This is a genomic window from Pseudoalteromonas haloplanktis ATCC 14393, assembly GCF_000238355.1.
In the GTDB taxonomy this organism is placed as follows: domain Bacteria; phylum Pseudomonadota; class Gammaproteobacteria; order Enterobacterales; family Alteromonadaceae; genus Pseudoalteromonas; species Pseudoalteromonas haloplanktis.
On record NZ_AHCA01000001.1, the window covers coordinates 519,043 to 576,713 of the forward strand.

45 protein-coding genes and 1 pseudogene (2 of these 46 only partly in view) are annotated in these 57,671 nt (G+C 41.4%); 14 read left to right on the forward strand and 32 right to left on the reverse strand.

Annotation, left to right across the window (positions count from 1 at the left end):
- On the forward strand, window positions 1–1,487 hold the 3' portion of the coding sequence (locus PHAL_RS0102145; protein ID WP_016706762.1) for a TonB-dependent receptor plug domain-containing protein. 1,363 nt of this gene lie to the left of the window's left edge; only the last 1,487 of its 2,850 coding nucleotides appear in the window; its start codon lies beyond the left edge, outside the window; the stop codon is at window positions 1,485–1,487.
- Window positions 1,488–1,576: 89 nt separating this feature from the next.
- On the opposite strand, the gene PHAL_RS0102150 is transcribed toward PHAL_RS0102145, so the two are convergent.
- Entirely contained in the window at window positions 1,577–1,966 is a 390-nt protein-coding gene (locus PHAL_RS0102150) for a cytochrome b562 (protein ID WP_016706763.1), read from the reverse strand.
- A gap of 152 nt (window positions 1,967–2,118) precedes the next feature.
- Between PHAL_RS0102150 and PHAL_RS0102155 the strand changes: the two genes are divergently transcribed.
- Complete coding sequence (locus PHAL_RS0102155; protein ID WP_016706764.1) at window positions 2,119–3,201, forward strand: ABC transporter substrate-binding protein; 1,083 nt, start codon at window positions 2,119–2,121, stop codon at window positions 3,199–3,201.
- A gap of 35 nt (window positions 3,202–3,236) precedes the next feature.
- Here PHAL_RS0102155 and PHAL_RS0102160 read toward each other — a convergent pair whose 3' ends face one another.
- The 5 genes from PHAL_RS0102160 to upp form a co-directional block, all read right to left on the reverse strand.
- Window positions 3,237–5,009 carry an alpha-amylase family glycosyl hydrolase gene (locus tag PHAL_RS0102160; RefSeq protein ID WP_016706765.1) on the reverse strand — a complete coding sequence of 591 codons (1,773 nt, stop codon included), beginning with the start codon at window positions 5,007–5,009 and terminating at the stop codon, window positions 3,237–3,239.
- Between the two features lie 19 nt (window positions 5,010–5,028).
- Window positions 5,029–6,252, reverse strand: a complete 1,224-nt coding sequence (locus tag PHAL_RS0102165) for a glycosyl transferase (RefSeq protein ID WP_016706766.1) — start codon at window positions 6,250–6,252, stop codon at window positions 5,029–5,031.
- Window positions 6,245–7,987, reverse strand: a complete 1,743-nt coding sequence (locus PHAL_RS0102170) for an HAD-IIB family hydrolase (protein WP_016706767.1) — start codon at window positions 7,985–7,987, stop codon at window positions 6,245–6,247. Before PHAL_RS0102170 ends, PHAL_RS0102165 begins: the two co-directional genes overlap by 8 nt.
- Window positions 7,988–8,134: 147 nt before the next feature.
- Window positions 8,135–9,367 carry a uracil-xanthine permease family protein gene (locus PHAL_RS0102175; RefSeq protein ID WP_016706768.1) on the reverse strand — a complete coding sequence of 411 codons (1,233 nt, stop codon included), beginning with the start codon at window positions 9,365–9,367 and terminating at the stop codon, window positions 8,135–8,137.
- A gap of 2 nt (window positions 9,368–9,369) precedes the next feature.
- Entirely contained in the window at window positions 9,370–9,999 is a 630-nt protein-coding gene (gene upp / locus PHAL_RS0102180; RefSeq protein WP_016706769.1) for a uracil phosphoribosyltransferase, read from the reverse strand.
- A 202-nt stretch (window positions 10,000–10,201) separates the two neighbouring features.
- Here upp and PHAL_RS22700 point away from each other — a divergent pair, with 202 nt between their 5' ends.
- Window positions 10,202–11,041 (forward strand): hypothetical protein, encoded by an 840-nt coding sequence (locus PHAL_RS22700; RefSeq protein WP_016706770.1) that lies wholly within the window; start codon window positions 10,202–10,204, stop codon window positions 11,039–11,041.
- Here PHAL_RS22700 and PHAL_RS0102190 read toward each other — a convergent pair whose 3' ends face one another.
- The 3 genes from PHAL_RS0102190 to PHAL_RS0102200 all read right to left on the reverse strand — a co-directional run bounded on the left by PHAL_RS0102190 (window position 11,042) and on the right by PHAL_RS0102200 (window position 15,413).
- A complete protein-coding gene (locus tag PHAL_RS0102190) occupies window positions 11,042–12,010 on the reverse strand; it encodes a Gfo/Idh/MocA family protein (protein WP_016706771.1) in 969 nt (322 codons plus the stop codon).
- Complete coding sequence (locus PHAL_RS0102195) at window positions 12,007–12,969, reverse strand: kinase (RefSeq protein ID WP_016706772.1); 963 nt, start codon at window positions 12,967–12,969, stop codon at window positions 12,007–12,009. Before PHAL_RS0102195 ends, PHAL_RS0102190 begins: the two co-directional genes overlap by 4 nt.
- 182 nt (window positions 12,970–13,151) lie before the next feature.
- The gene (locus PHAL_RS0102200) at window positions 13,152–15,413 is read right to left on the reverse strand and encodes an acyl-CoA dehydrogenase (protein WP_016706773.1); all 2,262 of its coding nucleotides are present in this window, start codon (window positions 15,411–15,413) and stop codon (window positions 13,152–13,154) included.
- Between the two features lie 412 nt (window positions 15,414–15,825).
- On the opposite strand from PHAL_RS0102200, the gene PHAL_RS0102205 reads away from it, so the two are divergent.
- The 3 genes from PHAL_RS0102205 (at window position 15,826) to PHAL_RS0102215 (ending at window position 21,992) form a co-directional block, all read left to right on the forward strand.
- The gene (locus PHAL_RS0102205) at window positions 15,826–18,840 is read left to right on the forward strand and encodes a TonB-dependent receptor (protein ID WP_016706774.1); all 3,015 of its coding nucleotides are present in this window, start codon (window positions 15,826–15,828) and stop codon (window positions 18,838–18,840) included.
- Window positions 18,841–18,923: 83 nt separating this feature from the next.
- Complete coding sequence (locus PHAL_RS0102210) at window positions 18,924–20,444, forward strand: tryptophan halogenase family protein (RefSeq protein WP_036980361.1); 1,521 nt, start codon at window positions 18,924–18,926, stop codon at window positions 20,442–20,444.
- An 18-nt stretch (window positions 20,445–20,462) separates the two neighbouring features.
- Window positions 20,463–21,992, forward strand: a complete 1,530-nt coding sequence (locus tag PHAL_RS0102215) for a tryptophan halogenase family protein (RefSeq protein WP_016706776.1) — start codon at window positions 20,463–20,465, stop codon at window positions 21,990–21,992.
- On the opposite strand, the gene ybaK is transcribed toward PHAL_RS0102215, so the two are convergent.
- On the reverse strand, window positions 21,977–22,438 hold the full coding sequence (ybaK, locus tag PHAL_RS0102220) for a Cys-tRNA(Pro) deacylase (RefSeq protein WP_016706777.1): 462 nt from the start codon (window positions 22,436–22,438) through the stop codon (window positions 21,977–21,979). The two genes, PHAL_RS0102215 and ybaK, sit on opposite strands and share 16 nt — an antisense overlap.
- A 350-nt stretch (window positions 22,439–22,788) precedes the next feature.
- Here ybaK and PHAL_RS0102225 point away from each other — a divergent pair, with 350 nt between their 5' ends.
- Both PHAL_RS0102225 and PHAL_RS0102230 read left to right on the forward strand, forming a co-directional pair.
- Window positions 22,789–23,133 (forward strand): DUF3302 domain-containing protein, encoded by a 345-nt coding sequence (locus PHAL_RS0102225; protein ID WP_016706778.1) that lies wholly within the window; start codon window positions 22,789–22,791, stop codon window positions 23,131–23,133.
- Window positions 23,134–23,136: 3 nt separating this feature from the next.
- Window positions 23,137–24,267, forward strand: coding sequence for an HlyD family secretion protein (locus tag PHAL_RS0102230; RefSeq protein WP_016706779.1), 1,131 nt, complete (start codon window positions 23,137–23,139; stop codon window positions 24,265–24,267).
- 69 nt (window positions 24,268–24,336) lie between these two features.
- On the opposite strand, the gene dnaJ is transcribed toward PHAL_RS0102230, so the two are convergent.
- Both dnaJ and dnaK read right to left on the reverse strand, forming a co-directional pair.
- Window positions 24,337–25,470, reverse strand: a complete 1,134-nt coding sequence (gene dnaJ, locus PHAL_RS0102235; protein ID WP_016706780.1) for a molecular chaperone DnaJ — start codon at window positions 25,468–25,470, stop codon at window positions 24,337–24,339.
- 214 nt (window positions 25,471–25,684) lie between these two features.
- The gene (gene dnaK / locus PHAL_RS0102240; protein WP_016706781.1) at window positions 25,685–27,604 is read right to left on the reverse strand and encodes a molecular chaperone DnaK; all 1,920 of its coding nucleotides are present in this window, start codon (window positions 27,602–27,604) and stop codon (window positions 25,685–25,687) included.
- Between the two features lie 244 nt (window positions 27,605–27,848).
- On the opposite strand from dnaK, the gene PHAL_RS0102245 reads away from it, so the two are divergent.
- On the forward strand, window positions 27,849–28,664 hold the full coding sequence (locus PHAL_RS0102245; protein WP_016706782.1) for an acyl-CoA thioesterase: 816 nt from the start codon (window positions 27,849–27,851) through the stop codon (window positions 28,662–28,664).
- Here the strand turns inward: PHAL_RS0102245 and PHAL_RS22705 are convergent.
- Window positions 28,653–29,429 (reverse strand): substrate-binding periplasmic protein, encoded by a 777-nt coding sequence (locus tag PHAL_RS22705; protein ID WP_016706783.1) that lies wholly within the window; start codon window positions 29,427–29,429, stop codon window positions 28,653–28,655. The genes PHAL_RS0102245 and PHAL_RS22705 overlap by 12 nt on opposite strands.
- A gap of 169 nt (window positions 29,430–29,598) precedes the next feature.
- Between PHAL_RS22705 and PHAL_RS0102255 the strand changes: the two genes are divergently transcribed.
- From PHAL_RS0102255 to PHAL_RS0102265, 3 genes are read left to right on the forward strand one after another with little or no spacing between them, the layout of a single operon-like run.
- Entirely contained in the window at window positions 29,599–30,819 is a 1,221-nt protein-coding gene (locus PHAL_RS0102255) for a paraquat-inducible protein A (protein ID WP_036980365.1), read from the forward strand.
- Between the two features lie 15 nt (window positions 30,820–30,834).
- Window positions 30,835–32,490 carry an intermembrane transport protein PqiB gene (gene pqiB, locus PHAL_RS0102260; protein WP_016706785.1) on the forward strand — a complete coding sequence of 552 codons (1,656 nt, stop codon included), beginning with the start codon at window positions 30,835–30,837 and terminating at the stop codon, window positions 32,488–32,490.
- Entirely contained in the window at window positions 32,490–33,113 is a 624-nt protein-coding gene (locus PHAL_RS0102265) for a PqiC family protein (protein WP_016706786.1), read from the forward strand. The genes pqiB and PHAL_RS0102265 overlap by 1 nt, the downstream gene beginning before the upstream one ends.
- 166 nt (window positions 33,114–33,279) lie before the next feature.
- On the opposite strand, the gene PHAL_RS0102270 is transcribed toward PHAL_RS0102265, so the two are convergent.
- The 5 genes from PHAL_RS0102270 to PHAL_RS0102290 are packed head-to-tail and all read right to left on the reverse strand — an operon-like array spanning window position 33,280 to window position 40,483.
- Complete coding sequence (locus PHAL_RS0102270; RefSeq protein WP_016706787.1) at window positions 33,280–33,684, reverse strand: NUDIX hydrolase; 405 nt, start codon at window positions 33,682–33,684, stop codon at window positions 33,280–33,282.
- Between the two features lie 56 nt (window positions 33,685–33,740).
- Window positions 33,741–34,766, reverse strand: a complete 1,026-nt coding sequence (locus tag PHAL_RS0102275) for a zinc-binding dehydrogenase (protein ID WP_016706788.1) — start codon at window positions 34,764–34,766, stop codon at window positions 33,741–33,743.
- Window positions 34,767–34,783: 17 nt separating this feature from the next.
- Window positions 34,784–36,160: a TolC family protein gene (locus tag PHAL_RS0102280; RefSeq protein WP_016706789.1), complete on the reverse strand. Its 1,377-nt coding sequence runs from the start codon at window positions 36,158–36,160 to the stop codon at window positions 34,784–34,786.
- Window positions 36,147–39,308, reverse strand: coding sequence for an efflux RND transporter permease subunit (locus PHAL_RS0102285; RefSeq protein WP_016706790.1), 3,162 nt, complete (start codon window positions 39,306–39,308; stop codon window positions 36,147–36,149). The genes PHAL_RS0102280 and PHAL_RS0102285 overlap by 14 nt, the downstream gene beginning before the upstream one ends.
- A gap of 8 nt (window positions 39,309–39,316) precedes the next feature.
- Entirely contained in the window at window positions 39,317–40,483 is a 1,167-nt protein-coding gene (locus tag PHAL_RS0102290) for an efflux RND transporter periplasmic adaptor subunit (RefSeq protein ID WP_016706791.1), read from the reverse strand.
- 118 nt (window positions 40,484–40,601) lie between these two features.
- On the opposite strand from PHAL_RS0102290, the gene PHAL_RS0102295 reads away from it, so the two are divergent.
- Entirely contained in the window at window positions 40,602–41,549 is a 948-nt protein-coding gene (locus PHAL_RS0102295) for a LysR family transcriptional regulator (RefSeq protein WP_016706792.1), read from the forward strand.
- Here PHAL_RS0102295 and PHAL_RS0102300 read toward each other — a convergent pair.
- Together PHAL_RS0102300 and PHAL_RS0102305 are read right to left on the reverse strand one after the other, a co-directional pair.
- Window positions 41,546–42,583 (reverse strand): GGDEF domain-containing protein, encoded by a 1,038-nt coding sequence (locus PHAL_RS0102300; RefSeq protein ID WP_016706793.1) that lies wholly within the window; start codon window positions 42,581–42,583, stop codon window positions 41,546–41,548. The two genes, PHAL_RS0102295 and PHAL_RS0102300, sit on opposite strands and share 4 nt — an antisense overlap.
- 92 nt (window positions 42,584–42,675) lie before the next feature.
- Complete coding sequence (locus tag PHAL_RS0102305) at window positions 42,676–43,542, reverse strand: DUF6279 family lipoprotein (RefSeq protein ID WP_016706794.1); 867 nt, start codon at window positions 43,540–43,542, stop codon at window positions 42,676–42,678.
- Window positions 43,543–44,106: 564 nt separating this feature from the next.
- Between PHAL_RS0102305 and PHAL_RS22710 the strand changes: the two are divergent.
- Window positions 44,107–44,831, forward strand: a pseudogene (locus tag PHAL_RS22710) (tetratricopeptide repeat protein).
- A gap of 37 nt (window positions 44,832–44,868) precedes the next feature.
- Here PHAL_RS22710 and PHAL_RS0102315 read toward each other — a convergent pair.
- From PHAL_RS0102315 to PHAL_RS0102370, 12 genes are all read right to left on the reverse strand, one after another.
- Complete coding sequence (locus PHAL_RS0102315; protein ID WP_138973922.1) at window positions 44,869–46,299, reverse strand: coniferyl aldehyde dehydrogenase; 1,431 nt, start codon at window positions 46,297–46,299, stop codon at window positions 44,869–44,871.
- 135 nt (window positions 46,300–46,434) lie between these two features.
- On the reverse strand, window positions 46,435–47,910 hold the full coding sequence (locus PHAL_RS0102320; RefSeq protein WP_016706796.1) for an SLC13 family permease: 1,476 nt from the start codon (window positions 47,908–47,910) through the stop codon (window positions 46,435–46,437).
- Window positions 47,911–47,920: 10 nt separating this feature from the next.
- On the reverse strand, window positions 47,921–48,892 hold the full coding sequence (locus PHAL_RS0102325; RefSeq protein WP_016706797.1) for a porin: 972 nt from the start codon (window positions 48,890–48,892) through the stop codon (window positions 47,921–47,923).
- Between the two features lie 187 nt (window positions 48,893–49,079).
- Window positions 49,080–50,447: a sigma-54-dependent transcriptional regulator gene (locus PHAL_RS0102330; RefSeq protein WP_016706798.1), complete on the reverse strand. Its 1,368-nt coding sequence runs from the start codon at window positions 50,445–50,447 to the stop codon at window positions 49,080–49,082.
- Window positions 50,444–52,195 carry a sensor histidine kinase gene (locus tag PHAL_RS0102335; RefSeq protein WP_016706799.1) on the reverse strand — a complete coding sequence of 584 codons (1,752 nt, stop codon included), beginning with the start codon at window positions 52,193–52,195 and terminating at the stop codon, window positions 50,444–50,446. Before PHAL_RS0102335 ends, PHAL_RS0102330 begins: the two co-directional genes overlap by 4 nt.
- A gap of 36 nt (window positions 52,196–52,231) precedes the next feature.
- On the reverse strand, window positions 52,232–54,220 hold the full coding sequence (locus PHAL_RS0102340) for a TonB-dependent receptor plug domain-containing protein (RefSeq protein ID WP_016706800.1): 1,989 nt from the start codon (window positions 54,218–54,220) through the stop codon (window positions 52,232–52,234).
- Window positions 54,221–54,336: 116 nt separating this feature from the next.
- The gene (locus PHAL_RS0102345) at window positions 54,337–54,600 is read right to left on the reverse strand and encodes a CBU_0592 family membrane protein (protein WP_016706801.1); all 264 of its coding nucleotides are present in this window, start codon (window positions 54,598–54,600) and stop codon (window positions 54,337–54,339) included.
- Between the two features lie 143 nt (window positions 54,601–54,743).
- Window positions 54,744–54,995 (reverse strand): hypothetical protein, encoded by a 252-nt coding sequence (locus PHAL_RS0102350; RefSeq protein WP_016706802.1) that lies wholly within the window; start codon window positions 54,993–54,995, stop codon window positions 54,744–54,746.
- A 47-nt stretch (window positions 54,996–55,042) separates the two neighbouring features.
- The gene (locus PHAL_RS0102355) at window positions 55,043–55,447 is read right to left on the reverse strand and encodes a DUF1761 domain-containing protein (RefSeq protein ID WP_016706803.1); all 405 of its coding nucleotides are present in this window, start codon (window positions 55,445–55,447) and stop codon (window positions 55,043–55,045) included.
- A gap of 172 nt (window positions 55,448–55,619) precedes the next feature.
- Window positions 55,620–56,150: a response regulator transcription factor gene (locus tag PHAL_RS0102360; protein WP_016706804.1), complete on the reverse strand. Its 531-nt coding sequence runs from the start codon at window positions 56,148–56,150 to the stop codon at window positions 55,620–55,622.
- Window positions 56,147–57,388, reverse strand: a complete 1,242-nt coding sequence (locus tag PHAL_RS0102365) for a sensor histidine kinase (RefSeq protein WP_029215988.1) — start codon at window positions 57,386–57,388, stop codon at window positions 56,147–56,149. Before PHAL_RS0102365 ends, PHAL_RS0102360 begins: the two co-directional genes overlap by 4 nt.
- 53 nt (window positions 57,389–57,441) lie before the next feature.
- Window positions 57,442–57,671, reverse strand: partial view of a nuclear transport factor 2 family protein gene (locus PHAL_RS0102370; RefSeq protein WP_016706806.1) — the 3' portion only. It continues 175 nt past the right edge of the window; 230 of the gene's 405 nt are visible here — the last part of the coding sequence; the start codon falls outside the window, past its right edge; it ends in the stop codon at window positions 57,442–57,444.

The window sequence follows — 57,671 nt, forward strand, 5'->3', positions numbered from 1 at the left end:
TTAACGCACTTGATGCGGTTGATGATGGCAATGGCAATATTGTTTGTCGAGATGAAGACGCAAGAGCGGCAGGTTGTGTACCTGTGGATATCATGGGTTTTGGTGCGCCTAGTCAAGAAGCAATTGACTATATCAATACCGTATCTGTAGGTACATCAAAAATCACCCAAACTGTTGTTTCTGCATCACTTTCCAACGGTGCTATTTATGAGTTACCAGCAGGCTATATTGGCTTTGCTGCCGGTGCAGAATACCGTAAAGAAAAAAGTGAAACGGAAGAGCCCGATAATGCGGTAGGTACCTTTTTTAATGCCCTTGGTGAAGATAAAGGTGAGTTTGACGTAAGCGAAATATATTTTGAAGCGTCAGTACCACTGCTATCAGATTTACCAATGGTTCAAGATCTTGTCCTAGATACTGCTGTACGTTTTGCTGATTACAGTACTATTGGCAATGCAACAAGTTGGAAGCTTGGTTTAGATTGGACGGTAAATGATCAGATGCGCGTAAGAGCAACGCAATCAGAAGCCTTAAGAGCGCCTAACATTGGTGAAATTTATGGTGCTGCAAGTCAAACTTTCTACAACGTTGACGACCCATGTAAAGCTGATAATTTAAATGATTTACAAAATAGCGATACTCGTCGCGCAAACTGCGCTGCATTAGGTGTACCAACAGATTTCAATTCTGATTACGATTCAGCTACATTAGAAGGTTTAGTTAGTGGTAATCGCGAAGTACAAGGAGAAGAATCTACAAGTACAACCATTGGTTTAGTATATCAACCAAGCTTTATCGAAAATGCTGTATTAACAGTTGACTATTGGAAAATTGAACTTGAAGACGCGATTTCTACAATCGGCTCACAAGACATTCTTGACCGTTGTGTAGATAGCAGTACTGGTATTGATAACCAATATTGTAATTTAATCACTCGCGACAGCACTTCAAGTGAAATTACATTAATTCAAAACTCTGTACTAAACGTTTCAGGACAAGACGCATCTGGTGTCGATTTCGAGTTAGGCTATGATTTTGATGCACTAGAAGGTAGCTTTACTACTCGCCTAATTGGTACTTATTTAATAGAACGTAAGGTCTATGCATTCCAAGATGAACCTGATGAATACATTGAGTATGCAGGCACTACTGGTGAATCTCAATGGCAAGCAAACTTATCTCTAGGTTATAAATATGAAAACTTCTATACAACATTTGATACCCGTTATCTAGAAGAAGTCAGTATTTATACAGACCAACAACTAGAGGATAACCCAAATCCAAGTAATTTATTAACCTATGGCACATACTTCATTTCGGACGCCACTGTTGGTTATAACTTTGAAAATGGCTTTGGTGTAAAAGTAGGTGTAGATAACTTATTCAACCGTAAACTACCATTTGGTACGATTGGAACAGGTTCTGGCACTGCTAGCTACGACAACATTGGTCGTTTAGGTTATTTAAAACTATCGTATAAGTTTTAAAACAAATGGCACATAACATGTGCCATTACTCTCCCAACAAAGCCTAATTTGATTAGGCTTTTTTATTAAATTAGTAATAAGCGGGTTTATCACTTACCAAATAACAGTTCCCAAAAACCGGGAGGCTCATGTAATTTATGATATTGTTTACGCAGTCCATTAATCGATTTTAATGGCCCTTTAGCAGCATTTAACCCTTGCTCGTTTGCGAGTTTCTTGGCAAGTTCTGCTTTAGACAGTACTTTATCTAACCCTTGTAACGACTGCGTTTCTTCGTTGTGGAATGTCGCTGTTTTAGCACGTTGCACCAACGCAATAAATTCATCAATTGCTTGATTAAACTCACCTAACTGTGTGGCTTCTACACTTTTCTTATAGGCTAACCCCATATTTTTCATATTCGTTTCAAGATCGAGTGTCTCGCCAGCATATAAAACCGGGGTAAAAAGTAATACAAAAAAACATAACAGTGTTTTCATTTAAAACCTAACTGACTTAAAAGTAATTACACATATTGTACACCGCTATGCGTATGAATATAACCTTTACCTAAATGGGGTCAAGCTATGAGGTTTACCGCTGCTCTGCTAAGATAATAATTAAATTGAATAATTAGTTGAGTGTTTATTTAATGCGATTATGGCGTATTTTTTGTATTTATTCTTTATTGTGTTTTTGCGCAACTACGCATGCCACTGTTAATGTTATTTTTATTAATCCAGGGTTTGATAAACAGCCTAGTACCGACGCGCAGAGTACCGGTGAATTCTGGTATAAAGTATCTAATATAATGCAAGCTGCCGCAGATGATCTAAATATTACTCTCACAACCCATTTCGCCAATCGAAATCATATAACAATGAAAGCACTTATTGCAGATGCAATAAAGTCTAAGCCCGATTATTTAATTCTCGTTGATGAGAAAAAGGTCCTCAGTGATTATTTAACCACACTCAACACACATGATATTCCGATTTATTTTTTATTAAACAGACCTGATAAACTAAAGCTGAGCACTCTTAAGCAACGTAATGTCCACGTCATTGGTAGTGTAGTGCCTGGAAATCAAGAGGCTGGTAAACATTTAGCAACTTTACTATATCAACAACATAGCAAGATTAATTCAGGGACAATGAATCTCCTCGCATTACTTGGCGATTACACCACACCTGCGGCAATTAAACGACGTGCTGGTTTAGCTAACTTTCTATCTGAACACCCTGATGTGACACTTGTTGCAGAAGATGTTGCTCATTGGTCAAGGCAACAAAGCTATACAAAGACCTTTGCATATTTACAAACAGTGCCAAGTATTAATGCGATTTGGTGTGCCAATGATGCTATAGCCTTTGGCGCTGCCCATGCATTAAATGCGCAGCAACGCAGAGACACTGCTGTCGTAGGTGGTTTCAATTGGGATAGCGCACCTGCTGAGGATACATACTTAGACATTTCTATGGGCGGGCATGTATTATTGGGCGCATATGCGCTGTTAGCTATTTATGATGCGACTAAAAGGCCACAACAATTTGCCATACAGCACGAGGATTTAACCTTTTTTACACAAAAGAAACCGATGCTCCAGCCGCTTATCGAGCATATAAATGATGGCGAATTAGGTAAAATAAACTTTCTAAAATTCGCACGTAGCCAAGCAAACCATTTGATATTCACTGTCGAAAATCTATCTAAAGAGCTCAAAAACACACTGTAAAGGGGCTTTACAGTCATTTTTAAGCACGCTATACATTATTCGCTATTCGACAACCATAAACCTTGATACGGGCTAAGCTCAATAGTTTGTAGATCGTCAGACAGCTGAACTCCTTCGATTAATTCGTACCAATGTTCTGTTGCGATTAAATTTAGATCAGCTAACAATAATTGCTGCGGTTGAGCACTGACATTATAAACGCAAAAAATACTTTGCCGTCTGTCGATACTTTGTCGCCAAAAACCAAATAGTGCGCCAGTTAAATGTAGGGTAAACTGAGTTGCATTAGGATGAAATGCAGGCTGCTTTATTCTAACTTTCAATAACTTACGAATGTTTTCAAACACCTGTGCATAGTGGCTACTAGTATCCGCTAATTTGTTAAGTAAATCAGCTTCTTGCCAACGGTGACGATTCACTGAACGGTTATGCTGAGTGTTATCAAAACGCACATAATCATTGGTAGTTCCCATTAAGCTATGGATATAAAGCCCTGGGATCCCCTCCAGAGCAAACATAATGGCATGCGCACATAAAAACCGTTGTAGTCCCCACTTGTCTGGCCCTTGATGAGTTCCCTGCAACGCATCAAATAAAGCTATATTTAATTCATAAGGTGAGCTGGTACCATTTTCAGCAGTGCGCATCGACACTTTACCGCCAAAACGACTGACCGTAGTAACCATTTTCGCTACTTCATTGTGATCTAATAACCCCTCAACAGGTCTTAAGCCAATACCATCGTGTGATGCAATAAAATTAAAGTATGCCGTGCCATTTTGTGCCGGCGGCATACTCATCATCCAATGTTTCAATGCTGCGCTGTCACCACTTAATAAAGTGTGTAAAAGTAAAGGCGGGAGTGAAAAGTTATAAATACAGTGCGCTTCATTGGCATTACCAAAGTAAGATAAGTTTTCACGATTAGGAATATTGGTTTCTGTGATGATCACCACATTGGGCTCTACGTGCTCAATTAACGTTCTCAGTAGGCGGATCACCTCATGAGTTTGCGGTAAATTAATACAGGATGTATGCAACTGCTTCCATAAAAAGGCGACGGCATCTAAACGAAAAATTCGTACCCCATTGTCCAAATAATGACGAATAATACCGACAAACTCATTTAATACTTCTGGATTTTCGAAATCAAGATCAACTTGGTCATGGCTAAACGTACACCACACATGGCGATCTCCTACTGCCGTTTGCACTGTATTTAATAATGGTGATGTGCGTGGTCTAACAACCTGTGATAAATCATCTGCTAGGCTTGCCGTTTTAAAATAACTTAACCCCGGCTCCTTGCCCTGTAAAAAGTTTTCAAACCACCGGCTGCGACTTGAACAGTGATTGATCACTAAGTCTGCCATTAGTTTCACATCGTTCGCAATTGCTTGAATATCCTGCCAGCTCCCGAGTGACTCGTTCACCTGTACATAACTCATCACCGAAAACCCTTCATCTGAGCTATACGGATAAAATGGCAGAATATGTAAAGAATTAATATAATCTGCACACTGAGTTTTAATAAAGCGATGCAAGGTATGTAATGGTGGCTCTATTGGGTTTGGCACAGCATCTGCAGCATCATTAAAGCGCATGATAGAATCACCGTAGGCGATTAAAATAATATCCTGCTCACTCCAGCGATTTTTATGAGGTGTAGGATCACGAACCGCATCATCTTTTAGCATAGTAGTAATAAGCTGGTTTGCTAATTGTGATAGGCTTACACCAAGATTACTGTCAGCGTAAATTGTTTCTAAGTGCTGCTCAACGCGTTGCTGTAATAACTCTCTGCTCATTATTAACCTCTTTGTTCACTTACGATGAAAACTCTTTATTATCAAGTTCAACCGCTTCTTCCAAACGCGCAAACACATCTGGCATCGCTGAAGCTACGCGGTTCCAACTTGGCACAAACGGCGCTTCCATCGGGTGTTGCAAAAAATGCTGCCCTGCATTCATGATGTTTTGTGCGAACATTTCAACGGCTTTTTCTTCTTGATGAATATCGAGCTTTAAACCATTCATCATGGCATCGTTATGGTAGGTTTCGATAAAATCCAGCGCAATTCGGTAATACGTTGCTTTTAGAGAACGAATGGTTTCAGTGGTAAATGTCACCCCTTGCGTGGCTAACTTACGAAATAGCGCTTTAGTAATGTCTATCGACATTTTCGATAGGCCAGCCGCTTGGTTATCCAATGACAAAGTTTGGTGTTTATGATCATAGTTATCTGCGATATCGACTTGGCATAAGCGATTGTGCGAGTAGTTACGGTACATTTCTGATAATACGCCAATTTCTAACCCCCAATCACTAGGTATGCGAATATCGTTTAATACATCACGGCGAAACGAAAACTCCCCCGCCAATGGGTAACGAAATGAATCCATATACTCTAAATAATCGGTGCTGCCTAAAATCGTTTTAAATGAGCGTAACAATGGCGTTACTAATAAGCGTGAAACACGGCCATTGATTTTGCCGTCTGCGGTTCGCGGGTAGAAACCTTTACAAAATTCATAATTAAAGCGTGGATGGGCAACCGGATAAATTAACCGTGCCAATAAGCTACGGTCATACGTTAAAATATCACAATCATGTAACGCTATAGATTCGACTTTTGCGGTTGCTAACTTATAACCCATGCAATACCAAACATTACGGCCCTTCCCAAGTTCTCGCGGCGCTACACCGAGCGTTTGCAATTCTTTGTCAAGCGCTTGCAAGCGTGGCCCTTCATTCCATAAAACACGGTGGTGTTGGCCAAGCTCCGCAAAAAATTGTAACGCATGACGATATTGGCTTTCATCAGCTCTATCTAAACCAATTGTAATTTGTGATAAATAAGGCACATGTTTAAGCTCTTTGATGATATTTTGCAGTGCAGGACCTTCAAGTTCACTGTAAAGAGATGGCAAGATCAAACCCATTGGTCGTTGCTCTGAAAAACGAACCAATTCAGCTTCGATATCTTCAAGTGGTCGATCGGCAATATTATGTAACGTTGTAATGATGCCATTTTGATAAAAATCAGCCATGTGATTGCTCCTGTTTAGACGCTAGTTGCGCTTTGATAACACTTAAATCGGACACTTCGTCTATCCAACCTTGCGGTGCGGGATGTTCACTGAGTAACCAAGGTTTATGAGCTAACTTGGCTTTTGCTTTACTTGCTGGGTTATTAATTAAAATTGCAATATCTGCTTCGTCGAGCATCGCCATGTCGTTTTGACTATCACCTAAAGCAATGGTGGTGAAAGAATAGCGATAATGTTGTTTAAACTGATTAAGTAGCCAATTTTGAGCAATCCCTTTATTAGTATTGCGATTAAGGTGAATAAAACGCCCACCTATTAACACCTCATACTCAAGCGGTTTTATCGCTTCTAAAAAGTCCAACAGTTGCTGCTCTGTCCCTTGCCAAAATAACGGATCTGAATACTCCCGAATGCGTGCAAGCTCACTTTGCTCAATACTCAGCCCCGTAATTTGACTGACTTCTTGTGCAGATAATTGACTAAATAAACGATAATAATCACTAAACTCATGAGCATGAGTATGTAGCTCTTGCTGTAATTGCTTACAACTAGGCGATAATGCATAACGCCAATGCTCATCGAGCTCTTCACATCCTATGGGTTTGAGGTCAAAATAAAATTTAGGGATATAAACTGCGGAACCGTTTTCGATTATAAAAGGTTGGTTATGCCCTAATGATTTTTGTAATGCATTTACCTCTGCAAAAGTTTTACTAGTATTAAAGATAACAGTAATACCAGCTGTCGTTAATTCTGTTAAAAACGGTTTTATTTCATCGCAGTGGTAATCATTATGATCAAGTAATGTCCCGTCTAAGTCGGTAAAAATAAGCGGCATGGAGGTATCATCAGCACGTAACTTCATAGACGCAATATCACGCGACTTATCTAATACTAATAATGCATCAGCATGCTCTGGTAACTGGCTTAAGTTTTCTCGGGTAATTCGCTCAAAATGAGAGATAAAACGCACTAGCTGCGTTTCATCAAATGTGCCTTTCCCCGCCCCTTTTTTATTTAATAACTTTTGTTCTTGCTCTAACCGCCAGCCATAGACATCTGCAAACGACGGCGCTTTAAGCATTACCGTGTAATCAATCATAGCAAATACATCTTGGTACTCATTGGCTAAGCAGCTATTCACACAACGTCGCCAAATCCCTTCTGAGTCTTCATGTTCTTCTAATTGATTTACGGGCTGATGTAATTGATACGGCTGCTGTGCTTCACTGCCAACGCACCAGCCTTCAAAAATGATAATATCTACCGCTAGCTCAGTGACAGGCCATAACGATTTTTCAATCGGATCGTCTGTTCTCTTATCAAACTTAGGCAATGAAACACTGCTTTTACCTTGTAACAATTCGCTGAAAGTATGTTTCATTAAAGCGGTATCATGGGTACCTGGCACACCACGAGTGGCAAACAAAGGATGAACATCTTGTGCCAGTTGCAAACGATGCTCTCGGCTGTGATAAAAATCATCAATCGATATCGCGATACTGTTTAAAGTCGTATTACAATTAAACCAAGTAACTAAAAAGTCAGCTAGGGTTGATTTACCCGAGCCTTGACAACCGTTTATAGCCACCAGCATTGGTCGCCCAGTTGGTTTAAAACGAAGAATATCTTCTGCTAACGGCACAAAATACTGCTCGCTTAAATATTGGTATTTAAGGGGTAGCTGATGCTTTGCTAAAAACGGGGTAATATCCACAATATTGGCCTCTTGCATAATCGCTCCTGATCAGTATGACACTGTTAACAAGATAAATGCAGTTAGTAGACCACTATTTAAATACCTTTAGTTTTAATGAGTTAAAAAAATAGCGCATTTAAAATGCGCTATTATGGTGCAATATAATTGCTATATGAGCAGTTATTAAGCAGGCTTTTCAGCCTTTGGTAACACTAAATTAAGTACGATGCCCAAAATTGCGCATAAGCTAACACCTTGCAAGCTAAATTCACTGCCACCGATGTGCATACCGCCAATCCCACACACTAAAATTAACGCTACAATACTTAAATTACGTGGGGCAGTTAAGTCTTCCCCCGATTTAACCAGTGAATTTAAGCCTACTACGGCAATTGAGCCAAACAACAAAATCATGATCCCGCCCATCACTGGAACAGGGATCGTTTGTAAACCAGCACCCATTTTAGCTACGAATGCTAAAATAATGGCGATAATAGCCGTCCATACCATTACTTTTGGGTTGAAATTGCGAGTTAACATCACTGCACCTGTCACTTCTGAATAAGTTGTGTTGGGTGGTCCACCAAAAATTGATGCTGCAGTAGTAGCTAGGCCATCACCAAACAATGTGCGGTGTAAGCCTGGTTTTTTCAGGTAGTCTTTATTGGTGACTTGGCTAATTGCCATCATATCGCCAATATGCTCAATCGCCGGTGCGATAGCAACCGGTACCATAAACAACACTGCCTGCCATTTAAATTCTGGCCACGTAAATGCTGGCATTGCCAACCACTGCGCATCAGTTACAGCATCAAATTGAACGATGCCCATCACTAAAGACACGCTATACCCGGCTATAACGCCCGCTAAGATAGGAATTAGTTTAAATACGCCCTTGCCCCATACTGCAAATATCAAGGTAACTAACAAAGAAAATGCGGCGATCCAAATTGCTTGACCATAAGGGATCAACTGTAGGGAGCCATCACCACTTTTACCCATAGCCATATTCACGGCAACAGGAGCAAGCGCTAAGCCAATCACCATGATCACAGGCCCCACAACGACTGGCGGTAAAATTTTATGTAACGTTGCAACCCCTTTGAGCTTCACTAAAATACTTAGCAACATATACGCGCCACCTGCGGCCATTAGCCCTCCCATGGTCGCAGGCACACCCCATAATTGTACACAAGCAATGATAGGGGCTATAAACGCAAATGATGATGCTAAGAATATTGGCACTTGGCCTTTAGTAACAATATGAAAGAGTAAGGTACCAATACCCGCTGTAAATAGCGCAACATTAGGGTCTAAACCAGTAAGTAATGGCACCAAAACCAAAGCACCAAATGCTACAAACAGCATTTGTGCCCCGGTTAATATGGTTTTGATTGAGAAAATCGATTTATCCACGTTTATACAGTGCCAAAAATTTTATCGCCCGCATCCCCAAGACCAGGAATAATATAGCCTTTTTCATTTAGGTGACTATCTAGGGAAGCTGTAAATATTTCCACATCTGGATGAGCAGCAAGTGTTTTTTCAACACCCTCAGGTGCAGCAACAAGCACAATCACTTTGATTTCTTTACAACCGGCTTTTTTTAACATGTCGATAGTTGCGATCATCGAGCCACCAGTTGCTAGCATAGGATCAATAACCAGACTTAAACGTTCATCAATCTTGCCAACCAGTTTCTCAAAATAAGGAATGGGCTCTAAGGTTTCTTCATTACGTTGCAAACCCACAACGCTGACTTTAGCGGCAGGTAATAATTGCATTACGCCATCCATCATACCAAGTCCAGCACGCAAAATTGGCACTACGGTGATTTTTTTACCTTTGATATGCTCAACATCTAATTGATTACCATCCCAGCTGGTAACCTGTACTTTTTCAAGCGGCAGATTTTTCGTTGCTTCATAAGTTAACAACGTACCCACTTCAGAAGAAAGTTCACGGAAACTCTTGGTACTGATCCCATATTCGCGCATAAGGCCAAGTTTATGTTGAACAAGTGGATGATTAATTACATGAATTGTCATAATAATGCCTAAAAGAAAAATAAATTGCGCTTATTTTAGCTTAAAAAATGCCATCAGACTTCAAAAAAGCATGAACAGTGCAATAAAAGTCGAATCAACTTATTCCAGCCCCACTGTTTTATCTCATTTAACGCAATAATTGTTCTTTTTTGAAGTAACTACACTATAATATGGCTATAAAAAATTTGCTTACTCGGGTTTTATGTCAAAGTTTGCTATTGAGATCATACTCAGTGTTTTATTAGCGGTAATACCTACGTTAGCAGAGGCTAAAAAAACATTAAAAGTGCAGATCATGACCGACTTTGCACCTCAAGTAGATGGTGACTCGCATAATATTGCTACTCAGTTCATGCTGGATATCGAAAAGCAGCTCAATGGTGCTATCGCTCTAAACTTTATTCCTGCAAGTAGGCTAAGAGAATGGCAACAACTACACACCCTGCAAGACGTGTGTTTGTACAATAAAGCCAAAACACCCGAACGCCTTAATAATGCGCTTTTTAGCCATTACCCCATTATGGCTTTTCCCGCAAACCGCTTAGTGGTTTATAATCACCCAGAATTACCACAAAGTGTCAGTTTAGAAGACGCTATAAATAAATATAAGCTCATCATCGGCATTACATCTGGCCGTGCGTACGGCAGTGAAATCGATGATTACATACGTAAACACCCAGACTCATTTATGACCTTAGCTGGTACCACTAGTGCTTTACGGCTTAGCCAAATGTTGTTCCAAAACAAAGTAGATGCCATTATTGAATACAGTGCAGTGTTTGTTTCTCGCCACGGTAAAGATCCAAGAACCACTGATATCCGCTACCTAAGCGTTGCAAACAGTAATCAGGCAATATTCGGTTATATTGCGTGCTCACGTTCAGACCAAGGCCAGCAAGCAATCGCGTTATTTGATCAAGCACTGCAATCGGCAAGTCTTCAACAAGCAATTATTACCAGTCACGAACACACTTTTGTTCCCCCCGAACAAACATTATTGATCAACGCATTAAAAAGCGCATTTAAAACACCAAAGCCATAACTAGTTTAAAATTTGTTCCATCACCCAGCTTGTATGAGTCGCTGAATGGCCTGTAGAAGGATGAGTGATGTTTTTTAGCAGTGCCGCTGCCATATTTTCAACGTGGTACTGCTGAATATGAGTCGGGTTTGCTATGTTGTATTGTATTTCACCCGTTTCGTTAATAACAGAAATGGCTTGTTCATCAAATACACTAAAGCTGATCTCGCCTTTTTCGCCATACACAGTAACAACATCAAAACGTGAAAAACCGCCAAAATTCCAGCTGCCCGAACCGGTAATGCCATTTTTATGTTGCCAACACGCTGTAATTGCATCAAACGCCTTATACAAACTTTGTTGGTTGCAAGCAAGCCCTTTGACATGCTCATAATCACCAAATAAATAGCCGAATAAATCAAGGCCATGACTGGCTAAGTCATCAAAATATCCCCCAGGGGCAATGGCTTTATCCGTTCGCCAATTATATTCACCTGACTTATCTTGCTCACTGGCGGCTTTACTTAAATGCCAGTTAACATGACGAACTTGGCCAATTTCACCAGCATCAATCAGGCTTTTTACTTTATTAAAACGCGGTAAAGAGCGACGATAATACGCCACATATAACGGAATGTTTTTACTCGTAAAGGCTTCAAGAATAGCTTCACTTTGCGCTAACGTTGGCGCGAGTGGTTTTTCAATGCAACACGGTTTACCTGCTGCAGCTACTTTTAATGCCAACACCTTATGGCTATCGGGAGGGGTTGCAATATACACAGCATCAATCTCATCACTTGCAATCAATTCATCGGCCGTTTTAAATACCAAAGGCACATTGTGACGTTTTGCATAATCCTCAGCAAGTGCAGTGTCTCTGCGGGTAACGGCATGTAACACAAAACCTGCGGTGTGTTGATACGCAGGGCCACTTTTCACCTCTGTTACTGCACCACAACCAATCATTCCCCAACGAATTTGTTTCGTCATGCAAGTTTGCTCCCAAAATTTATTTTTGTAATTTGATATTGTTTGCGCATATAAGCATTAACTTTTTTGTGCGCTGGGCTCCAGCCCATTAAAAACCGATAAAAATCAGCCCAAGCAACCGGCCATAGTGTTTGCCACGCGTTAAGAACAACAGCTGTATACTCACTGTGACCAAACTGCTGCATAGCACCACTAAAGTGACGAAAATAACTCGCTAAATAGTCATCAGCAGTATCCTCAAGTTGCTGCTCATTTAAACAGCTACCCAAAAAATACATAACGTCAACAACACCAACGCCACCACCAGTATATTGAAAGTCATAGCCTAAAACATCCATCGTCGAATTATTAACAGCAAAATTCGCAAGTTTTGCATCACCGTGAATAAGCGTTTGATACGGGCAGTTACGCAATATTTTATCTATTTTATCTGCGTGCTGCTTTAATGTGCTTTCGTGCATATTTTCATATTCATCTGGGCGTGTTGCTAAATGCCAATAGTTTCCCTGCAGCCAAAGGCCATCGGGGTTAACTTGAAAGTGAAAAGCATGAAAATACCCTAGCCATTTAATAATTGCTGCTATATGTGCGTCAGTTTCTTGCGCACAAGTAAAACCTTCAGCTGCAAAATCAGCAAACACCAATACCTTTTGCGAGTCATGCTTTATAGCCTTAAAACAACTAAGCGCCCGAGATTGCGAAGGTAATTGTGGTGCATAATGCAGGTACCAATTGTATTCAACATCATAAGAGCAATGCTTACGATTAATTGCAAACTCAGTTTGTGAAATTCGCGGGTGATTTATCTGATCGGGCACACTAATCGCTTTAATAACACATGCTTTTTCATCCAATCGACAACGCACTATTTCACCACAGCCACTCCACAATGAAGTAATCGTTTCGGTGATTTTAATATTCTTATAATGAAGACTAATTAAAGGCAGATAAAAAGACATACACACCAAGGTTTACACAATCTGCGTGTAGTATGGCATAAACGGTTGCAAATTAAAGGGCTTAGATAATAAGAGTGTGATGTTAAGCTAACAAAAAAGCCCAGACAAAATTGCATGGGCTTTAAAATAAAAGCGCCCTTACTGCTGGGCGCTTACATTGTTGAATTAAGCTAACTCAAATTTTACTGATTTACTGCCGTTTTTAGTGGCTGTGGATTTAGCGGCTGTGCGTTTTCGTCGAGTAAGTTCATATCAAAATCAAACTCATCAACACGGATTGCGCGCTCACGTTTTTTGTTGTAATCAATCAGTTTAGCGTATTCTTCCTCAGTGATTACGTTCGCAACGAGTGCATTATCTAACGTTAGCGCAAAACGAATACCCGGTTTGATTGTTTTAGCACGCAAGGCTTTTTTCACTTTTGCGAGTAAATCTAAACAGCCCATTTTAGCTTGGTATGCTTGCTCGTTAATGTAATGACCATCACCTTCAACAGGTTTAACTAAGTGCGTGATTTGCTTTTTAAAGGCAGTATCAAGTTGCGCTTGTTTGGCTAATTCACGAACTAAGTCATCGCTGATTTTTGGCATTTTAGTTGCGTAGTTCATGGTGATGAAACGCATAAACTTACGTGTGCCACTTGCTGGGAAGTTATCTAAAAACTTGTGCAATGCTTCTTCAGCGCTTTGCAGAGCAAAACGAGTTGCATAGTGGAAGTATGGCGCTGCTTGCTCGCGTTCACTGCTCGCTACTTTTTGCTCGTAATATTTGATAGATGCCATGGCCGCATAAAGGAAACTCATTACGTCACCTAAACGAGCGGATAACATTTCTGCTTGCTTAAGCTTGCCGCCCAGCACTAATAACGAGAAATCAGCGTAAACAGCGAGTTTTGCTGATAATTTTTGTGCTGCTTTTTCATATTCACGCACTTCAGGAAGTGGTGAATTAGCACCTGCGGTAAACGGTAAAACACCTAAGCGGAATGCACGTAAGCTGTTAGCTACACTGTAACCCACTGTTTTACGCAAGATGCTGTTAAATTCTTTATCAGCGTTTTTATCTTCACTATGGATCGATTCAACCATAGATTGTAAATATGGGTGACAACGCATCACACCTTGACCAAAAATCATCAGGTTACGGGTGAGGATGTTTGCGCCTTCTACCGTAATGGCAATAGGTTGTGCTACATAACCACTGGCTAACGTGTTTTGTGGGCCGTTTTGAATCGCTTTACCCGCTTGGATATCCATAGCAGAATCGAGTACATCGCGGCCAATTTCGGTCATATGATACTTAGCAATTGCAGTAACTACTGATGGCTTTAAGCCCATGCCTAAACCTTCAGTTGTCAGCACACGCATCGCTTCTTGAAGGTACGTTTTACCTGCAATATCAGCGAGTTTTTCTTGAATACCTTCAAACTGACCAATCGCTAAACCAAATTGCTCACGCACTGCAGCGTATTCAGAAGCACCTTTAAAGGCCACTTGTGATGAACTTACACCTAACGCAGGTAGTGAAATACCACGACCAGCACCTAAACAGCTAACCAGCATTTGCCAACCACGGCCGATGTTCTTTTGACCACCAATGATAAAGTCCATTGGTACAAATACTTTATCACCGCGTGTAGTCCCGTTGTAAAAACGAATCCCCATTGGATCATGACGATTACCAAGCTCTACACCTGGGTGATCTTTTGGAATAAGTGCACAGGTGATACCTAGGTTTTCTTTACCGCCTAGCAATCCATTAGGATCAACCACTTTAAAAGCTAAACCTAGCACTGTCGCAATCGGTGCAAGTGTGATGTAGCGCTTGTCCCAGGTGATCTCAAGTCCAAGTACTTCTTCACCGTTGTGCATACCTTTTGTGACCACACCGATGTCAGGAATACCACCTGCATCAGAGCCCGCTTCTGGGCTGGTTAGGGCAAAACAAGGAATATCACGACCATTTGCAAGGCGCGGTAAGTAATGTGCTTGTTGTTCTTGTGTACCAAAATGCAGTAGTAATTCACCCGGACCTAATGAGTTTGGTACCATAACAGTTACCGCAACAGCCGAACTCTTAGTAGCGATTGTGCCAACAATGGTTGAGTTTGCGTAAGGGCTAAATTCTAAACCACCAAATGACTTAGGAATGATCAGTGAAAAGAAACGCTCTTTTTTCAGAAAATCTAAAATGTAGTCAGGTAAGTGGATACCGCTTTGAATTTCCGTGTCGTCGATCATACCCAGTAACTCTTGTAATGGGCCATCGATAAATGCTTGCTCATCGGCGCTTAAAACCGCAGCGGGTACCGCGCGTAAAGCCTCAAAATCAGGCTTACCTTGGTAGATAGAGCCTTCTAACCACACATCACCTGCATCTAATGCTTCTTGTTCTGTAATTGAAATACTTGGTAATACTTTTTTTAATTTTGTGCGTAAACTCATGATTAACTCATCCGACCAGATAATAATAACCCTATTACGTCATAAAAATGAGATTAGATCAATTGCTCTAACCATTTTTTTAACAGTTTTTTCAATTTATTTTTATCGGCAGGCGCTAAGCTATTGAATAAAAACAGCTAACACGTGTACGCTGAAATGAAAAATAAAGCCAGGTAAACAGTAAATATTTAAAACTCACTTTATAGCCACAGGAACCCTCACAAAAAACAGACCATAAAATTAACAATTAAAACCATTTGATAATTAATGCAACTATTATTTGATATAAAAATATCAAAACATGATAGAAAATCACAACTTTTAATACCATTAACGTGACAATCTAACATTGGGAATGAAGCAAAATAAGTTCTCTACCGAAATATAATATTAATAATTAAAGGGTTTCTTTATGTCTGGTAGGTATTTTAAACAAAGTCTAATTGCAACTAGTATTGCAAGCGTATTATTAAGTGGTGTTGCACCGCTTACAGCAAACGCTGCAGAAGCTAAAGATGATGTAGAGGTTATTGAAGTAAGAGGTATTCGTGGTAGTACCGTGGCCGCAATTAACACAAAGCGCTTTGCAGCATCACAAGTTGATGGCATTGCAGCAGAGGATATTGGTAAATTACCTGATGTCACCATTGCAGACTCACTGCAACGTATCACCGGTGTGCAAATTGAGCGAGTGGCCGGTGAAGGGGGACCAATCGCGATACGTGGTTTACCACAAGTTGATACCACATTAAATGGCGAAGTATTTCTAAGTGCGACGACAATAGACAGTTCAGGAGCTGACTTTGGTGACTTACCATCCCAGTTATTCTCTGGTGTAGATGTCTACAAATCAGCAACATCGAGTAATAGTGCCGCGGGTATTGCCGGTTCAGTTAACTTAAAAACACGTCGCCCTTTTGATATGGATGAAGGATGGGTTGTCTCTGGAGGTGCTGAAATCACGCGCGGCTCTATCAGTGACGAAACCGATCCTAATATTAATGGCTTACTCAGTTATAACAACGGAAAAGTAGGTTTCTTATTCTCTGCGGTTACTTCTGAGGCAAACTTAGCAAGCGACTACAACGGTTACAATGACACCTCTGAAAATGGCGGTTTAGGTTGGACTGAAAACAACCATACATGGGGCGAGCAACCGGCAGAAGGTGGCGAAGTTTACAACATCATTCCACATGGCTTTACCGCGTTTAATAAAACAGAAGAACGTAAGCGTGATGCCGTGCAATTTTCTTTTCAAGCTGACTTAGGTGAAGGCTTTGAGTTAACCGCTGATTATTTTTATACAAAACAAGACAGGTTTAATGCTCGCCGCGGCTTTAACCACAATAGCCGTTGGCAAACATACGCCAATTATGCCTATGCTACAAATTCAACAGGTGACACCTTTACTGATGCTGACGGCAATCCTTGGCAAGGTGTCGATGCATTTAAAATGCGCCCTTACCGGATGCAGTCATTCACGCAAGCTAATGGTAACGAAGAAAAATCGCAGAACTTTAACCTCGAGCTTAATTATGACAATGGTGGCGCATTAACAGGTCAAGTGAGAGCAACCTTTGCCCGTGCGACGGCTAAGATGCGCCACGGATATGGTGAAGGCGATATTTTAAGTATCGATCAAGGCAGTTTAGTCACAGGTCCTGGTGGATTAAACCCAGCCGAGTTCTGTAATAATGGTGAAGCAATCATAGGTGACCAAGGGGGTTGTAACGCCCTATATTCACAAGGGATAGAGTCAAATGATTTCTTTATTACCTACGATGCGGCAGGAACACACCCTGCATTTGGTGGGTTTGATCAAATGGTCAACGGCGGTAAAGGCATGCGTAGCGTTGCCGACTACATGGCCGATCTAGACTCCTACCATGTAGGCGCATTTTCATCAGAAGGAAATACCGACGATGAAGGTGAAATCAATACCTTTAGCACCAAATGGAATTATGCTTTAGAAGATAACCCATTTATAACCAGCGTTGATTTTGGCCTACGTTACTCTGAACGTAAAGTAGATCACGACCAGTTTACTTATACATCTGAGTTTGGTGATGGCTGTGACATTGCCCAGTGGAAAGCGGTGGATCAACAGTACAATGGTGCGGCTGAGGGCGATCCCTGCTACCAAGTACAAGGAACAGGTGAGCTGGTTAATGGTAGCTGGACACCTTACACCTTATTACCCCCTACCCGCCTCGATCAGCATGCCTCTGTTTCATGGCAAACAAACTTTGGCGGGGTTACCGGTATTCCCGGTGTTTGGTCAATTGATCCTGATAACTTCCGTGATCCACGTCAATTCCATGAAGATGTATTTGGCAATGTTGCCCGCACAGAAAATGGTGGCTCAACTTACGATGTCGCTTTAGATGAACTTAGCTACTTTTTACAAGCCAACTTCGAGTACGAAGCACTCAGCGGTAATATTGGTATGAAAGTAGTTGAAACTAATCTATACGTAAAACAGAACCTCGTCGGTCCTAACCTGCCGCATTCAGGCTTAGGTCCTGATATTGGTGATACTGTAACTGATCGCAGTTATACTGATTACCTCCCTTCTGTAAATTTAGCTTACTCTGCCACGGACGATATTATCTTACGTGCTTCTTGGTCTAAAAATATGCAGCCTCTTAACTTAGATCAGTGGGGTGCGGGTAAAACAGTCGGCTCAGTATTTGATGACAGCTGCGGCTGTATGCGAGTCGTTAACGGTACATTAAACGGCAACCCTGCACTTGACCCTTGGCGCTCGGAAAACTATTCACTTTCTGCTGAATGGTATATGGGTGAAGCATCGATGATGTATGTCGCCACTTATGATATTGAAATTGAGAGCTTTACCGAAAGCTCAACCGTAATGATTGATGAGCCCGACTCTGATGGTGTAAGCCGTGGACCTTGGCCATTTACAGCCAACGTACAAGGTAATGGCGGTGGGGTTACCGGTTATGAAATTGGCACTAAACTAGCGTTTGGTGATGTATTTGAGACTAATAGCTTTATCGATAATTTTGGTATCGATGCAAACTATACTTACAGCGATAGCTCACAAGATACTAAAGATGTACATGGTAATGACTTGCCTTTTGTCGGTATGTCTAAAGATACCTATAACTTTGTCTTATGGTATGAGCAAGATGCATTCTCAACACGCCTCGCTTATAACTTTAGAAGCCCACGTTTGATCACCCAAGGTAGTGCTTCGACAGGTGGTCAGTCACTTTACCAAGATGATTATGCGCAACTTGATTTGAACGTAAGCTACCACTTCGATGAAAACATTACCGTGTATATCAATGGTTCAAATATCACTGAAGAAATTCAACAAACTTACGTAGAGTTTTCTGGCCAAAAAGCCTTCCAGAATGTCTATGAAGCACGTTGGACATTGGGTACGCGTATTACCTTCTAGTCGTTTTTTTAGCTAGTAAAATGCACAATAAAACCGCTAACAAATTTGTTAGCGGTTTTTATACTAATAACAAGAGTACGCTAATGAATAGCTCACCGCTAAAAAAAATCAATAATCTTGTCATAGTGGGTGGCGGCACCACTGGTTGGATGACCGCTGCCGCATTAAGCCAACACTTTAAAGGGCAAGCAATTACGATCACGGTAGTTGAATCCACAGTGCTTGGCACCGTAGGGGTTGGTGAGGCAACCATTCCAACGCTTCGACGCTTTTGTAATGCACTGGGTTACAGCGATGATGATATTATTAAAGCAACCAACGCAACATGTAAATTAGGGATCGAGTTCCAAGATTGGTATCAACTGGGTAGTCGTTTTATACACCCATTTGGTTTGTACGGACAAAGCACCAAAGAAGTCCCCTTTCATCACTATTGGTTACGCGCAAAACAGCATGGTCACCACGTGCCCCTAAGTGCGTATTCATTAGGCGCCAATTTAGCTCGGCAGAATAAGTTTTCCCCTCAGCAAAAGCCGCCCACAAACCAACTTGAAGTATTTGATTGGGCCTATCATTTTGATGCCAGCTTATTTGCTAATTTAATGAAAAAACACGCTCTATCACTAGGAGTAAAGTTAATTGATAAACAAGTCACGCAGGTAACCGTTGCGCAGAATTCGCAGCAAATTAGTCAGCTCTTATTTTCTGACAACAGCCGATTACAGGGGGATTTTTTTATTGATTGCTCCGGTTTTAAAGGTTTATTACTGCAACAAGCTTTACAGGTACCTTACATAAATTGGAGCCAATGGCTGGTCTGCGATCGGGCATTTGCAGTGCAGACACACTCCCATAAACACATAAACGCTCGCACAATCGCTAAAGCCCATAGTGCTGGCTGGCAATGGCAAATACCGTTACAAAACCGAACTGGAAACGGAATTGTTTATTCCAGCAAATATTGTACAGATCAACAAGCGCTTAATACTCTAGAAGGCTCACTAACTGAAGCAATGATCAATGAGCCTAAAGCGTTGTCTTTTACTCCAGGTCGGTGTAAGCAGGTATGGCAGGGTAACTGTATTGCCATAGGTTTAGCAGCAGGATTTTTAGAACCATTAGAGTCCACCAGTATTGCTTTAGTTGAAACAGCGATAGCGCGTATCCAGCAGTTACTGACGACGGGACAATATACTGCGCAAACACAAAAACAGTTTAACGACACAACTACACTTGAGTATGAACATGTGCGTGACTTTATTATTTTGCATTACAAACTAAACCAGCGAACAGACTCTGCAATGTGGCAATACTGCCGAGATATGCCAATTCCAACTAGTTTAGCGCAAAAAATGCAGGTATTTAAAGATACTGGCCATGTACTGCCACGTGCATGGGAAATGTTTGGTAAAGACAGCTGGCTGGCTATTTTTGATGGATTTAATTACCTACCCGAACACTATCATCCGCGTGCCGATAACATGCCTGCGCAATATCTAATAGAACAATTAAATTTTATGCAAAACACCATTACAACACTTACTCAGCAAACACCAACACACAGTGAGTTTTTAAGTAAATTTACTCAAAGCACTTGTTATTAACCAAGGTAAATAATCACGATGCAATTAACACAACAACCCATAACAAAAATAGTCATTGCAGGTGGTGGCACTGCCGGTTGGCTCGCAGCCGCAACATTGAGCTACGCACTTAAAAAACAAGCCGTTGAGATCACATTAATTGAATCAGATGAAATTGGCACCATTGGTGTTGGTGAAGCGACTATTCCACCGCTTATCGCCATTTTAGAAAGTATCGGCATTGATTTAACTGACTTTATCAAACACACGCAAGCCACATTTAAGCTCGGTATTCAATTTACAGATTGGTACAATAAAGGAGAGGCTTATTTTCATCCGTTTGGCACCTTAGGTCGTAATATAGATGGTCACGATTTTTATCAATGTTGGTTAAAAGCTGCCGCCGAGGGTGATTCCACACCACTAATGGCGCATTCTCCAGAGGCTATATTGGCTCAACATAATAAATTTTTTATCCCCCACGAGGCACACAATACAGCACTGGGTCGCGCTCGCTTTGCCTTACATTTAGACGCTGGTTTAATGGCACGTTATTTAAGGCGTTATGCCCAAAACAATGGCGTAAAGCGCATTGAAGGGGTTATCACCGATGTGCACCAAGATAATACCGGAAATATTTCTCATTTACATGTCAATCAACAGTCTGTTACTGGGGAGTTTTTTATCGACTGCTCTGGTTTTAAAGGCCTTTTAATTGAACAAACTTTGCATGCGGGTTTTGATGATTGGAGCGACTACCTGCCCTGTAACCGTGCCGTAACGGTACAAACAACTCACAGTAAAACAATCAGCCCTTATACTGTCGCAAAAGCACAAAACGCAGGCTGGAGCTGGCACATTCCCTTACAACATCGCATGGGGAATGGTTACGTATTTTGCGATAAATACTGCACTGACCAACAAGCGATAGACACACTCCTTGCAAACGTCACTGGTGAATTGCTAACCCACCCCAAAGTAATTGCCTTTAAAACCGGGGTCCGTAAACAAGCTTGGCTTAAAAATTGTTTAAGCCTCGGACTCGCACAGGGGTTTATTGAGCCTTTGGAGTCAACGGCTATTCACTTAGTGTCAAAAAGCTTAGCCTTGTTCATTAAAATGTTCCCTGATAACAGTGACACAAATCAAGTGATCATAGATGAATTTAATCGTCGTATTCACCAAGACTACCTTGAGATCCGCGATTTTTTAGTGCTGCACTATTGCACAACGGCACGTAGCGACACGGAGTTTTGGCAACGTTGCGCCTCGATGGCGATACCGCAAAGCTTGCAACAAAAATTAGCTATCTTTAAAGTCGCGGGCACATTAACCCCAGCGGCTGAGCAATTATTTCAACCCACAAGCTGGTATGCGGTGCTTAACGGCATGCAAGTGATGCCATCACGGTATAATCCGGTACTTGACTCACTCGACAGCAATAAGCTCATCCAAAGCTTACACCAAGGCAGTGAAGCGATTGCTCAGGCGGCCTTAACACAGCCTAGCCATGCTGACTTTATTACGCGGTTTTGTGATGCCAAGGAGATTTATCAAAAGTCAGCGTAGTGACCTGAAGTTAGGTTTAATAATACTGATGGAGCAAGTGCGATTTCAAGCCCGCGCTTGCCTGCACTCACGTAGATAGTATCAAATTGCTGTGCACTATTATGAAGATAGGTAGCAAGACGTTTTTTTTGCCCCAACGGGCTTACACCACCAAGAACATACCCTGTACTATTTTCAACTTTTTGTGCAGCTGCCATGTGTACTTTTTTAGCCCCACAAGCTTTTGCTAACAGCTTTAAGTTAACTTGCTGTGTTACCGGTGTAATTGCCACAATTAACTGCTGTGTATTCGTTTCAAGTACTAAGGTTTTAAATACTTGCGTGGCTGGTAAGGCTAACTTTTCAACCGCTTCTAAACCAAAACTTGTCGAATTTGCATCATGCTCATAACTGAGCACTGTAAAGCTGGCTTGGTGTTTTTTTAAAAGCTGTGTTGCGGGTGTCATCGTTATCCCCTGTAAATTGTATTCGTCAAATAATAACAGTCCTTAGCAGCCATCAATAGCAACATAAGGCAATGATTTGCATAATTTATAACCTGCTCATTGGTATTTAACCACACAGCAACGAGATAATGAATAAATAAAGCTCCATTGTTCATATTGCTCTAAATCAGAACAGCAAGACCCCATAATAGAAACTAAAAATATTCTATGAATTACCTATAAAACATAAACTTAAATAACCTATAACATTAAAGCCTATACAGGAGTTGCGATAATCAGGTGCACTTAGCGGTAACTTTTGGCATTATACTCCCCTAACTTCACCCATTAGGGTAATAATAGGGATAATAATGTTTTTAGATTACTTTGCTTTAGGGATACTCATCTTTGTTGGTATCTTTTTATTTTACGGCATCATCGCGCTGCACGACATACCTTACGAAATCGCTAAAAAGCGTAACCACCCACATCAAGATGCCATTCACTACGCCGGTTGGGTAAGTTTATTTACCTTACATGTATTGTGGCCATTTTTATGGATTTGGGCAACGTTATGGCGTGATGACCGAGGCTGGGGTTTTAACCATTTACAACAAGAGCACGATGAGTTAGCTACCAAAGTAGCGAATTTAACAGCAACCGTTGAAGCGTTGCAGTCACAATTAAGTACTAAAAATAATGAAGAAAAGAGCTAACTAATGGATTTACTTTTAATACTAACTTATACCGCTATCTGTGTTGTCGTTTTTAAAGTGTTTGATATTCCATTAAATAAGTGGACAGTACCGACCGCTATGCTTGGCGGTATTGTACTAATTGGCACCTTGATATTAGTAATGAACTATAACCATCCACATGCCAATATTGCGCGTAACGTTTATGTTACTACACCTATCGTGCCAAATGTACGCGGTATAGTGAAAACTATCACTGTTGAACCAAATGAAAAGGTTAAAGCCGGCGATTTACTATTTAGTATCGATGCAACTCCCTATCAAGCAAAAGTCAATGAAGCAACAGCACAATTACAAGATGCAATTCAAGCCGCTAAAGGTTTAGAAGCATCATATAAATCAGCACAGGCTAGCACTCTTAGAGCTAAAGCTGAGTATTTGCGTAGTAAAGTTGAATTTGAACGCTATGAAGAAGGCGCCAAAAAAGGGGCGTACTCAAAAGGCAGCGTAGATAATATGAAAGGTGTTTTTTACGCAGCTAAGGCAACCTATGAGGCAGCTCAAGCCGAAGAGGAACGTCAACGTATCGCATTCGAATCAAAGGTAAATGGCAAGCAAACTATCGTAGCACAGGCTGAAGCCCGCCTTGAAGAAGCACAGTTTAATCTAGATAGTACCAAAATTTATGCGCCTACAGACGGTTACGTCACGCAACTAACCTTGCGCCCAGGTATGATGGCTGTGCCTATGCCTTTGCGCCCTGTGATGTCCTTTGTTCATGATGAAGAGTCGCGTTTTGTTGCTTCGTTTAGACAAAACTCAGCACTTCGTTTACAGCCTGGCTATGAAGCTGATTTTATTTTCAAAGCTATTCCAGGTAAAACGTTTGCAGGAGAAATTGTATCTGTGCTTCCTGCCATGGCTGAAGGTCAGGTACAAGCACAAGGCACACTGATAGGTAGCGAGTATTTCCACCGAAATGGCCAAGTGGTTGTGGTATTAAAGCTTAAAGATGATATAAGTGAGTATAATTTACCAAAAGGAACCAGTGCTGAGGTAGCTGTCTATTCAGATCACTTTGAGCATGTATCTGTAATGCGTAAAGTATTGATCCGAATGAAGAGCTGGCAAAACTTTTTATTCTTAGATCACTAACAAGTAATATTAATGAATAAAAATGGCGCCAATTGGCGCCATTTTTTATTTAAAACGTTAAGAAGTAACTTACTTAGTTAGGTCATCAAAGAACTTTTTTACACCATCAAAAAAGCCTTTTTCTTTTGGACGATTTTTAGAACCATCCTTACCCATACTTACTTCAAGCTCTTCTAATAACTCACGCTGACGTTCATTTAGGTTAACTGGTGTTTCAATCACCACTTTACAGATCAAATCACCAACAGCACCACTGCGTACAGACTTAACGCCTTTACCACGCATACGGAACATCTTACCTGTTTGGCTCTCAGCGGGGATCTTTAACTTAGCACGGCCATCAAGCGTTGGCACTTCAATTTCACCGCCTAATGCAGCGGTAGTGAAACCGATGGGGACTTCACAATAAAGATTATTACCATCACGCTCAAAAATACGGTGTTCACGTACAGACACTTGCACATACAAGTCTCCCGCTGGTGCACCATGTACCCCAGCCTCACCTTCACCAGATAAACGTATACGGTCGCCCGTATCTACACCCGCTGGAATTTTAACTGATAAGGTTTTAGTTTTCTCTACGCGGCCTTGACCATGACAGCTATTACATGGATCAGAAATTATCTGGCCTGTTCCCTGACACGTCGGGCAAGTTTGCTGTACTGCAAAGAACCCTTGGCGCATTTGTACTTGGCCTGCACCGTGACATGTTGTACATATCTTAGGTTTCGAACCTGCTTTAGCACCACTACCATCACAAGGTGAACAGCTTACCCATGTCGGTACTTTAATTTCAACTTCTTTACCACGAACCGCTTCTTCTAAGCTTAAGTCCATGTTGTAACGTAGATCAGCACCGCGTTGCTGGCGCGATTGACGACGACCACCGCCGCCACCAAAAATATCACCGAACACGTCACCAAAAATATCACCAAAATCACCTTGACCGTGCCCACCATGATGGCCGCCACCGCCGTTTTCAAACGCGGCATGACCATATTGATCGTACATTTGGCGCTTTTGGCTATCGGTGAGGATCTCGTAAGCTTCTTTTACTTCTTTGAACTTAGTTTCAAGCTCTTTATCGCCTGCGGTACGGTCTGGATGATATTTCATCGCTAAGCGTTTATACGCTTTTTTAATGTCTCTTTCGCCGGCATCTTTCGCCACACCAAGGACTTCATAATAATCGCGTTTTGACATATCTATCACACTACTCTTTTTATGCTACTGCAGCATTGCTGCGGATAAATCGATAAATCTTATCGATTTACCATTGAATTTTTTAAACGAAGTCTGCACGTCTTTACATGCAAAAGGCGCGTCAAGCTTATGCCTGCGCGCCTAAGTTGTTCATCCTAACTTAAATGACGATACCAGTCATCGTGTTTTCAGTTAGGCGAAGCGCTCGCAACAATTACTTGTCGTCTTTCACTTCTTCAAACTCAGCATCAACAACATCGTCATCTTGTTTAGCTGATTGTTGCGGTTGCTCACCAGCGTTACCGCCAGCTTGTTGAGCTTTCGCTTGTGCAATTTCCATTAATTTTTGTGACTTTTCAGCAAGTGCTTGAGTTTTAGCTTCAATCTCTTCTTTGTTGTCACTCTTAATGGCTGCTTCTAAGTCAACAACAGCGGCTTCGATAGCCTCTTTGTCTTCGCTTGGTAATGCATCGCCAGCTTCTTCGATTTGTTTGCGTGTACCATGAACCAATGCATCAGCTTGGTTACGAGCTGCAACTAGCTCTTCGAATTTTTTATCGTCTTCTGCGTGTGCTTCAGCATCACGAACCATTTTTTCAACTTCTTCGTCGCTTAGACCCGAAGATGCTTGAATAGTGATTTTTTGCTCTTTACCTGTATCTTTATCTTTTGCTGATACATGTAAGATGCCATCCGCGTCCACATCAAAAGTAACTTCGATTTGTGGTGTACCACGTTGCGCTGGACGAATACCTTCTAAGTTAAATTGACCTAGAGATTTATTGTCGCTAGCACGTTTACGCTCACCTTGCAGTACGTGGATTGTAACTGCAGCCTGATTATCTTCAGCGGTTGAGAATGTTTGCGATTTCTTAGTCGGAATCGTGGTGTTTTTCTCAATTAATGCAGTCATTACTGACCCCATAGTCTCAATACCTAGAGATAATGGTGAAACGTCTAGTAATAATACATCTTTAACATCACCCGCTAGCACACCACCTTGAATCGCCGCGCCAACTGCAACAGCTTCATCAGGGTTAACGTCTTTACGTGGCTCTTTACCAAAGAACTCTGACACTGTTTTTTGTACAAGTGGCATACGTGTTTGACCACCGACAAGGATGATGTCGTTAATATCACTTACAGATAAATCTGCATCAGCAAGTGCACGTTTCAGCGGTTCAATTGATTTAAGTACTAAGTCTTCAACAAGTGATTCAAGCTTCGCACGTGTTAATTTCACGTTCATGTGCTTAGGACCTGTTGCATCGGCTGTTACATACGGAAGATTTACTTCTGTAGATTGTGCTGATGAAAGTTCAATTTTTGCTTTTTCTGCCGCTTCTTTTACACGTTGCATTGCAAGTGGATCAGTTTTTAAATCTAAACCTTGATCTTTCTTGAATTCAGCTACTAAGTAGTTGATAACGCGGTTATCGAAATCTTCACCACCTAAGTGGGTATCACCATTTGTAGCAAGTACTTCAAATGTATGCTCGCCTTCAACTTCATCAATTTCAATGATTGATAAATCGAAAGTACCACCACCTAAGTCGTATACTGCAACGATATTCTCGCCTTTGTTTTTGTCCATGCCGTAAGCAAGAGCAGCAGCCGTTGGCTCATTGATGATACGTTTAACTTCAAGACCCGCGATACGACCCGCATCTTTGGTTGCTTGACGTTGTGAATCATTAAAGTATGCAGGAACAGTGATAACTGCTTCCGTCACAGCTTCGCCTAAGAAGTCTTCCGCTGTTTTCTTCATTTTTTTCAATACTTCGGCTGAGATTTGTGGTGCAGCGCGTTTTTCGCCGCCCGCTTCAACCCATGCATCGCCATTATCTGCTTTGATAATTTTGAAAGGCATGATGCCGATATCACGTTGTACTTCTTCGTCTTCAAAACGACGACCGATTAAACGCTTAATCGCAAATAATGTGTTTGTTGGGTTTGTCACTGCTTGACGTTTTGCAGGTTGACCAACTAATGTTTCACCATCTTGCGTGTACGCAATGATCGATGGTGTTGTGCGATCGCCTTCCGCATTCTCAATTACGCGTGCTTTATCGCCATCTAGTACCGCAACACAAGAGTTTGTAGTACCTAAATCGATTCCAATAATTTTACCCATGAATCATCTCCAACTTCAAAATTCGTTAATACGTTCGATGACTAGTAAATAGGGATGCTACAAACTTAATTCAACAGTAAAAATGAAAAAAAACTGATTTTTTATAATTTATTTTCTAAAAAACCCGATTACTTGCCTGTAATGGTGTTTTTTACAGCAACCATCACGTTTTTAACGACTGGTCTGACAAGTTTTTATGTGTTATAAAAATATCAATTAATAATAAACACCTCTAAGGATCACCATGCACTTTGATCAATTGCTGCAACAAGCCGCGCTGATTGGCAAACAACCCGCTTCTGAACAAGCAAATGCTACCATGCAGTTTCCCGCTAACTGGTGCCAAGGTCGAACAGCTTTTGGCGGTTTATCTGCCGCACTACTTTATCAAGCAATGCGACAACAAATTGAACCAAGTCGTCGTTTACTTTCTATAAGCACTAACTTTGTTGGGCCTTTATTAGCTGACACTGATTTCTCACTCGTTATCGAAATCTTACGTGAAGGAAAAAGTAGTACCCAAGTATTGGCAAAAGCGGTGCAAAATGATCAAGTAAGTGTGGTTGTACAAGCTTGTTTTGCAAAGTCACGCGATTCTGCAATTAATGTACCGGTCACAAAGAAGATGGATCTCAAGCCTGTCGATGAGCGTTGCATTTTACCTTTTCAAGCGGGAGCGATGCCTGAGTTCTTTCAACATGTCGACTTATGCCCGCAACAAGGCAGCATGCCGTTTACAGCAGCTAAAACATCACATTTAGGCGGCTGGATGAAGTTAAAACAGCCTCCAGCACAATTTAGTGAAGCCCATATTATTGCGCTAACAGATGCATGGCCACCAACTTTGCTGCAAATGTTTAATCAACCCGCGCCTGCCAGTAGTATGTCGTGGTATTTAGAGTTTGTAACAACGCCTCAGTTAAGTGCAGACGAATGGCTTGGATTTGAAGCAATCACGCATCATTGTAAAGATGGTTATGGTTTAGAGGATGGCTGTATTTGGTCGCAATCTGGTGAGTTGCTCGCACTTACTCGTCAAACCGTTGCATTATTTGATTGAGTTTGGTGCAGTAACTTGCGCGTAGTCACTGCCATCAAACGCCATTATTTTACTGTATTCACCACTTTCAATGATATGGGTCAGCCCCATATCAAAAATCTCTTGCAGCACTTTACTGGAAAAATAAGCCGGGCGAGGTGCTGCAGGAAAAATAGGGTGAATTGTAATGGCTTGAATTGGGTGTGTTTTTTTATATTGCTGCAAATAATATAAAAACACCCGCTTTTCCAACACCACGACATCAACCCATTCTTTCATTAAGTGATCAACTTGTGCTGCTTGATAAACCACTTCTTCATAAGAGCGTAATTTAGTTGTTAACGATTTAAATGGCGCAGGAAGAAATTCGGTGGCATGTTGAAATGCAACCACGCTTTTGCCTGATAGGTCATACACGCTATTAATTTTAAAGTTATTTTTCTTTAAACTAACAGCGACATTTTGATAAGCCAATAAACTCTTACTTGAGTAAATTGTAGAGCCAGTTACCCCTGCATAGTTCATAGCTATATCGACATTCTTTTTCTCAAGCGACTGCCCTGCTCGCTTATTGGACATATAAACGATATCGAGATTGGTGATACCTTGATTTTTAAACGCTGATTTTAAAATTTGCAATTGTAAGCCACTGTCATCGTGACTGAAGACATAAGGTGGTACAGAGGGGCTTACAGCAACCGTGATCCTTTCGCTAGGCATAGGAGCAGTTAAGCTCAAAGCAAGTCCACTGTGTAAAATTAAATAAATCGCTATAAAGTATTTCATTTAACCTCTTTGAATATATGCTTTTATTAATAATAGAACAGCATAACGGCATTCTTAGTAACTTAAGCTCATGTTTATTAGACTAGCCTAATTGTTCCAATCTCGCATTTGTATTTAGCCCTGAATTAATGCAAACTTGGTTTAATTTATTTCTCCAATGGCGACTAATTTGCAAACTGCTTGCCCTAATTGTGACCTTATAATTGACATTCCACGGATAGTTGCAAAGCAAATGGCCGTCTGTCCACATTGCCATAGTAAACTCTGCGCAGCAAATATTAATTATGATAGTCGTATAGTCGCGCTCAGTATCAGTGCTTTACTTATGTTGTTAAGTAGCATGTTTTACCCATTTATTTCATTTAGTAGCAATGGTATAACCCAGACAATTACGCTACCCGATGCAGCAAGGATCCTATTTAACTACGACAGTGACTTATTAGGCCTATTTATTGATATCAGCATTATTGGTTTACCACTGCTGTTACTTCTTATTCTTATTCCTTTGCATTTAGGTGTTTTGAACGTATTGCCACACACAATTGCAAGACGCCTACTTAAGTTTACGTTAGCGCTGGAACCATGGATCATGTCTGAGATATTTTTAATTGGCGTCTTAGTCAGTATGGTAAAGATTATGTCACTTGCGGACATCAGTTTTGGGGTTAGCTTTTGGGCGTATGTCGCATTTGTGATCCTCTATATTGGCGCATTAGCACATTTAAATAGAGCACGGTTATGGGATCAAATTCAACCGCAAGCAAGAATTGCTACGGCCAAACTATCATATCGTGCAATAGATAACGATATTCGCGCTTGCCACGTGTGTCATCAACTTAGTGAAGGTGAATATTGTTCGCGCTGTAATAGCAAAACCCACGTCCGTAACCCTCACAGCGTGCAAAAAGCCGCAGCTTGGTTATTAACCTCTGTCGCCTGCTATATCCCTGCTAATCTATTTCCTATTATGTACACCACCAGCCTTGGGGATGAATCTCCCTCAACATTGATTGGTGGGGTAGTTGTGTTATGGCAAGCGGGTTCTTATCCCATCGCGGTGATTATTTTTCTAGCCAGTGTGGTTGTACCTTTAGCTAAAGCGCTGATTTTAAGTTTTTTATGCTTTTTGGTGAGTAAACCCGCCACCCCCCAAACTAAAGGCTATACAAAAGTTTATCAATTAACTGAATTTATTGGTAAATGGTCCATGATCGATGTATTTGTTGTAGCAATTCTAGTAGCCTTAGTACAATTAGGAAACTTAATGTCAGTGACTCCAGGTATAGGCACTGTATTTTTTACCATCATGGTGATTTGCCAAATGTTGGCAGCACACGCGTTTGATCCTCGGCTATTATGGGACTCTCCAAGCAATGATCACAAACCATAAATTTAGAGAAACAGCATGAGTGAAACCGCCAATATAAAAAAAGAACCAGTTATTTCAGCTATTTGGATAATCCCAGTTATAGCTTTACTGGTTGGCGCATGGATGCTTTACCAGTACCAAGCAAACAAAGGCGCGACTATTTATATTTCAATGCCTCATGCCGAAGGGATCATTGCTGGCAAAACAGAAATTAAAGTTCGCAGCGTAAAAATTGGCCAAGTGGATCACGTACGTCTGTCTGATACAAAAAATAGTGTAATTGCCCGTGCCCAAATAGATAAACATTATGACGGTTTACTCACCGAAGACGCTAATATTTGGGTTGTTAAACCACGTATTGATGAAACGGGGATCAGTGGCATGAGTACTTTACTTTCAGGGGTGTATTTAGAGTTTTCCCCGGGCGAGAGTACTAAAACAAAAGAGCACTTTGAACTCCAAGAAGAGCCTGCTTTAATAGGTAAAGACGTAAAAGGTGGGCGTTTTACTTTACTGAGTTACGATGCTGAAGTAATGGATGTCGGCACCGGCATCTTTTTTAAGAACTATAAAATTGGACAGGTCGAAACGGCAACATTTGATTGGCAAAATCAAGCCATGAAGTACGGTATTTTCGTCAACGAACCTTATCAAAACCTGATCACTTTAAATTCTATTTTTTGGGTTAATTCAGGTGTTGAGATTGATTTATCTGCCGATGGCATTAATGTCAAAACTGGCTCATTAAGCAAACTCTTAAAAGGGGGCATTTCTGTGGGCTTGCCTGATCAACAGTCGCCAGGAGAGTATGCCCAAGAAGGCCATAACTTCTCTCTAAGTAATAGCTACAAAGATGCCCTTGAAGAGCGCTTTTATGATTTTGATTATTACTTAATTGAGTTTGAACAGTCTATCCGGGGTTTACGTGCCGGTGCACCAGTAGAATACCGTGGCATGCGAGTAGGTACTGTGGTTGAAGCCCCTGCCAATGTGATTATAGATGGTAAACCAGCTCACTTTAGAACCGATAGTACCGCTGTGCCTGCACTGATCAAAATAGAGTATGGCCGTATGTATCACGACAGCGTATCCGCAAAACAGTTTTGGCAAAGTAGTGTCGATGGCTGGATACAAAATGGCTTACGTGCTTCTTTAAAACCAGGCAATTTACTCACCGGTGCGGTGTATGTTGATTTTGATATTTATCATGATGCACCGACAGCAAAACTAGAAGCGCTTTCGCAATATCAAGTATTCCCGAGTATTTCCAGCGGAATTACAGTACTTGCCGATCAAGTTTCAGATGTATTAAATAAAGTAAATAATTTAAAAATTGAAGACAGCTTAGCACAAATTGAATCCGCATTTGCTGATTATCAAGCTCTAGCCAATGAAATGCGTACGTTATTAAGCCAACAAGATACACAAAATTTACCCGGCGATATTAATCGTAATTTTGCTGAGATGACCAAAAGCATGCAGCAATTTGATGTCACCATGAAACAATTTGAAAAAACCATGGCCAGTTACCAGCAAGGATCTTCGTTTCATCATCAATTACAACAAACGTTGTCTGAATTTAAACGTTTAAGCGAAGAATTACAGCCTCTTACCCGTGGCTTGAATGAGCAACCGAATATGTTTATTTTTGATAAATCACTGCCTGCTGATCCTACCCCGAGGAAACAATAATGCACATGCTTTTACGACCTAAAATTTTTGCTGTTATCGGGATACTATTTTTATCTGGCTGTAGTCAGTCGCTTAATGCGCCAGTTGAATATTATCAATTTGAGCAAACCATACAACCAATGCAACGTAGCTCAATCGACACCGTCGCTCAATTGCGTGTCAGCACTGTCAGTTTGCGCGGTGCATTGAACAACCGTGGCATTGCTATGAAGCTAGACAATAACCAAATGAACGCTGCAAATTATCATCTCTGGAGTGAAGCTCCGGATCAAATGCTGACCGCCAGTGCTCATCAAACGCTTTTTACCGCTCTTGATAATTGGATGGTGGTAAAAGGGTTACCTGTTATCACCGATAAAGATCAGCAAAGTTATTATGAGCTAGAATATGAGCTTCATCATTTTAATGGCGATAAGCAAGGAAATGCCGATATTTCTGGGTTGTGGCGTTTATATTACACGTCGTTTGAAAAAGGCCGTTCATTGCAAGCAATCCATTACTTTAGTGAAGTTAGCCCATTAATTGATGATGACTATGAAGGTTTGGTCGCCAGTTTAGAATTAAACTGGCAAAAGGTTAATGAGCATGTCGCCACGACGCTGAGTTCACTTATTCACAAATAAACACCACCAAAGCAGTGCCATTATTATTCAGCACTGCTTTGCCTCATACTGAAAAGCTCAGTTTATTTAACAAACAATATAACGATGGTAGCAGAGTATACAAGGATCTAAACGTTGTGTTTGCATATCGCACTTTCCTGCTAATGATAGCCAACATCAGAGCAAATTAAAATGCGGCACTATCAACTGTGCCAGTATAGTTCAAACAAGCAGCCACTCTGTGTTGTTGCACTGGCGAAAGTTCTGTAAACGCGCAGTAACGGTACGCTAAGTGTTCATCGCTCAAGGTGATCAACGCATCTTTTAATAATTTAACTCGAAATATAAATGCGTGAGAATTAAAAGCGCTATGGTAATAAATACCTGTTAAATGCTCTATTACTATTTCACAACCGAGCTCTTCTTGGCACTCACGTATCAATGCCTGATGTACTGTTTCGCCCATATCTAAGGCACCACCAGGTAATCCCCATCCTTGCTCACCGTAGCTTGCCTTTAACAGTAAAATATCACCACTGTCGTTAGTGATCACCGCATGTGCGCTCAGGCGATAAAAATCAGTAAATGACATAATTTCCTCGGTTTCAACTAATAAAAAGCCCCGCAATTGCGAGGCTATATCAGCTATTACTCATGATTAATCTTTACTACTTGCTTACCAGTAAAGCCACCATCAATTTGCCTATTAAGCGCCTTTGAAATGCTCTTAGTGCTGAATTCAACATCACTGATCTGTGGAATTTTAATATTGCCGCTGGCTAAATTATCAAGCAATAAGTTACCCATAAAACTCATTCTTTGCTGGGCGCATAAACTATTGGCAAGCCAAGCACCGCCTAAAGAGACTATGCCTATGTTTGGTGCTCGTCGATACATTAGCTCTTGCTCAAATTTAGGTAACGGATTTAAACAGGCAATACGTCCACAAAAGCGCATTAATTCAACATTTCTAACGGTGGTTTCTCCGCCAATAGAATCAAGTACGGCGTCAAAACCTTGTGGCCCAAGTTCTTTACGAATTTTATCGCTAAGTTTCTTATCGGTGTAATCAAAGACAACATCCGCGCCAAGTTGCTTAACCAGTTTATGATTACGTTTACTCGCGGTTGTAAAAACCGTTGCACCGCGTTGCTTTGCAAATTGAATCGCAAATTGACCCACAGCGCCAGCCCCCGCTTCAATTAAGATAGAATCACCTTCTGTTAATTGCAGCTTATCTAAAGCAACTAATGCCGACATACCTGCACATGGTAACGTTGCGGCATCCTTTAAATTCACTTCGTCAGGCACTTGAGATACAGCAAAATTAGGGACTTTTGCGTATTGAGATAACACCCCTTGCTCACCAATATTACCATGCCACATGACCCGTGCACCAACGCTTGGAAAAACGCCTTTGCTTGCTTTTACTACCACGCCAACTGCATCAAGGCCCAGAATATGTGGATACTCCCATTTACAAAACCCCTGTTTTGCAAAGCAAGCATCGACTGGGTTTAGCGCCACATATTCAACTTTTATCAGTAGCTCGTTATCGACAACGTCAGGCACAGGTAATTCAAGCTCAGATAACTCTATCTGTTCATTAGGTTCAAGTAACGCAATCGCACGCATTGTGGCGGGGATTGTTGATAAAAGATCAGTATGTGGCATTAAAAACTCAATTTAGCTTAATTAACTAACGCATAACTCCAACGTCCATTAAATACTTGGTAAGTATCGACTTTAGCAAGTAATGATGAAATCGTTGAGTCAATTGCATTTTCCTGCGCTATTAAAACATCCTGTCGCGCATCTAACAACTCTAAGTAAGGGATTTGTCCTTCTTGATACATGGCTTGCGCTTGTAAAAAGGCATTATTAGCAAACTCATAACGTGCTTTGGCATAGCCTTGTTGTTGAGTTTGTTTGACTAATAGCTGCAATGAAAGTTCACTTTGCGTCAGGGCATTTAACACCACTTGTTGGTATTGGCTATAAGCGGCTTCACTTAAGTATTGTTGAGCATCACGTTGTGCAAGTAACGCAGGGTAACTTAGCAAGGACCACTCGATCTGAGGCGACACTTGCCATTGTTGTACGGTATTAGAGAGTTGATTGTTGCCTATACTCACTACGCCTGCAAATGCCGTTAAACTAATATCAGGCAGCAAGGCTTTACTCGCAGCCACACTTAATGAATTAGCTTGGCTAAACTCAAATAACGCTTGGCTAATATCAGGTCGCAAAGCAATCGCATCACTGGGCGTTGCCAAACTCACAGTAAACGCATGTTCGAATAGACTTAGCTCATCAACTAAACTTAAATCGCCTGGTAGTTGCCCTGTTAATGTTGCCAGCGTCGCTAAATCACGAAATTGCGCATATTCAATTTCTGGCAACAGTGCCTGCTGTTGCTTTAATTGTGCCAAGGTTCGATTTAAATCCAGCTCATTTGCCACACCTTCTTCAACCCGTGCTCTAAGCACAGCAATACTTTGCTGTAATGCTTCAATTTGTAACTCAATGATCTGCTGTTTTTGTTTATTACCTTGCAAACTCACAAACCCTTTAACCACAGAGGCAACCACTTCAATATGCAACGCTCGTAACTGCTCGGCTTGGCTCATCGCCCCTGCGTTAGCAGCATCAACAAGCGCGGTGATCTTACCAAATAAATCTAGCTGCCAATCAAGGTTTATATTAGCGGCTGATTCTCGGCTGTACAGATCACCAATACGTGTGCGCGTAGCGTCAACAGCCACTCCTCCTTGCGGTAAGTACTGAGCTTTTTGCCCACCTAAACGAGCAAGTGCACTTTTTAGCTGTAATTGGCTGGTGCGTAAATCATGGTTATTAGTGCGCGCACTAATAACCAAGTTATTTAACTGACTCGAGTTTAATTGTTGCCACCAGTTAAGCTCATCTTGACCTTGTAACTGCTCAGCTATTTGCGTTTGTGCGATAAATTCTTGCAGTTGCGTTTGATACTGCTGCTCATCAATTTTGCTCGCGCAACCAGTTAATAGACCCGCAACAACAAGAGCGGTTAATTTATACTTCCTCATTACTTTGCTCCTGTGTAATTACTTTACGCGTTTTGGTGACTAAGATATAAAAAACCGGTGTAAATAATAAGCCAAACACGGTTACTCCAATCATCCCAGAGAACACGGCATTTCCCATTGCATGGCGCATTTCAGCACCGGCTCCCGTTGCTAATACTAAAGGGATAACACCCGCAGTAAACGCAATTGACGTCATTAAAATAGGGCGTAAACGCATCCGACACGCCTCTAAAATGGCATCAAAATGACTCAACCCATGATTATTTTTATCCCGCGCAAATTCCACCATCAATATGGCATTTTTAGAGGCCAACGCCACCAACACAATTAAGGCTATTTGAGTGAAAATGTTATTGTCTGAACCCACTAACCACACGCCCATTAAGGCTGAAAATATAGTCATTGGGACGATTAAAATAATCGCCAGTGGCAAACGTAAGCTTTCATATTGTGCTGCCAGTACCATAAACACGAGTAACACTACTAATGGGAAAACATACACCATAGTATTACCGGCAAGGATTTGCTGAAAGGTTACTTCAGTCCATTCATACTCAATACCGCTTGGTAAATTATCAGCCAAAATACGTTCAATCGCTTGTTGTGCTTGATCTGAGCTGTAACCTGGCGCTGGACTGCCATTGAGTTCTGCACTTGGGTAACCATTGTAGTGCATCACTCTATCGGGACCGGTGCTTGGTGTAGCTGTTAACACCGAACCTAACGGCACCATATTGCCTTGGTTATTACGTACTTTTAGATTCAAAATTTGCTCTGGATCAAGACGATAATCCGCATCTGCTTGCGCATTTACTTGGTAAGTACGGCCGAATAAATTGAAATCATTCACGTACATTGAACCTAAATACACTTGCAGCGCATTAAATACTTCATCCAACGGAATACCTTGGATCAACGCTTGTTCACGGTCGATATCAATATCCATTTGCGGCACTTGTATTCTAAAGCTTGAATAAAGCCCCATTAACGCGGGATCTTGCTGCGCTTTGCCAATCACTGTTTGTAAGCTGTTAAATAGTGTTTCAAAGCCCTTATTTCCGCGGTCTTCTAGTTGCAGTTTAAAACCACCCGTAGTGCCTAAGCCTTGAATTGGTGGCGGCGGGAATACCGCAACAAATGCTTCATCGATTGCACTAAAACGTTGATTCAATTGTGCCGCAATCGCCATTGCTGACATACTTGGATCACTGCGTTCACTAAATGCTTCCAGTGGTGTAAACACAATGCCGCTATTAGGGCTATTGGTAAAACCATTGACGGATAAACCAGGAAAAGCAACAGTATTAGCAACACCCGGTACTTGCAGTGCAATCTCTTGCATTTGTTTAACCACATCTTGGGTACGCTCTAAACTGGCCGCATCAGGTAACTGGGCAATAGCGACGAGGTATTGTTTATCTTGCGCCGGAATAAAGCCACCAGGCACCGCATCAAACAATTTAATTGTGCCGCCAAGTAATACCACATAAGCCACCATCACAATGGCGGTCATGCGCATTAATTTTTGCACCAACTTTTGGTATCCCTTTGCACCACGGTCAAATACACGGTTAAAAGGCGCAAATAGCCAACGGCCAAATAAACGATTCAATAAGCGTGTTAGTGCATCCGGTTTAGCATCATGACTTTTTAATAACAGTGCCGATAATGCCGGTGATAAAGTCAATGAATTGAAGGCTGAAATAACCGTTGAAATAGTAATCGTTAAAGCAAACTGCTTATAAAACTGCCCCGAAAGACCGGTAATAAATGCGGTAGGAATGAACACTGCGCAAAGCACTAAAGCAATCGCAATAATGGGCCCTGTCACTTCTGTCATCGCTACACGGGTGGCTTCCAACGGTGATAACCCTTGTTCAATATTTCGTTCTACGTTTTCGACCACCACGATGGCATCATCAACCACAATACCAATGGCCAATACTAAACCAAATAACGACAGTGTATTAATCGATACACCTAACCATTGCATCACCGCAAAAGTACCAATCAGTGACACTGGCACCGCTATCAAAGGAATAATCGACGCACGCCACGTTTGTAGAAATAGCACGACCACGATAACGACCAACACAATTGCTTCGAGCAACGTAGTGATGACGGCATCAATTGAACCTCGCACAAATACAGTCGGATCATAAACAATGTCGTACTCAACCCCGCTTGGGAAATCTTTTGATAAACGCGCCATGGTTTCACGTACTTGATCAGAAAGCTCAATTGCATTAGAACCGGGACGTTGAAATATCGGCATTGCCAAGGCTGGTTGATTATCCAGCTCAGCTCTGAGTGAATAGGTATTTTGGCCAAGATCAACACGTGCAACATCGCTTAAACGCGTTAATTGGCCTTGCTCACCCACTTTAATGATCACCTGCTGAAACTCTTCAACGCTATTTAAGCGCCCTTTTACATTTAACAGTATTTGAAATTGACTATCCGTTGCCGCAGGTTGCGCGCCTAAACTGCCCGCTGCTACTTGCTGGTTTTGCGCGCGAAGAGCCGTGACCACATCCATTGCCGTTAACTCTCGTGCCGCTAAGGCATCTGGGTTTAACCACACACGCATGGAATATTGGCCGCCGCCAAATAACTGCACATCACCCACACCACTTAAGCGCGCAATTTGGTCTTTAATATACAGATCAGCATAGTTTGATAAGTACGCGGTATCGTGCGTTTTTTCAGGTGAATATAAATGCACTACCATGGTTAAATCTGGTGATGACTTTTCTGCCACTACACCTAAGCGCTGTACTTCTTGCGGTAAACGCGGCAAAGCACTATTTACACGGTTTTGTACTTGTACTTGAGCACGATCGAGATCTGTACCAAGTGCAAATGTCACTGTCAGCGTCATACGGCCGTCACTGGTCGCTTGTGAAAACATATACAACATGTTTTCAGCGCCATTGATCTCTTGCTCTAATGGTGTTGCAACGGTTTGCGCAATCACGGTCGGGTTTGCACCAGGGTAATTAGCGGTAACCACTACTGTAGGTGGTACAACTTCTGGGTACTCACTGACAGGCAACTGAAATAACGATATCGCACCGGCAATTAAAATCACCAATGACAGCATGGCTGCAAATATCGGTCGTTGAATAAAAAAGTGTGAAAATTTCATTATTCGTCCTACTTCTTAGCCATCAGGGTGTGCTGCGCGGTTGGCGATAATGTAAAAGCCACACCTTCGGTGTCTAAAGTCACCGTATTTGGTGCGATAGGCATGCCAGGACCCACGCGTGCAGGCCCATTAACAGCAATGACATCGCCAGCTTTTAAGCCAGCGGTCACAGCACGAAAACTGCCATATCTCTCGCCAGTTGTAACAAGCTTATATTCAAGGATATTGCCTTCACCGACAGTCAGTACAAAGCGGTTTTTTAGATCAGTCCCAATGGCTTTATCAGGCACGATCACTTGTTCGGTAATATCATTTGCTGCTAATTTGATCCGCGCAAATGACCCTGCTCGTAATCCTGTATTTTCATCAAATCGAGCTCGGACACGAAGCGTGCCTGTTGCTGCATTAATTTGGTTATCAATGAAATCGATATAACCGGTGTGCGCAAATGTACTTTGCCCCACTTTCTGCATCACCACTTGTTGATGATCTGCTGCAGCTACCTGTGAAAATGAGTGATTCCAAGTACGCTCATCAACATCAAAGTAAGCGTACATAGTCTGGTTTGAGACAATTGAAGTCAGCACACTTTGTCCCGCCAACACGTTATTACCTTTGGTAATGTTAGCGCGAGAGATCACACCATCAATTGGTGAACGGATATCTGTAAACTCTAAATCTAAATTAGCCGCAATAAGCTGTGCTTTTAAGGCCGCAAGCTGTGCTTCTCGTTGCTGTAACATTGAAGTACGTGATTCAGCTTGCTCTGTCGAAATCGCTTTACGCTCGGTTAATCGTACAGCTCTTTTAGCTTCACTTTGCGCTTGTGATAATGCGGCCTCTGCACTGGCTACTTGCGCTTCTAAACTTGCCACTACTGCCGCATAAGGACGAGCATCCAGTTTAAACAATAAATCACCTTGCTTTACAGTATCACCTTCATTAAACGCAATTTGCTCAATAACACCTGCCACACGTGGCATAAGAGACACTTCTTCGGGCGCTTCTAAACGCGTGGTATAGGTATGCCAGTTTTGCACTGGCTTCACTAAAACTTCAGCAACATCAATTGGCTGAAGATGTTGTTGGTTACTTTGCTGGGCTGGTTCTTCAGCACAGCCACTAAGAGCAAGTGATGCCCCTAAAACGGCTATGGCTATTAAGTGTTTGTTCATGACGACGCTCCTTTTTATATGTTTTTTCATATTACGGAACAAACCTGTGGACAAAAACCGTAGATTTTTAAATTCATTAATGCCAATATGGCATCAATTAAATTTTAGTGAGTAGCCAATGGACACCACGAGTCGTTTATTAATGTTGTTAGAAGTGGTTGAGCGCGGCTCATTTGCCAAAGCAGCAGAAACCCGCAATATTGATCGCTCCGTGATCTCAAAACAAATAAGCCGCCTTGAAGATGATCTCGGCGTACGCTTACTTAATCGCACCACCCGCTCTTTTTCATTGACCGCCGCAGGCGCTGAAATGGTGAAAAAAGCCGCTGAACTGCGGCAATTACTTGGCGAAACCGTTCGTTTAGCAGAGAATTATCACCAAGAGCCACGAGGCGTATTAAAAATAACCTCTTCAACAATCATTGGCAGACGCTACCTGCAGCCCGTTATTAATGATTTTCAAAAACGTTTTCCGCAAGTGGAAGTCGAGTTACGGCTTGATGATAAGTTAGTTGATTTGGTGTCTGAAGGGTTTGATTTAGCGTTTCGGGTCGGTGAACCAAAAGACTCATCACTGATCGCACGTAAAATTGCCCGCAATAGGTTGCTGTTATTAGCTGCTCCGGAGTTTATTAACACGTATGGGCTACCATCTAAAATAACAGATTTAGCTGATTTACCCGCGGCAAGTTATTCAAGCACCGCGTTACGCGTTGAAGGAATTCGTTATGTGGATCAATATGGGCTGCCGCAAGAGCAAAAAATTAAAAGTGTATTTAGAGCCAATGATGCAGAAGTACTGCTCGACAAAACCCTTTCCGGCACGACCTACGTGCTGGCACCGGCATTTATTATTGGTGATGAAATAAAACAGGGGCGTTTAGTGCCATTGTTAACCGACATCAAACTACAAGAGTACAGTGCTATGTATGCGGTTTACCCTCACCGTGATTTACCAGTAAGAACACGGTTATTCTTTGATGCTATCCGAGAGCACTTGGGTAAAGACACTCCACTGTGGGAAAATAATATTCCAGAATTTGCACAGATGTATCAAGGTAATTAAGAAACTTGCTCTAAATTTGTTGAATAGTGTATTTGCTCAGCAGATACGTTATTTCTGCCACCTTTTTTAGCTTGGTAAAGTTGCTTGTCTGTTGCTTTGAGCTGCTGTTTTAACGTATCGTTATTGCGATACGCCGCTAAGCCAATACTAGCGGTTAAACGGATCTCTCGGTCACCAACATTAATCACGCAGTCTTGTAAGGTCACTCTTATCTTTTCAGCAAGTTGATAACTTTCTTGTTGACTAGAATTGGGAATAAACAGCGCAAACTCCTCTCCCCCAACTCTGAAAACTCGTCCTTTATTGACTACCTCCTTGAGAATACTCGCCACCTTAACTAACACTTGGTCACCTACATCATGACCAAACTGATCATTCACTTTTTTAAAGTAGTCAAGATCAAGCAGCATAGTAAACAAGTTGGTTTTATTTTCTAGCTCCACTTCAAAGTAGTGATTCATTGCTAAGCGATTACCGGTTTTTGTCAACGGGTCATACAAAGCAAGGTTTTCTAAGCGTTGTGCAAATTGCGCGCGACTGGCTTCAAAAATGTGTGCAATAACCCAGATCCCAACATAGCTAAAACTCATATTTAAACTTAAGTTAAGATCTGAAAATGGCGCGAGGGAGGGTTTACTTATAAATACGCTAGTTTGCACACATGCTAATAAAAGCGATAAATAAAAACCATGCTTGCAGCCTAATAATAAGTAGTAAAGAACTGGTAACGTAAAGGACCAAACGAATAAACCATTCTTCATCGCGGCTAAATAGGTGCCCAATGTGACTAACAGCGTAATGCATAAACATAACACTAACGGTTGCCATGTATGAATTTTGCGTGTACGAGCATAATGAAAAGTGTAAAAACAATAAACAGCAAAAATTCCTTCTAAAACTCCTAATGGATAGAAGTCATTCACAAAAAGGTTAAAATAGGTAAAAATACTCGCTAAAATTCCAAAACAAAAGCATACCCACTTTAGTAGGTTTTCACGTAGTACTTTAACGCTATCAATCGCTGCGATATCCATTCGAAAAACTTAAATTTAATAGGTAACAAAAAAGTTAGTCTAACGGTTAATTTACAGAGTACAAGCACTATTTATGTTTAATAAAGCAGGCGCTAATCATCGGCAATTAATTGATCAATATCTTTTAGCATATCGGCAAATTCATCGTTAGCATGCTTAAGCTGTTGCGCTGTCATCGTCGCTCTTAAATTAATTAAAAGTTGCACATAGCGCTTTGAGTTGTTGGTGTCTAATTGTATCAGCTCGTCGCTCATATACGCTTCACGCTCAGTGATCACTTCAGCTAATTGGCTAATAAACTGCTCACGGCTCAGTTGCGGATCAAAAAATACCTGCTTAAGCTTATCCAATCGGGTTTGCTTATAACTATGCCATAACAAAAATGTACTCTGGAATTCACTGTTTGCTTTGCTGATCAAAGCCTCTTGCTGATCATCAATAGAGCCTAGCCAATCTTTGTAGGTATCTAACTGACGTTCAAGGCGATCTTGGGCACGTTCTGAGGCTGTTTGTTCATTGAACTCTGCAATATCATCTGCCATATCTTGTGCTATAGCATCAACAAATTCCTGTCGCTGTTGCAGTGATAAAGTGAGGGCAAGCTCGATCAAATCATCTTTAACATACAAGACCAATGTTTGCCAATGCTGCTTAGCGCCTTGAAAATGGGATAGCAATGCCTGCTCTGATGGGGTATCGGTTAGTAATTTTTGTAATGACATTAAATCCTGACGATAAAGTGGCAGTTGAGTTTTACGATGCCAATCTCGGCTTTGTTTAATTATTGCTTTAGCCTGTTTACTTTGCTGTTTTGATAAATCGACATAATCATCAATCCAAAACGCCGAGAGCCAACCTATATTATTGTAGGTAAAGGTTGCAGAGCAACCTGATAAGATTATTAACAGCGCGCCAACTACTGCTACTCTGCATTTTAAAATAATAGTTGCTCTAGACATTTTTTATTTTCTTATACAATTAATAGCCCTACGTTAATCAACTTATTCGTCGCTGTAAATAAATGACTAGAAATAAAACTAAACAAATAGAAATAATTATCATTTAGTTGTTGACACCCAGTTAAATCAAAGTAATAATCGTTCGCATCAACACAGAATAACCCAACTCTTTAAGCCTTCGCTTATTGTAAGGCATGGGAACGTACCGACCTCAGTGCCCTAGGGAAGATCACCAGCAAGGATGCTGGCCCCTTATACCCAAGATGCAGAATTCATATCTTGGCTTGGGTGTATTAACGTTGTTGATGAAGCCTGTGCTGCTTCAATGAAACACTTTACTCGACCCAAAGTGCTTTATAACAAACACACTTACTTGCTACATTGCTCATATCGGTGACGGTTGATATGAACCCAAAAAGCCCCGCTGGGGCTTTTTTTATTCCTTTAAATTTTCTATAAAATCTGTATCTTATGTGCATTCTTTATCATTTATAGTGCGAAGCTGGGCAATTGTGGTTGTAAGAACTAAAATTAAACAGTAACAAACTGATTGGAGGTATTGTCATGTGGCAGCCTAAGTTAAATATATTGTTGATGGTCGGTGCACTTAGCATCAGTGGTATTGCTCATGCAGGGCTTGAAGAAGGGATCCTCGCCGCCAATGAAGGGCAATTTGAAGAGGCTCTAAAGGAGTTTCGTTATCTGGCAGATAAAGGCTATGCACCGGGTATATATGAACTTGGCCAACTCTATGAAGGTGGTTTTGGGGTAACCCGTGACTATCATAAGGCCGCTGAGCTTTACCAACAAGGCGTTAAAAAACAGCATGTTGATTCTATGTTTGCATTGGCAGTACTGTATCAAGAAGGTAAAGGCGTAAAACTTGATAAACAAATGTCAGTTAAGCTCTTTAAACAAGCCGCTGAAAAAAATATGCCTGCGGCACAGTTTAATTTAGGTGTTATGTATGCCAATGGTGATGGCGTTGCCCAGGATTATAAAGAAGCTATGCGCTGGTATGAAAAAGCCGCTGGTAATAATTATACTCTGGCACAATTTAATATGGCGCTAATGTATTTTGAAGGTCATGGGGTCGAAAAAATATAGAAAAGTCATATATATGGAATACGGTTGCTGAATACAACGGTAATTTAGATGCAAGCCATAGTCGCAAGTTAGATGAACGTAAACTGATGCCAGCGCAAATCACTGCGGCCAAAGAAAAAGCCGATGTCTTGTATGAAAAAATTCTTGCTGGCCTCTATGCTGGCGAAGGAAGGATGTTTTAACAACAGATAATGAAGCTTCCAAGCTGTACTTAGCCCTTCACGGGCGTAAGTACAGCCATTTTAAAGCTTTCATCAACAGTTTATTCTGCGACAACAGTAAATTTAATTTAGGGTTAAATCCACCCGTTTTTAAAGTATTACGGGCATGACTAAAAGTTAAAAAGCCTTCTCTACCATGATAGTTCCCCATCCCTGATGGACCCAAACCACCAAATGGCGCATCGTCAGCGGTCACTTGCATTAATGTATCATTAATTGCGAATGTACCACTTTGAGTGTGTTGCTGAATATGTGCATTGATTTGCCTATTTTGCCCCATTATATATAAAGCAAGTGGTTGAGGGCGTTGATTTATATAATCAATTGCGTGGCTTAATTGCAGGTAAGTAACAATCGCAAGAATGGGCCCGAACAACTCCTCCTGCATTAACTTCATCTGGTCGTTAACGTCCGTAACAATGTGTAGGCCTAACCTATGTTTGTGCGCATCGCTTTGATTTTCTTCCAATGGTTTGATTATTTGTGCGCCGTGCTGCTGCGCATCCGCTAATAAATCTGTTAAACGTGCGAAATGATGGTCATTAATAACTGACGTTAAGTTTTTACCTTCCACGCCTAATTTATAATGCTTTTTATATAAACCACACAGGCTTTTCACTAATTGATGCTGTAACTTCTCAGGCACTAAAACATAATCTGGTGCAACACAAATTTGCCCTGCATTGGTCATTTTACCAAAGAGAATTGCTTTAGCCGCTTTATCTATATCGACTTGTTCAGTAATAACAACTGGGGATTTTCCGCCTAATTCAAGCGTTACAGGTGTAAGATTGTTACTTGCAGCTGCCATAATGTGTCGACCGACAGCTGTTGAACCAGTAAAAAATAGGTGCGCAAAAGGTAAATGGCTAAACTGCTGGCTTAATTGTGCTTCCCCTTCGATTACAGCACAGTAGTCACTGAGTTCACCACTAAATAACTTTTTAAGCACTTGATTAGTATGCGGTGTAAATTCACTGACTTTTAACAATACCCGATTGCCTGCAGCAATCGCGGTGCTCACTGGTACAACCGCTAGTTGAATAGGATAATTCCATGGCGAAATAATTCCAACCACACCTTTAGGTTGGTAGCTAACTGCAACTTTTGAAGGGGCTAAACTCAGTCCGGCTTTACGAGGCGACTCTTTCGCCCATTTAGGCAAGTGTGTAATTGTATGGCTGATTGTTTTGGTAGTGGGTAAAATGTCGCCCAACACAGTATCAAAAGCAGTACGATAGCCAAAGTCTTTTGAGCTTGCAGCAACAAATTCGGCTTCTAGTGTCAATAACGCCCGTTTTAGGGATTTTAATAACTGGATACGCTTTGCGATTGTTAAATAAGGCTGCTCATCAAAATGCCGCTGCATTTCATCAAACTGCGTTTTTAACTCGCTCGTGGAGGCTGTAACAGTGTCAGACAAACGCATACTCATAAACTAAGTCAATGTATACGCACTATAACTGTGTTTCTTAAAAGGGGCAAATATTGGCTGGGTGATAAAGAGCGCTATTTACAGAACAATAGCGCTCTGGCTGGGTAAACTCCAATAATTTAGCTAAAGCTAAAAATTAAATATCAATGCTGCCAAGGTCATCGTCACTAAGGTGATCAACACAATGGCTATTAAGTTCAGTACAAAGCCTGCTTTGATCATATCGCGTATTTGTATTTGTCCAGAGCCAAATACAATCGCATTAGGGGGAGTAGCAACAGGCATCATAAACGCACAGCTACACGCAATCGCTGCGGGAATAACCCAGACTAATGGTGTTCCCGTCACAGATTCAGCAACAGGTCCCAGCAAAGGTAAAAACCCTGCAGCTGTAGCCGTATTACTGGTGATCTCAGTTAAAAAAGTAATTAAAGTAGCAATCGCAAGTACACTCAGTACTAATGGAATAGCACTAGCCCCTTCAATCAAGTGGGCGATGTACTCAGCCAAGCCCGAAGATTTAATTTGTGCAGCCAGTGTTAAACCACCACCAAATAATAATAATACGCCCCAAGGTACACCAGCAGCGCTTTGCCAATCTAAAATACGTTCATCGCTGCCTTTATTAGCCGGTAGTACAAATAACAATAACGCAGCAGCAATAGCAATACCGGTATCTGATATTTTCAACCCAGTAAAATCAGCGATCAATGGTCTGAAAATCCAACAAATTGCAGCGAATAAAAACACCCACAACACGCCTTTTTCTGCGCGCTGCATAATACCCAACTCCTTGAGCTGCGAGCTAAACAGTGATTTAGTATCCACTTTTTTTGCATTCTTGGCTTGCTCATCCACTTTATAGGCAAACTTAGTCAGCCATATCCAACAAATGAGCAACATAGTCAGTGACAACGGCACACCCACCATCATCCACTGGGCAAAGCCAATTTCAATTTGATAGCTATCAGACAGATAGGCTGCCATTAATGCATTTGGCGGAGTGCCTATCAGGGTTGCAATACCACCGATACTGGCACCGTAGGCAATCGATAATAGCAACGCTTTACCAAAACCATTATTATTTGGGTTAGATTTTTGTACTAAATGCGTGATAGACAACGCAATCGGTAACATCATGACTGCCGTTGCGGTGTTTGACATCCACATCGACAAAAATGCGGTAACTAACATCATCGCCAAAATCTGTAAACTCGGTTTAGAGCCTGCATACAACATAGTGCGCAGCGCAATACGTTTATGTAAGCCCCACCGCTCCATTGCGATGGAAATTAAAAAACCACCTAAAAACAAAAATATCAGTGGATGAGCATAAGGCGCAGCGACACTTTTTATCGCCGCGATATCAGCCAAGGGTGAAAACACCAATGGCAATAGTGCAGTAGCAGGAATTGGCACCACTTCACTAACCCACCATGATGCCATCCAAAACGCGAGTCCAGCCGTACGCAGTGCAGCAACACTCATACCGGCAGGTGGATCAATTAAACACGTTAGCAACATCACTACAGGGCCCAACAGTAACATAGCAGCTTGCAGTATAGGGTTTTTATCTGGGTTGTTCGCGGTTATTGAATTACTCATATATCACCTCTTAAAACTTGTACTTTAGGCCAAGTGCCAGACTGCTATCGGATTTAGTGTCTAAATCAAGATCACTATAAAATAAATAGCCCGTTGTTTGTTTATCGAAAAGATAATCAACACCTGCAGTCCATTGTTGGCCGGTCTTAGTATCGATATGATGAATTCCCGACTCATCTCTAACAAACTGCACTTTTGGCAGCCATTTATCTAGTTTATAACTAGCACTAAGTACATAGCCATTACCTGATTTATCACCTAATTCAGCGGTTTCACTACGTTGAATGATTGCGCCTAATTGTACGTTGTCGAGCAGCCATGCTGCAGCGATACGAGTAGCAGTAATGTTATTGAGTGAGTCAACATGGCTTAGTGCAAGGTAATAATGTTCATTTTTTAAATTACGATCCCCGTACATAACTGTGGCAGCAAAGCCATCCTTGCCACTAATGCGGTCATCTTTGGGCGCATAAGTTAATGATAATTGCGCACCAGCAAAAGATTTCGAGGTATACGTAATAGTATCGCCAATTCGCGCTTGGCCTGGCAGTAATTGCGCTATATCAGCTTGGGTTTCATTAAAGTTGTCAATTTTCCCTTCTGAGTATTTAAAACGCGTATCGTTACGACCAATCACCACTTCACCAAAACTACCCGCTAAACCTAAGTAGGTGTTTCGTGCGCGAAAAGGGTCCCCTAAATCATCGTTTTCAAAGCCTTTAACTTGCACTTCATATTTGAAAACCACGTTAAGAGAATCACTCAGGCCATGCTTTCCTTTGATACCAATCCGCGAAAAAGGCGCATCAATTTGTGTGCCTTCTTTTGCAAAACGCATGGTGCCATTATCTGTTTTTGCTATTTGCACTTCGGCTTTGCCATAAATATCGTATTCAACGGCGTGCGCTGTATGCGCAAAGCTTATAACAGCGAGGGCGCATGCAGCAGATACAGAGGTCAGTTTTTTATCTGTTTTTATCATTGTGTGCTCTTATTATTAGGATTGTTTGTTGTTCCTAGTAATAAAGGCAAGTTTGCTGCCAAACTTGGCATTCTTATATAAACTGATTAAATTCAATACATTAAAATTTTAAACTATTTCAAAGGCGATTAAAGTGTGCGGAAATCCACACACTTAAAAACCAGCTTTGTCACTCATTCCACCCATGCTAATCAGTAAACATATCGCGGTTAAGTGCATATTTACTCATTTTGTCATACAAGGTTTTACGCGCTATCTGTAACGTATTCATGGTATCTTTAATACTGCCTTGATGACGTTCAAGCGCTTCTTCTATTAAAGATTGCTCATAAAAGCTCACTTTTTCCGCCAAGCTCAAATCCTGCGATAAATCATTACCATTACTTAGGCTGGTACTAGGAAACGCTAATTCAACACCGAGTAACACAGCGCGCTCTGCTTGGTTTCTTAGCTCTCGAACATTACCTGGCCACTGATAGCTTAATAGCCGCTGTAATATATCACTGCTTAATGGCGCAGGGGGTTTATGAAAGCGCGTTGCCGCAATTGAGCTAAAGTGTTTGAATAGTAATGGAATATCAGCTTTTCTATCGCGCAATGCAGGAATGCTCACTTTGACCAAATTGAGTCGATAATATAAATCTGCACGAAAATCGCCTTTTTCAACCAACGCCAATAAATCAATTTTCGTTGCTGCAACAATCCGAATATCTAAATCAATGGCGATATTCGCCCCTACAGGGGTGACTTTGCGCTCTTCTAACACGCGTAGTAATTTAACTTGTAAAGAGGCTGGTGTGCTTTCTATTTCATCTAAAAAAACCGTGCCACCTTGCGCAAACTCAAATTTACCTTGGCGACTTTGCGTAGCCCCCGTGTACGCTCCACTTGCTGCGCCGAACAGCTCGCTTTCTATTAGTTGCTCGGGCACCGCGCCGCAGTTAATTGCCACAAAGTTACAATTTGAGCGACTACTTTGATCGTGTAAAAAACGCGCCACTAACTCTTTACCTGTGCCAGTTTCACCTTCAATCATCACATCCGCGGGGGTATCGATCACCGCATTGAGCAAATGCATCATTTGCTGCATTTGCACGGTTTCCCCAAGAATACATACACCCGGTGCCGAGGTTTTTTCAACTGCAAGTTTTAACGCCCGGTTCTCCATGACTAAAGCTCGCTTTTCACATGCCCTTGCAATGCAATCGAGCAACTGCTCATTAAGCGGTTTTTCAAATAAATCATAAGCGCCTAACTGCATCGCTTTAACAGCAACGGTGACATCAGCAAAGCCGGTTAAAAAAATCACCGGCAGCTCACTATCAAAGGCTTTGACTTGCTCTAAAAAGGTTAGCCCATCCATTTTTGGCATATTAATATCACTGAGTACCACGCCATTAAAACGACGATTAAGTTTTGATAAAGCACTGAGTGGATCACTAAAACACTGTACCTGATAGCCTTCTAACGTCAGCAATTGGTTAAGTGAATCACGGATCATCTGCTCATCGTCAATGACAAAAACCTGTTTACAGTCAATTGCTAGGGTATTCATAACGCTCCTTTGGTATTGGCTAATGTGATAATAAATTGCGCGCCACCATGTGGGCGATTGTGTGCAGTTAAACAACCATTAAAAGAATTAATTATTTGCTTTGAAATAGATAAACCCAAACCCAGACCATTGCTTGACTTAGTACTATAAAAAGGCTCAAAAATTGTCCCTAAGGCATGCTGTTCAATACCAGGACCTGTATCTAGAATCGAAAGCTTTACACGTCCCTCAAATTGTTCTATTTCAAAACTAAGCTCACGCTCAGGGCTTTGTGCCATTGCATGACTGGCATTAGTGATCAAGTTGACTAATACTTGCTCAAACTTAACCCCATCAACCCACACCTTTATTGAGTCTGCAATCTGCGCATCTTTAACGCTAACATCATCGTGTTTAAGCTGGGGTGAGGCAATCACCATGGCATTTTTTAAAAGCTGTGCAAGAATTTGCTCCCTTAGTTGGGTTTGCGCAGGCTTACTAAAGTGTTTTAATTGGCCAACGATTTTATGCACGCGTTCGATCAGTGATTGCACAATTACTATATTTTCAGCAGCTTGTGTTACATCACCTTTTATAATTAAGCGCTTTGCACTGACTAAATAGGTGCTCATGGCACTCAATGGCTGATTTATTTCATGATTAATACCGGCGCTCAACTGACCTATGGTTGCCAGCTTTGCAGATTGAACTAACGCAGTTTGCGCTTTCTCAAGTGCTTGTGTGCGTTCAATAACTTCTTGCTCAAGGCTATGGCGCGAATAAAGTAGCTTTTTGTAACCAGCAAAACGAGCCATTAGAGCATAAAAACCCAATAATACAGAAACATAGATCACGGTTATCCAAACAAGCCGCGGGAATTGTGCAATATTCACTAAAGACATATCCACCAGCACCGTCATCTGTGCTTTAAGGCGATGAATTGCAGCCGTTGCAGGCACATATTTACTTCGCTTATTAGCTTCACTTATCTGTAGTACAGGAACCCCCTGACTATTGCGTTGCTGTGCATCGATCACCTTAGGCATGTAATCTAAATAATGGCGGCTGCGAGTGAAGTACTGCTGTTGGGCTGCATCAATTGGCTGCATTGTATTTAGCCGCCATGATTGAATGTCTGACATTGCAATAACATTATCGGCTAAACTTAAATAAAAATGGCTCGACTGTGAGTTATTCAGTAATTGTCGATCACTCTCAAACTTCGACACATTTACTTTTAACACCACCACACCAATTACCTTATTGCCATGATGAATTGGCTCTGAAAAATAAATTCCTCGTTCGTTTGAGCGAAGTCCCAAAGCAAAATACGCGACTTTCTTACCTGCCAAGGCTTGATAAAAGTACGGTCGAAATGCAAAGTTATTGCCAATATAAGTGTAATCCAACTGCCAGTTGCTAGAGGCGACTACATCTCCTGCATTGTTGAGCACATAAACATCTGACGCGCCACTGGCTTGTTGAATATCAGCCAAGTAATTATTAATCGGTTGTACAGCTTGATTATCAGCATCTAAATTCATGTCACTAATAAACGCTGTGAGTAACTGGTTATCAGTCACTAAATGGGGGATCGCAGCAAAGCGAGTAAGCTCTGTCTCAAGGTAGTGGCTTAGTTGGTTAACCTGGCGCTGTGCTTGTTGTTGTGCTTGTGTTAAATCATAGTGTCTGCCAAATAAAAAACTGACTAATAACAACACGATTAAAATGGCAACGGCCAATACTATTTTTCGAGGAACATGCAGCATGAGCCACCAAAAGGCGTATTGCTACGCCTTAATAATTTAAAATTTGACTTGGTAGTGTACCGAGTATTCACTGCCGACACCAGCAACAGCACCATCGGCCATTCTGGGATCAAATACATTATAGTGTTTATTTAATACGTTATGAGCTTTAAAGCTAAGTTGGCTACTCGTTGAAAATTGCCAACTGAGAACTGTGCCAAGCAGCAAATACGCTGGCTGCTTAAAACTAAGAGTATTCGGGGTAGCTTGTACATTCACCTCGTCACGCCAAACGCCATTAACACTTAACAACCATTGCTCATATTGATAATTAGCGATAATACTGGCAAAACGTTTAAAGGTGGGCTGCATAGGGGTGTCAAAATACTGGGTGTAAGTCGCTTCTAATGAAAAATCGCCGTTTAAGCGCAGCATACTATCGAGCTCAAGTCCCCGGTTTGTGTCATCAAGCTGATTTGCAAAGGTAAATTGAGTATTGTCTGCAGTCAACGGCACAAGATTTATAAACTCGTTTAATTGGTTGTAAAACAGCACTGAATTAATATGCCAATCTTGGTGCTCGTAACGCCACACCAACTCCGTGGTTTTTACATATTCTGATTTTAAGTTTGGATTACCAAGTGTCACATCATCATTAGAATACAACTCATTCGTTACAGGCGTGCGAAATGACTCGCCATATTGCAATTTTAACGTATGTGCTAAAGCGGGTTTGTAGATTGCAGCGATACGGGGAGATAAGTTACTGTCGATGTCTTTAACGTCATCAAAACGTGCCCCTAAAAACAAGCTAAATTGCTCGGAGTAAGGTACTTTCACTTGCCCATAAACACTACGGGTTTCAAAAGTCGACTGTAATTGCTGAAATGGTGCATACTCTTTAATAGTAACAATACCACCTTGGTAAAATGGATCGGCTGCTATTATTGCCCCGCTGTTGGCATCATAATAATTAGTACGGACATCGGCTTGCTGCTGCTTTGCATGGCTATATTCCAACCCCGAATTAAATAACCAACCATTATCAAACTCATGACTGGCATCGAGATTAATCGTCAAGTCACTGGTACGCCATGCAGGGCCAATAAATGAGTCATAACTTGCCTGTGGCAGACTCTCTGCTGGCGCAATTAACCCTGCACTTTGTATTTGATGCTGGGTATAAGCAACTTTACTTGAAAACATACTTGTATCAGTAGCAAGCCAATCATAGCTTAGGGAGATAAATGCATTTTCACTTTTGTGCTGGTTATCCTCAGAGTAGCCACCTAGGTTTAAAAAATCATTCAACTCAACTTGATTATAGCGCCCTCTCACAGCAAGCTTTTCAATATCAAGCCCAGCTTCTAGATAAATAGATTGCAGTGGATCTTTGACCCCTTGCGGGTAGCGCTCGCCGCTTTTACTATTATAAGCACCATTAGCAAAAAGATGTATTTGCTCATTAACTTGATGACTAAGCGAAAATGCAGTACTTGCTTGGCCTACATTACCCACCGCCACAGATAGTTCATTGTCTTGGCTTTTAGTGATAATGTTCATCACCCCTAAAAATGCATTACTGCCGTAGAGCGCAGAACCAGGACCACGAATAAACTCTACCTTATCAATCACTTCAACAGGAATAAACGGCATATAAACAGACGCTTTACCAAATGAAGATTCATTCAAACGCTCACCATTGATCATCACTAAGATATTACCGCTATCAAGGTAGACACCACGGGCATGATCTTTTGGCACTGCACCAACCCAATCACCACGAGTGGATTGCATCCCAGGCACAAAATTCATCAGTTCAAAGGCATTATTAACGCCAAGCAGCGCTATTTTTTTACGATTAAATACAGTGATTGTTGAAGGGGCTGAGGCGAGTGTTTCTAAGGTTTTTGAGGCGATATCGACGTGAACCTCAAGTAAGTCTTCAAAGCTCAATGTAAACAAGTCATCCGCTTGGGTTTCCGTTGCCAGTATGGAGGTTGTGTAAATACACAAAAAAAGACATACCGTTTGCTTTAAAGTCATTACGCCGTTTTACACCTATATTTTTTATTATTAAAGCTACATTTTAAATAACGTAGCATTTACAATATTAATACAAATGTGAGACGGCGCGAGCTTTTTCTACTAATTTTATAAATTTAAGCTGTTGCAGTCGCTTGCTTCGCTTTTAAATATTTATATAAACCAATTAACGAAGCTGCAATCCAAAATATTTCAATCACAAAACTTGCTAAATTAAAGTTATAACAAAGACTTATAAGCAGTAGAATAGCACCTGACAAGTTCATCATATTATATACTAGCCCTGTTGGTGTGGCCTTACCTAGTTGCAGCATAAAAAACGCGCCAACCACTAAAAACGTACCAGTCATACCAACAATATCAAATAAAAGTGCAATCACGGGTGTCCCCTATCCTTTTTAATCATACCCAAAACACTGGCCCATTCCATGGGGAGGGTTGTTTTCAATCATTGAAACAGCAAACCGAGTAAGTTTAGCAGGGTATAAAAATAGCCACAGGATAAATGTCCGCTATTAGGGGGTCATTTAAATGTAACTTTGCCACCGATCATTTTATACGCAGGGGCGCCGCGGATGATTGTTTCACGAGCGAAGGGGCGTTCGCATTGTGGGCAAATACAGGGGGCTTTGGTGAAATCTTGGCTGATGCGTTCGATAAAACATTTAACTAAAGCCCCCTTGCCACCTTTACGGTATTTGAATAACTGGGCTTTACATTGACTGCAAAAAATATCGACGGTTTTGCTGGGGCCTTTTTTATTCGGTTTTGCCATTATTTAGTTACTTCTACTACAAACACGCTAGCCAGTAGGATAACAGTTTATGGCCATAGACCCAAAATCAAGCCCATTAAGGTAAATTGCAAAATATGATAACCGCTATTGATCAAAAATAGTTTTAATGGCCGCTGTTCATAAATATAACTCATTCCCAAAGCGCTACTGATCCAACATACGCCAATAGCAAAGCCAACCCCCACAGCCACCCCTAAATGCGGGTTAGGGCCTAAAAACAGTGATAAGCCAAATGCAATAAACAACGATAAAACAAAACCACCTCCAAAAACCCATTTCGGATCGGTTGCTTTTAAATCCAGCTCAGTTAAACCACACCCTTCTAGCCATGCTCTTTGAAATAGCCAAGGTGAATACCAAATGCCTCCTAACATAAAAGAGGACATACCTGCTAAAAATACCGCAGCAAAATCTAGTTGAGATAAATCCATAACGACTACTTATGCAAAAAATACATCGATAATTTCACTGTAGTTAATGAACGCCATTGCAGCAACTATCTAGCAATGAATACTGCAAGGCCTTACTAGGTATAAAAGGGTTAAGACGATTAAAAGCGCCGAGGGTATTAGCGCTTTAATTGCTCTTGCGGGGTAATCTAACTTATTGCTGCACTGGTTTTTTTTGTAATTTTCGCTGTAAAGTACGCCTGTGCATATTAAGCTGGCGAGCCGTTGCGGAAATATTACCTTGGTTAGCGTGCAGCACTTGCTGAATATGCTCCCACTCCAGTCGCTCTGCTGACATAGTGTGCGCATCTGCAGCAACGAGTTCGTTAACGGGCTCGGTTTTGCCAGCAAGTGCACGAACTAAGGTCAACATATCTACAGGTTTCGTTAAGTAATCATTTGCCCCTAGTCGCATCGCCTCTACAGCGGTAGCGATACTAGCAAACCCAGTCAGTAACACAATATGTGCCTCAGCCAATAATGTACGCAGCGGTGTTATGAGCGTCAGGCCATTATCATCGGCTAATTTCATATCGAGTAAAATATGGCTCGGGGTATACTCAGTTGCAACACGAATTGCCTGCTCCTTATTGTGAGCAAGCTGACATTGAAACCCTTGCTTGGTTAAGCGCCGTGCTAAAGTATTGGCAAGATTAATATCATCTTCAATAATTAATAATTTCATGCATTCTCACTGACTTGATTGCTGACTGTTAATTGCACTTTAGCAACCGCACCACCTTGCGGGTGATTAAATAATGTTAGCGAGCCCTGTAAGCGCTCAAACGTTACATTCGACAGCATAACCGCCAGTCCCATACCTGTTTCACTGGGCATTAGCTGGCCCCCTAGTTCCGCTAATTGTGTCGCGCTAAAGCCCTTACCAAAGTCGCGGATGATTAAACTCACTGATTCAGGGCTGTCAGTGTTGTATTGCCAGTTTATTTCTAAGCATTGTTGCTTAGCTTGCTGATTAGCAAACGCGGCATTTTGTAACAAGTTTAAGATTGCTGGCAGTAACATTACGTCATTAGCGATTGAGCAATTAGGCGCCTGATTTAGCCAATTAAGCTGTTGATCTGGGTATTGTAACAACATGGTATCTGTAATTTGTTGCGTCAACTCGTGTAAGGACACCGTGGCTGCCACACTTTGTGTACGCAATTGAGATGACAACACACGAAACTGCTCTAATTGCAGTGCGCATTGCAATAGCGGTTGCTGCATGTCTTTAACAATCTCATTATCCGGTTGCTCTTCAATCAGTTCTTCATAGAGTAATTGTAAATTGGCAATAGGGCTGGCTAATTGGTGGGTAATTTGCGCTGCAGCACCATCAAGCATCACTAATTGCTCTGCGCGCAGCTGTTTTTCGCGAACACTGGCAATGGTTCGCTCTCGAGAGTGTAAAGCACGGTTCATGGTGCCAATAACCAATGCAATTACGCTGGCACTGATCACAAAATTCACCCACATACCTACAAAGTGACTGGTCATTTGCATATGATGCATGCTGTGCTGCGGCATTTTAAATAACAATATACTGTATGCGGCAATCGCTAATATTGCAATGTAGGCTAACCCTCTAGCGCTAACACTCACAGCGGCAATCATGATTGGTAATAAAAGTAATGATACAAAGGCGTTTGTTGCGCCGCCACTCAAAGATAACAGAACAGCTAAAAACAACACATCGGCTGTCAATTGCATCAACATACCAAGTTCTTTGGCTTTACTGACATTACGATAAGCAATCACACTTAAGATTTGAAATACCGCTTCAAGAGCAATAACCACCAGCAAAGGCAATAAGGGAATTTGGTGCTCTAATAGAAAATAGACACTAATGACCGCGATAAGCTGAATAGCAATTGCGCCACTGCGTAACATCAGTAAACGACTGATGGCCGGATCGGTGCGCATTAAAAACGCCATACATAACTACCTAAAAATATGCCTAATATAAGCGGGTTAAACTAATCATCATCCATAGAAATGCTAAATACCGCGCACGGTGTGCCTTGATGAAACACCATTTTCCATTGACCATCACTTAAGCGCCAAAGCGACATACGTAGTGAATAATTAAATTCCGCCCGTGCAGAGCGTCGAAACGCTGCTTGATAGCTTAGTTGGGCAATGTCATCACTGAGCATGCGGCCTTTAAAATGTTGATTATAAAACTGCGGTACTACTTCTGTGGGTA

Coding starts and splice junctions, on each gene's coding strand:
- PHAL_RS0102150 (WP_016706763.1), bottom strand. CDS start 1,966: ATGAAAACACTGTTATGTTTTTTTGTATTACTTTTTACCCCGGTTTTA.
- PHAL_RS0102155 (WP_016706764.1), top strand. CDS start 2,119: ATGCGATTATGGCGTATTTTTTGTATTTATTCTTTATTGTGTTTTTGC.
- PHAL_RS0102160 (WP_016706765.1), bottom strand. CDS start 5,009: ATGAGCAGAGAGTTATTACAGCAACGCGTTGAGCAGCACTTAGAAACA.
- PHAL_RS0102165 (WP_016706766.1), bottom strand. CDS start 6,252: ATGGCTGATTTTTATCAAAATGGCATCATTACAACGTTACATAATATT.
- PHAL_RS0102170 (WP_016706767.1), bottom strand. CDS start 7,987: ATGCAAGAGGCCAATATTGTGGATATTACCCCGTTTTTAGCAAAGCAT.
- upp (WP_016706769.1), bottom strand. CDS start 9,999: ATGACAATTCATGTAATTAATCATCCACTTGTTCAACATAAACTTGGC.
- PHAL_RS22700 (WP_016706770.1), top strand. CDS start 10,202: ATGTCAAAGTTTGCTATTGAGATCATACTCAGTGTTTTATTAGCGGTA.
- PHAL_RS0102190 (WP_016706771.1), bottom strand. CDS start 12,010: ATGACGAAACAAATTCGTTGGGGAATGATTGGTTGTGGTGCAGTAACA.
- PHAL_RS0102195 (WP_016706772.1), bottom strand. CDS start 12,969: ATGTCTTTTTATCTGCCTTTAATTAGTCTTCATTATAAGAATATTAAA.
- PHAL_RS0102200 (WP_016706773.1), bottom strand. CDS start 15,413: ATGAGTTTACGCACAAAATTAAAAAAAGTATTACCAAGTATTTCAATT.
- PHAL_RS0102205 (WP_016706774.1), top strand. CDS start 15,826: ATGTCTGGTAGGTATTTTAAACAAAGTCTAATTGCAACTAGTATTGCA.
- PHAL_RS0102210 (WP_036980361.1), top strand. CDS start 18,924: ATGAATAGCTCACCGCTAAAAAAAATCAATAATCTTGTCATAGTGGGT.
- PHAL_RS0102215 (WP_016706776.1), top strand. CDS start 20,463: ATGCAATTAACACAACAACCCATAACAAAAATAGTCATTGCAGGTGGT.
- ybaK (WP_016706777.1), bottom strand. CDS start 22,438: ATGACACCCGCAACACAGCTTTTAAAAAAACACCAAGCCAGCTTTACA.
- PHAL_RS0102225 (WP_016706778.1), top strand. CDS start 22,789: ATGTTTTTAGATTACTTTGCTTTAGGGATACTCATCTTTGTTGGTATC.
- PHAL_RS0102230 (WP_016706779.1), top strand. CDS start 23,137: ATGGATTTACTTTTAATACTAACTTATACCGCTATCTGTGTTGTCGTT.
- dnaJ (WP_016706780.1), bottom strand. CDS start 25,470: ATGTCAAAACGCGATTATTATGAAGTCCTTGGTGTGGCGAAAGATGCC.
- dnaK (WP_016706781.1), bottom strand. CDS start 27,604: ATGGGTAAAATTATTGGAATCGATTTAGGTACTACAAACTCTTGTGTT.
- PHAL_RS0102245 (WP_016706782.1), top strand. CDS start 27,849: ATGCACTTTGATCAATTGCTGCAACAAGCCGCGCTGATTGGCAAACAA.
- PHAL_RS22705 (WP_016706783.1), bottom strand. CDS start 29,429: ATGAAATACTTTATAGCGATTTATTTAATTTTACACAGTGGACTTGCT.
- pqiB (WP_016706785.1), top strand. CDS start 30,835: ATGAGTGAAACCGCCAATATAAAAAAAGAACCAGTTATTTCAGCTATT.
- PHAL_RS0102265 (WP_016706786.1), top strand. CDS start 32,490: ATGCACATGCTTTTACGACCTAAAATTTTTGCTGTTATCGGGATACTA.
- PHAL_RS0102270 (WP_016706787.1), bottom strand. CDS start 33,684: ATGTCATTTACTGATTTTTATCGCCTGAGCGCACATGCGGTGATCACT.
- PHAL_RS0102275 (WP_016706788.1), bottom strand. CDS start 34,766: ATGCCACATACTGATCTTTTATCAACAATCCCCGCCACAATGCGTGCG.
- PHAL_RS0102280 (WP_016706789.1), bottom strand. CDS start 36,160: ATGAGGAAGTATAAATTAACCGCTCTTGTTGTTGCGGGTCTATTAACT.
- PHAL_RS0102285 (WP_016706790.1), bottom strand. CDS start 39,308: ATGAAATTTTCACACTTTTTTATTCAACGACCGATATTTGCAGCCATG.
- PHAL_RS0102290 (WP_016706791.1), bottom strand. CDS start 40,483: ATGAACAAACACTTAATAGCCATAGCCGTTTTAGGGGCATCACTTGCT.
- PHAL_RS0102295 (WP_016706792.1), top strand. CDS start 40,602: ATGGACACCACGAGTCGTTTATTAATGTTGTTAGAAGTGGTTGAGCGC.
- PHAL_RS0102300 (WP_016706793.1), bottom strand. CDS start 42,583: ATGGATATCGCAGCGATTGATAGCGTTAAAGTACTACGTGAAAACCTA.
- PHAL_RS0102305 (WP_016706794.1), bottom strand. CDS start 43,542: ATGTCTAGAGCAACTATTATTTTAAAATGCAGAGTAGCAGTAGTTGGC.
- PHAL_RS0102315 (WP_138973922.1), bottom strand. CDS start 46,299: ATGCGTTTGTCTGACACTGTTACAGCCTCCACGAGCGAGTTAAAAACG.
- PHAL_RS0102320 (WP_016706796.1), bottom strand. CDS start 47,910: ATGAGTAATTCAATAACCGCGAACAACCCAGATAAAAACCCTATACTG.
- PHAL_RS0102325 (WP_016706797.1), bottom strand. CDS start 48,892: ATGATAAAAACAGATAAAAAACTGACCTCTGTATCTGCTGCATGCGCC.
- PHAL_RS0102330 (WP_016706798.1), bottom strand. CDS start 50,447: ATGAATACCCTAGCAATTGACTGTAAACAGGTTTTTGTCATTGACGAT.
- PHAL_RS0102335 (WP_016706799.1), bottom strand. CDS start 52,195: ATGCTGCATGTTCCTCGAAAAATAGTATTGGCCGTTGCCATTTTAATC.
- PHAL_RS0102340 (WP_016706800.1), bottom strand. CDS start 54,220: ATGACTTTAAAGCAAACGGTATGTCTTTTTTTGTGTATTTACACAACC.
- PHAL_RS0102350 (WP_016706802.1), bottom strand. CDS start 54,995: ATGGCAAAACCGAATAAAAAAGGCCCCAGCAAAACCGTCGATATTTTT.
- PHAL_RS0102355 (WP_016706803.1), bottom strand. CDS start 55,447: ATGGATTTATCTCAACTAGATTTTGCTGCGGTATTTTTAGCAGGTATG.
- PHAL_RS0102360 (WP_016706804.1), bottom strand. CDS start 56,150: ATGAAATTATTAATTATTGAAGATGATATTAATCTTGCCAATACTTTA.
- PHAL_RS0102365 (WP_029215988.1), bottom strand. CDS start 57,388: ATGCGCACCGATCCGGCCATCAGTCGTTTACTGATGTTACGCAGTGGC.